59 protein-coding genes and 1 tRNA gene (1 of these 60 running past the window's edge) are annotated in these 56,321 nt (G+C 55.3%); 25 read left to right on the plus strand and 35 right to left on the minus strand.

Features of this window, described 5'->3' with window-relative positions; all coding sequences use genetic code 11:
- Positions 1 to 88: 88 nt before the first annotated feature.
- Positions 89 to 1,120 (minus strand): LacI family DNA-binding transcriptional regulator, encoded by a 1,032-nt coding sequence (locus ACR0AY_RS20025; RefSeq protein ID WP_170515836.1) that lies wholly within the window; start codon positions 1,118 to 1,120, stop codon positions 89 to 91.
- 113 nt (positions 1,121 to 1,233) lie between these two features.
- On the opposite strand from ACR0AY_RS20025, the gene ACR0AY_RS20030 reads away from it, so the two are divergent.
- Genes ACR0AY_RS20030 through ACR0AY_RS20050 form a run of 5 tightly spaced genes read left to right on the plus strand, consistent with a single transcriptional unit; the run spans position 1,234 to position 7,190 of the window.
- Positions 1,234 to 2,745, plus strand: a complete 1,512-nt coding sequence (locus ACR0AY_RS20030) for a tripartite tricarboxylate transporter permease (RefSeq protein WP_170515840.1) — start codon at positions 1,234 to 1,236, stop codon at positions 2,743 to 2,745.
- Positions 2,742 to 3,197, plus strand: coding sequence for a tripartite tricarboxylate transporter TctB family protein (locus ACR0AY_RS20035; RefSeq protein ID WP_170515844.1), 456 nt, complete (start codon positions 2,742 to 2,744; stop codon positions 3,195 to 3,197). The genes ACR0AY_RS20030 and ACR0AY_RS20035 overlap by 4 nt, the downstream gene beginning before the upstream one ends.
- A 44-nt stretch (positions 3,198 to 3,241) precedes the next feature.
- Positions 3,242 to 4,201, plus strand: coding sequence for a tripartite tricarboxylate transporter substrate binding protein (locus ACR0AY_RS20040; RefSeq protein ID WP_170515846.1), 960 nt, complete (start codon positions 3,242 to 3,244; stop codon positions 4,199 to 4,201).
- Positions 4,202 to 4,260: 59 nt separating this feature from the next.
- On the plus strand, positions 4,261 to 5,682 hold the full coding sequence (gene sauS, locus ACR0AY_RS20045; RefSeq protein ID WP_170515849.1) for an acylating sulfoacetaldehyde dehydrogenase: 1,422 nt from the start codon (positions 4,261 to 4,263) through the stop codon (positions 5,680 to 5,682).
- Positions 5,679 to 7,190 (plus strand): AMP-binding protein, encoded by a 1,512-nt coding sequence (locus tag ACR0AY_RS20050; protein ID WP_170515851.1) that lies wholly within the window; start codon positions 5,679 to 5,681, stop codon positions 7,188 to 7,190. Before sauS ends, ACR0AY_RS20050 begins: the two co-directional genes overlap by 4 nt.
- Positions 7,191 to 7,388: 198 nt before the next feature.
- Here ACR0AY_RS20050 and ACR0AY_RS20055 read toward each other — a convergent pair whose 3' ends face one another.
- Together ACR0AY_RS20055 and ACR0AY_RS20060 are read right to left on the minus strand one after the other, a co-directional pair.
- Positions 7,389 to 7,679: a TlpA family protein disulfide reductase gene (locus tag ACR0AY_RS20055; protein ID WP_480454526.1), complete on the minus strand. Its 291-nt coding sequence runs from the start codon at positions 7,677 to 7,679 to the stop codon at positions 7,389 to 7,391.
- Positions 7,680 to 7,959: 280 nt separating this feature from the next.
- Complete coding sequence (locus ACR0AY_RS20060; RefSeq protein WP_170515855.1) at positions 7,960 to 8,709, minus strand: hypothetical protein; 750 nt, start codon at positions 8,707 to 8,709, stop codon at positions 7,960 to 7,962.
- Positions 8,710 to 8,795: 86 nt separating this feature from the next.
- On the opposite strand from ACR0AY_RS20060, the gene ACR0AY_RS20065 reads away from it, so the two are divergent.
- The 5 genes from ACR0AY_RS20065 (at position 8,796) to ACR0AY_RS20085 (ending at position 12,578) form a co-directional block, all read left to right on the plus strand.
- Positions 8,796 to 9,341, plus strand: a complete 546-nt coding sequence (locus tag ACR0AY_RS20065; protein ID WP_170515858.1) for a MarR family transcriptional regulator — start codon at positions 8,796 to 8,798, stop codon at positions 9,339 to 9,341.
- Complete coding sequence (locus ACR0AY_RS20070; RefSeq protein WP_170515861.1) at positions 9,338 to 10,036, plus strand: MOSC domain-containing protein; 699 nt, start codon at positions 9,338 to 9,340, stop codon at positions 10,034 to 10,036. The genes ACR0AY_RS20065 and ACR0AY_RS20070 overlap by 4 nt, the downstream gene beginning before the upstream one ends.
- A 1,190-nt stretch (positions 10,037 to 11,226) precedes the next feature.
- Positions 11,227 to 11,433 carry a cold-shock protein gene (locus ACR0AY_RS20075; RefSeq protein ID WP_010443199.1) on the plus strand — a complete coding sequence of 69 codons (207 nt, stop codon included), beginning with the start codon at positions 11,227 to 11,229 and terminating at the stop codon, positions 11,431 to 11,433.
- Between the two features lie 270 nt (positions 11,434 to 11,703).
- Complete coding sequence (locus tag ACR0AY_RS20080; protein WP_480454533.1) at positions 11,704 to 11,883, plus strand: fatty acid desaturase; 180 nt, start codon at positions 11,704 to 11,706, stop codon at positions 11,881 to 11,883.
- Complete coding sequence (locus tag ACR0AY_RS20085) at positions 11,862 to 12,578, plus strand: fatty acid desaturase (protein WP_480454527.1); 717 nt, start codon at positions 11,862 to 11,864, stop codon at positions 12,576 to 12,578. Before ACR0AY_RS20080 ends, ACR0AY_RS20085 begins: the two co-directional genes overlap by 22 nt.
- On the opposite strand, the gene ACR0AY_RS20090 is transcribed toward ACR0AY_RS20085, so the two are convergent.
- From ACR0AY_RS20090 to ACR0AY_RS20110, 5 genes are all read right to left on the minus strand, one after another.
- Positions 12,510 to 12,758, minus strand: coding sequence for a ParB N-terminal domain-containing protein (locus ACR0AY_RS20090; protein WP_170357377.1), 249 nt, complete (start codon positions 12,756 to 12,758; stop codon positions 12,510 to 12,512). The genes ACR0AY_RS20085 and ACR0AY_RS20090 overlap by 69 nt on opposite strands.
- A gap of 73 nt (positions 12,759 to 12,831) precedes the next feature.
- Positions 12,832 to 13,521: a hypothetical protein gene (locus ACR0AY_RS20095; RefSeq protein ID WP_170515864.1), complete on the minus strand. Its 690-nt coding sequence runs from the start codon at positions 13,519 to 13,521 to the stop codon at positions 12,832 to 12,834.
- A 1,614-nt stretch (positions 13,522 to 15,135) separates the two neighbouring features.
- Positions 15,136 to 15,408 (minus strand): helix-turn-helix domain-containing protein, encoded by a 273-nt coding sequence (locus tag ACR0AY_RS20100; RefSeq protein ID WP_170515867.1) that lies wholly within the window; start codon positions 15,406 to 15,408, stop codon positions 15,136 to 15,138.
- A 70-nt stretch (positions 15,409 to 15,478) separates the two neighbouring features.
- A complete protein-coding gene (locus ACR0AY_RS20105; RefSeq protein WP_170515870.1) occupies positions 15,479 to 15,877 on the minus strand; it encodes a helix-turn-helix domain-containing protein in 399 nt (132 codons plus the stop codon).
- A 38-nt stretch (positions 15,878 to 15,915) separates the two neighbouring features.
- Positions 15,916 to 16,446: a GNAT family N-acetyltransferase gene (locus ACR0AY_RS20110; protein ID WP_480454528.1), complete on the minus strand. Its 531-nt coding sequence runs from the start codon at positions 16,444 to 16,446 to the stop codon at positions 15,916 to 15,918.
- 209 nt (positions 16,447 to 16,655) lie between these two features.
- Between ACR0AY_RS20110 and ACR0AY_RS20115 the strand changes: the two genes are divergently transcribed.
- Positions 16,656 to 17,132: a MarR family transcriptional regulator gene (locus ACR0AY_RS20115; RefSeq protein WP_170515876.1), complete on the plus strand. Its 477-nt coding sequence runs from the start codon at positions 16,656 to 16,658 to the stop codon at positions 17,130 to 17,132.
- Between the two features lie 304 nt (positions 17,133 to 17,436).
- On the opposite strand, the gene ACR0AY_RS20120 is transcribed toward ACR0AY_RS20115, so the two are convergent.
- The 9 genes from ACR0AY_RS20120 to ACR0AY_RS20160 form a co-directional block, all read right to left on the minus strand.
- On the minus strand, positions 17,437 to 18,057 hold the full coding sequence (locus ACR0AY_RS20120) for a cysteine hydrolase family protein (protein ID WP_170515879.1): 621 nt from the start codon (positions 18,055 to 18,057) through the stop codon (positions 17,437 to 17,439).
- 784 nt (positions 18,058 to 18,841) lie between these two features.
- Complete coding sequence (locus tag ACR0AY_RS20125; RefSeq protein WP_170515882.1) at positions 18,842 to 19,135, minus strand: hypothetical protein; 294 nt, start codon at positions 19,133 to 19,135, stop codon at positions 18,842 to 18,844.
- Positions 19,113 to 20,933, minus strand: a complete 1,821-nt coding sequence (locus ACR0AY_RS20130; RefSeq protein WP_170515885.1) for a TniQ family protein — start codon at positions 20,931 to 20,933, stop codon at positions 19,113 to 19,115. Before ACR0AY_RS20130 ends, ACR0AY_RS20125 begins: the two co-directional genes overlap by 23 nt.
- A gap of 37 nt (positions 20,934 to 20,970) precedes the next feature.
- The gene (locus tag ACR0AY_RS20135; RefSeq protein WP_170515888.1) at positions 20,971 to 21,384 is read right to left on the minus strand and encodes a hypothetical protein; all 414 of its coding nucleotides are present in this window, start codon (positions 21,382 to 21,384) and stop codon (positions 20,971 to 20,973) included.
- Positions 21,385 to 21,940: 556 nt separating this feature from the next.
- Positions 21,941 to 22,909, minus strand: coding sequence for a DUF2971 domain-containing protein (locus ACR0AY_RS20140; protein WP_170515892.1), 969 nt, complete (start codon positions 22,907 to 22,909; stop codon positions 21,941 to 21,943).
- A 251-nt stretch (positions 22,910 to 23,160) separates the two neighbouring features.
- A tRNA-Arg gene (locus ACR0AY_RS20145) sits at positions 23,161 to 23,237 on the minus strand.
- Positions 23,238 to 23,301: 64 nt separating this feature from the next.
- The gene (locus ACR0AY_RS20150) at positions 23,302 to 24,684 is read right to left on the minus strand and encodes a sensor histidine kinase (RefSeq protein WP_480454529.1); all 1,383 of its coding nucleotides are present in this window, start codon (positions 24,682 to 24,684) and stop codon (positions 23,302 to 23,304) included.
- A gap of 18 nt (positions 24,685 to 24,702) precedes the next feature.
- Positions 24,703 to 26,121 (minus strand): FAD-dependent oxidoreductase, encoded by a 1,419-nt coding sequence (locus ACR0AY_RS20155; RefSeq protein ID WP_170515895.1) that lies wholly within the window; start codon positions 26,119 to 26,121, stop codon positions 24,703 to 24,705.
- Between the two features lie 3 nt (positions 26,122 to 26,124).
- Entirely contained in the window at positions 26,125 to 26,856 is a 732-nt protein-coding gene (locus ACR0AY_RS20160) for a TVP38/TMEM64 family protein (protein WP_170392949.1), read from the minus strand.
- A gap of 295 nt (positions 26,857 to 27,151) precedes the next feature.
- Here ACR0AY_RS20160 and rpmH point away from each other — a divergent pair, with 295 nt between their 5' ends.
- The 12 genes from rpmH to ACR0AY_RS20220 all read left to right on the plus strand — a co-directional run bounded on the left by rpmH (position 27,152) and on the right by ACR0AY_RS20220 (position 36,844).
- Positions 27,152 to 27,286, plus strand: coding sequence for a 50S ribosomal protein L34 (gene rpmH / locus ACR0AY_RS20165; RefSeq protein WP_005980833.1), 135 nt, complete (start codon positions 27,152 to 27,154; stop codon positions 27,284 to 27,286).
- Positions 27,287 to 27,312: 26 nt separating this feature from the next.
- Positions 27,313 to 27,738, plus strand: a complete 426-nt coding sequence (rnpA, locus tag ACR0AY_RS20170) for a ribonuclease P protein component (protein WP_170515897.1) — start codon at positions 27,313 to 27,315, stop codon at positions 27,736 to 27,738.
- Positions 27,735 to 27,968: a membrane protein insertion efficiency factor YidD gene (yidD, locus tag ACR0AY_RS20175; RefSeq protein ID WP_170508727.1), complete on the plus strand. Its 234-nt coding sequence runs from the start codon at positions 27,735 to 27,737 to the stop codon at positions 27,966 to 27,968. Before rnpA ends, yidD begins: the two co-directional genes overlap by 4 nt.
- Before the next feature lie 38 nt (positions 27,969 to 28,006).
- A complete protein-coding gene (ttcA, locus tag ACR0AY_RS20180; RefSeq protein ID WP_170515899.1) occupies positions 28,007 to 28,891 on the plus strand; it encodes a tRNA 2-thiocytidine(32) synthetase TtcA in 885 nt (294 codons plus the stop codon).
- Between the two features lie 70 nt (positions 28,892 to 28,961).
- Positions 28,962 to 30,503, plus strand: coding sequence for a putative bifunctional diguanylate cyclase/phosphodiesterase (locus ACR0AY_RS20185; RefSeq protein ID WP_480454530.1), 1,542 nt, complete (start codon positions 28,962 to 28,964; stop codon positions 30,501 to 30,503).
- Positions 30,504 to 30,629: 126 nt separating this feature from the next.
- Complete coding sequence (gene yidC / locus ACR0AY_RS20190) at positions 30,630 to 32,453, plus strand: membrane protein insertase YidC (protein WP_170515903.1); 1,824 nt, start codon at positions 30,630 to 30,632, stop codon at positions 32,451 to 32,453.
- Positions 32,450 to 33,187, plus strand: coding sequence for an MOSC domain-containing protein (locus ACR0AY_RS20195; RefSeq protein ID WP_480454531.1), 738 nt, complete (start codon positions 32,450 to 32,452; stop codon positions 33,185 to 33,187). The genes yidC and ACR0AY_RS20195 overlap by 4 nt, the downstream gene beginning before the upstream one ends.
- Complete coding sequence (gene yihA / locus ACR0AY_RS20200) at positions 33,184 to 33,837, plus strand: ribosome biogenesis GTP-binding protein YihA/YsxC (RefSeq protein WP_170515910.1); 654 nt, start codon at positions 33,184 to 33,186, stop codon at positions 33,835 to 33,837. The genes ACR0AY_RS20195 and yihA overlap by 4 nt, the downstream gene beginning before the upstream one ends.
- Positions 33,838 to 33,984: 147 nt before the next feature.
- The gene (argB, locus tag ACR0AY_RS20205; protein WP_170392876.1) at positions 33,985 to 34,848 is read left to right on the plus strand and encodes an acetylglutamate kinase; all 864 of its coding nucleotides are present in this window, start codon (positions 33,985 to 33,987) and stop codon (positions 34,846 to 34,848) included.
- Between the two features lie 57 nt (positions 34,849 to 34,905).
- Positions 34,906 to 35,697: a sterol desaturase family protein gene (locus ACR0AY_RS20210; RefSeq protein WP_170516036.1), complete on the plus strand. Its 792-nt coding sequence runs from the start codon at positions 34,906 to 34,908 to the stop codon at positions 35,695 to 35,697.
- Positions 35,697 to 36,350: a ferredoxin gene (locus ACR0AY_RS20215; RefSeq protein ID WP_170516038.1), complete on the plus strand. Its 654-nt coding sequence runs from the start codon at positions 35,697 to 35,699 to the stop codon at positions 36,348 to 36,350. The genes ACR0AY_RS20210 and ACR0AY_RS20215 overlap by 1 nt, the downstream gene beginning before the upstream one ends.
- On the plus strand, positions 36,347 to 36,844 hold the full coding sequence (locus tag ACR0AY_RS20220; protein WP_170515912.1) for a histidine phosphatase family protein: 498 nt from the start codon (positions 36,347 to 36,349) through the stop codon (positions 36,842 to 36,844). The genes ACR0AY_RS20215 and ACR0AY_RS20220 overlap by 4 nt, the downstream gene beginning before the upstream one ends.
- Before the next feature lie 47 nt (positions 36,845 to 36,891).
- Here ACR0AY_RS20220 and ACR0AY_RS20225 read toward each other — a convergent pair whose 3' ends face one another.
- The 9 genes from ACR0AY_RS20225 to ACR0AY_RS20265 form a co-directional block, all read right to left on the minus strand.
- Complete coding sequence (locus ACR0AY_RS20225; RefSeq protein ID WP_304621965.1) at positions 36,892 to 37,683, minus strand: amino acid ABC transporter ATP-binding protein; 792 nt, start codon at positions 37,681 to 37,683, stop codon at positions 36,892 to 36,894.
- A 12-nt stretch (positions 37,684 to 37,695) separates the two neighbouring features.
- Positions 37,696 to 39,051: an amino acid ABC transporter permease gene (locus ACR0AY_RS20230; protein WP_170392880.1), complete on the minus strand. Its 1,356-nt coding sequence runs from the start codon at positions 39,049 to 39,051 to the stop codon at positions 37,696 to 37,698.
- Between the two features lies 1 nt (position 39,052).
- Positions 39,053 to 40,321 (minus strand): amino acid ABC transporter permease, encoded by a 1,269-nt coding sequence (locus tag ACR0AY_RS20235; protein ID WP_170515915.1) that lies wholly within the window; start codon positions 40,319 to 40,321, stop codon positions 39,053 to 39,055.
- 124 nt (positions 40,322 to 40,445) lie between these two features.
- On the minus strand, positions 40,446 to 41,465 hold the full coding sequence (locus ACR0AY_RS20240; RefSeq protein WP_170392882.1) for an amino acid ABC transporter substrate-binding protein: 1,020 nt from the start codon (positions 41,463 to 41,465) through the stop codon (positions 40,446 to 40,448).
- Positions 41,466 to 41,671: 206 nt separating this feature from the next.
- On the minus strand, positions 41,672 to 42,379 hold the full coding sequence (locus tag ACR0AY_RS20245) for an ATP12 family chaperone protein (protein WP_170515919.1): 708 nt from the start codon (positions 42,377 to 42,379) through the stop codon (positions 41,672 to 41,674).
- Between the two features lie 4 nt (positions 42,380 to 42,383).
- Positions 42,384 to 43,055 carry an HAD-IA family hydrolase gene (locus ACR0AY_RS20250; RefSeq protein WP_170392884.1) on the minus strand — a complete coding sequence of 224 codons (672 nt, stop codon included), beginning with the start codon at positions 43,053 to 43,055 and terminating at the stop codon, positions 42,384 to 42,386.
- Positions 43,052 to 44,095, minus strand: coding sequence for an RluA family pseudouridine synthase (locus ACR0AY_RS20255; RefSeq protein WP_170515921.1), 1,044 nt, complete (start codon positions 44,093 to 44,095; stop codon positions 43,052 to 43,054). Before ACR0AY_RS20255 ends, ACR0AY_RS20250 begins: the two co-directional genes overlap by 4 nt.
- A gap of 104 nt (positions 44,096 to 44,199) precedes the next feature.
- Positions 44,200 to 45,513: a replication-associated recombination protein A gene (locus ACR0AY_RS20260; RefSeq protein WP_170515924.1), complete on the minus strand. Its 1,314-nt coding sequence runs from the start codon at positions 45,511 to 45,513 to the stop codon at positions 44,200 to 44,202.
- A gap of 3 nt (positions 45,514 to 45,516) precedes the next feature.
- Positions 45,517 to 46,902, minus strand: a complete 1,386-nt coding sequence (locus ACR0AY_RS20265; protein WP_170516040.1) for a trypsin-like peptidase domain-containing protein — start codon at positions 46,900 to 46,902, stop codon at positions 45,517 to 45,519.
- Between the two features lie 228 nt (positions 46,903 to 47,130).
- Here ACR0AY_RS20265 and budA point away from each other — a divergent pair, with 228 nt between their 5' ends.
- Positions 47,131 to 47,919 (plus strand): acetolactate decarboxylase, encoded by a 789-nt coding sequence (budA, locus tag ACR0AY_RS20270; protein WP_170515927.1) that lies wholly within the window; start codon positions 47,131 to 47,133, stop codon positions 47,917 to 47,919.
- 87 nt (positions 47,920 to 48,006) lie between these two features.
- Here budA and rplQ read toward each other — a convergent pair whose 3' ends face one another.
- The 9 genes from rplQ to ACR0AY_RS20315 form a co-directional block, all read right to left on the minus strand.
- Positions 48,007 to 48,429, minus strand: a complete 423-nt coding sequence (gene rplQ / locus ACR0AY_RS20275) for a 50S ribosomal protein L17 (RefSeq protein ID WP_170392888.1) — start codon at positions 48,427 to 48,429, stop codon at positions 48,007 to 48,009.
- A 118-nt stretch (positions 48,430 to 48,547) separates the two neighbouring features.
- Positions 48,548 to 49,564 (minus strand): DNA-directed RNA polymerase subunit alpha, encoded by a 1,017-nt coding sequence (locus ACR0AY_RS20280; protein ID WP_010437127.1) that lies wholly within the window; start codon positions 49,562 to 49,564, stop codon positions 48,548 to 48,550.
- A 114-nt stretch (positions 49,565 to 49,678) separates the two neighbouring features.
- Positions 49,679 to 50,068 carry a 30S ribosomal protein S11 gene (rpsK, locus tag ACR0AY_RS20285; RefSeq protein WP_008757289.1) on the minus strand — a complete coding sequence of 130 codons (390 nt, stop codon included), beginning with the start codon at positions 50,066 to 50,068 and terminating at the stop codon, positions 49,679 to 49,681.
- Positions 50,069 to 50,083: 15 nt separating this feature from the next.
- On the minus strand, positions 50,084 to 50,452 hold the full coding sequence (rpsM, locus tag ACR0AY_RS20290; RefSeq protein ID WP_008757392.1) for a 30S ribosomal protein S13: 369 nt from the start codon (positions 50,450 to 50,452) through the stop codon (positions 50,084 to 50,086).
- Positions 50,453 to 50,656: 204 nt separating this feature from the next.
- Positions 50,657 to 50,989 (minus strand): DUF6693 family protein, encoded by a 333-nt coding sequence (locus ACR0AY_RS20295; RefSeq protein ID WP_170515929.1) that lies wholly within the window; start codon positions 50,987 to 50,989, stop codon positions 50,657 to 50,659.
- A 79-nt stretch (positions 50,990 to 51,068) separates the two neighbouring features.
- On the minus strand, positions 51,069 to 51,713 hold the full coding sequence (locus ACR0AY_RS20300; protein ID WP_170515932.1) for an adenylate kinase: 645 nt from the start codon (positions 51,711 to 51,713) through the stop codon (positions 51,069 to 51,071).
- Complete coding sequence (gene secY / locus ACR0AY_RS20305; RefSeq protein WP_170515935.1) at positions 51,710 to 53,074, minus strand: preprotein translocase subunit SecY; 1,365 nt, start codon at positions 53,072 to 53,074, stop codon at positions 51,710 to 51,712. The genes ACR0AY_RS20300 and secY overlap by 4 nt, the downstream gene beginning before the upstream one ends.
- A gap of 109 nt (positions 53,075 to 53,183) precedes the next feature.
- Positions 53,184 to 53,657 (minus strand): 50S ribosomal protein L15, encoded by a 474-nt coding sequence (gene rplO / locus ACR0AY_RS20310; RefSeq protein ID WP_170515937.1) that lies wholly within the window; start codon positions 53,655 to 53,657, stop codon positions 53,184 to 53,186.
- Positions 53,658 to 53,856: 199 nt separating this feature from the next.
- Positions 53,857 to 54,072 (minus strand): DUF1127 domain-containing protein, encoded by a 216-nt coding sequence (locus tag ACR0AY_RS20315; protein ID WP_170515941.1) that lies wholly within the window; start codon positions 54,070 to 54,072, stop codon positions 53,857 to 53,859.
- 367 nt (positions 54,073 to 54,439) lie between these two features.
- On the opposite strand from ACR0AY_RS20315, the gene ACR0AY_RS20320 reads away from it, so the two are divergent.
- Positions 54,440 to 56,321: the 5' portion of a DUF3604 domain-containing protein gene (locus tag ACR0AY_RS20320; RefSeq protein ID WP_170515944.1), read on the plus strand. The gene runs 62 nt beyond the window's last position; the window shows 1,882 of its 1,944 coding nt (coding positions 1-1,882); its start codon is at positions 54,440 to 54,442; the stop codon falls past the right edge of the window.

Consider the following 56,321-nt stretch of genomic DNA (forward strand, 5'->3'; position numbering starts at 1 on the left):
CGTTCAGCCAGAAAAGGTCGCTCATATCACCGCTCCGTTTTCCAGCTCGTGAATCACGCAGCGCTGCCGAAATCAATGCATCCTGACCCTAAGAAATCGATGCCTGGCGTGTTGTTCCTCTCACGATGCAATCCAGCGCACAACAGATTCTGAAAGGTGCTGGTTCGTCTGAGGTGATGTATTCGGTGAACTTTTCGCCCGCGAGACTTCCGATGGTTTCGGCCGGGATACGAATTGTAGTGAGACCCGGCTCGACATCTGCAGACCCTTTGAAATCTCCGATTCCGATAATTGACAGGTTGTCAGGAACTTTCAAACCAAGGTTCTGGGCCGCAAACAATGCGCCTTGCGCGATAACGTCATTTCCGCAAAGCAGTGCTGAAGGGCGAGTTTGTTTCGTCAACAGAGTTATGGCTGCCTGCTTAGCCTGAGAGACACTGTAGGGGGCTTCCGATTCATGCTCGTCTGGCACGGAAACGCCCTTCATAGCCAGCGCTTCATGTACCGCAGAAAGCCGATGCTGCGCGCGGTCATTACCGTCAGTCTTGGGAAAGATCAGCCCAATGTTTTGATGCCCCAAGGCCAGAAGATGCTCTGCCGCAAGGCGCCCGGCCAACCGGTTGTCAGCACCAACACAAGGAAGAATGGAATCCTTTGCGTAGTTCCAAATCGCAAGTGCCGGTGTTTTTTGTTGTTCGATCAATCGTGCGGTGGCGTCGGAATGTTCCAATCCGACCAGCGCCACGCCATCCACCCGATGTTCCAGAAGCTTGCGAACCATCGCGTATTCCCGATCAAGGTCGTACCCATGCGATGCCAGCAACAGGCTGAAACCTGCTTTGTCGATCGAATCCGAGAAGGCCTGAATGACTTCGGCGAAAATGGCGTGGTTTATTGTAGGCACCACAAGACCGATTGTTCCCGACCGTTTGCCATGCATCGTCTGTGCGGCCCGGTTACGGATATACCCCAACCTCTGAATCGCCTTGTTTATCTTTTTCCGAGTCGCAGGGTTCACCAGATCTGGGTGATTGAAGGTGCGGGAAACTGTGGATGGTGAAACTTTTGCGGCCTTTGCGACTGCCACAATATCCACCTTACCTTTTTGAAAATTAGCCATAATATTCTCCCATCCGGTCGAATTTATGAAAACATTTGCAATACTATTTTCATCGCCTACCCTGATTTGTCAACAAAAGTAAAAGTGTGAACCAACGGGTTGGGAGGCCCTGGATGGAATTCATTTATTACTTCGGAGATGTGTTCACGCCGCTGTCGTTTATGCTGCTGTTAGGCGGCACGATTGGCGGGCTGATCCTGGGCGCGACACCGGGATTGTCGCCCACAATGGCAGTCGCACTCCTGATACCGTTTACGTTCCAATTGGAGGCAGCTCAGGGGCTGATCTTGTTGGGCGCAGCCTACACCTCGACCGTGGCCGGTGGTGCGGTTAGTGCGATTCTGCTTAAGATTCCCGGTGCGCCAGCGAATATCGCAACAACGTTGGACGGGCACACCATGGCCAAGCAGGGCCAAGGCGCGCGGGCTTTGCAATTGTCCTTCTTGGCCTCGGCTGTGGGCGGCATCTTTGGTGTGCTGTTGTTGATCTTTCTGACTCCGGTTCTGGCCAAATGGGCGCTGGCATTTGGCCCTTCGCATTTATTCTGGCTCGCCATCCTGGGGGTGACGGTGATCGGAACGCTGGATTCCGCATCGGTCGTCAAAGGCCTGCTGTCGGGGTGTATCGGGTTGTGGCTGGCCACCATCGGGTTTGACGACATCATGGGCGCACAGCGCTTCATCTTTCATCCCGCATTGGGTGGCGGCATCAACATCATCGCCGCGCTGATCGGTCTGTTCGCGATCCCGCAAGTGCTGACCATGTTTGCCAAGGGTCGCCAAACGGATGGTGCAGAAGTGATCGAAGTTCAGCGCCATTCGATCCTTGCCGCCTTTCGGGAACTGTTCAGCCGAACACGGGCATTGAGCATTGGAACTTTGACCGGTTCGATCATTGGCCTGATCCCGGGTGTGGGCGGGCAGATCGCCGGGTTGGTCGCCTATGACCAAACCAAGAAATTCTCATCGGAAAAAGAAAAGTTCGGTACGGGCCATTCCGAAGGCGTGATTGCTGCGGAATCCGCCAATAACGCTATGGTTGGCCCATCCTTGGTGCCGCTGCTGACACTTTCGATCCCGGGCAGCCCAACTGCCGCCGTTCTATTGGGTGGCTTGCTGATCCATGGAATCTTCCCGGGCTCGGACCTGTTCGACAACCATCCCGATGTCGCCTGGACTTTCATCAACTCCATGCTGATCGGACAAGTGCTGATGTGCATCTTTGGTCTTTATGTTGCGGGCCTCGCTGCCCGTGTCGCACAGGTGCCGCAATCGGTTATGGCCGCCATCGTTCTGGCCCTGTCGGTCTTCGGTGCCTATTCGGTGCAAGGTTCGATGGGTGATGTCTATGTTATGGCGTGTCTCGGCATTGGCATGTTTTTTCTGGAGCGTTTTGGCTTTTCTGCTGCACCGCTGGTTCTGGGCCTGATCCTTGGGCCGATTGCCGAGGCCAACTTCATCCAGGGTGGGATGATCGCCGATGCCACCGTCGGTAAGGCATCGTACTTCATGACCGGTGGATTGAACCTGTTACTGATCGCTGTGGTTCTGGCCTCGATCGCGTATTCGGTTTGGATGGAATTGCGCCACCATCGCTACACCACCAAAGAGGAGGCGCAGGCATGAACCGCTCGCAGCACATATTCGGATCGGGTCTTGTATTTGCAGTTGGTCTTTGGGTGACCTGGGTCAGCTATACCCAGCAACCGGCCGAGGCGTTCCTGTTCCCGCGTCTTATCGCATCCGTGTTTGTGGTTCTGGCCGGCTGGACATTTGGCAAAGCGGTGATGGGATTGTCGAAGGTCGGGAATGGCGTGACCCGTGCGATGTTCATTAACATGCTGCCCGGTCTGATCATCACTTTGATCTACGTTTTTTGGGCGGCCAAGTCGCTGGGTTTCTACACCGCAACAACCATCGCTTTTTTCATCTTGCTGTCGATATACGATCCCGCTCCGCACAGCGCGGCCAAAAGCTGGATCAAACGCGGGATCATCACGACGGTCTTTGTGGTGGTGATGTACGGGCTCTTTGCCATGTTGCTGAACGTCTACACACCAAGGGAAATTCTGTTCTGACCGCGCGAGCGACGTGGCGGAACCTAATCTGGGAGGAAACGCAAATGAAACGAATGATTGCTGGGGCGGCATTAGCCCTCATGAGCCTGACTGGCGCAGCTGTGGCTGAGGAGTATCCAGAACGGCCGCTTATGATGATGGTCAGCTATGGCGCGGGTGGCGCGACCGACTTTCAGGCGCGGATCGTCACCATGACTGCCGGAAACGAGGATGCGTTGGGGATGCCCATCGCCATCATCAACAAGCCCGGCGCGGGTGGGCGCGTTGGCTGGAACTGGTTCGCCACACAGGTTGATCCGGATGGCTATACACTGGCAGCCTATAACGTTCCACATTTCATCGCCCAGTCGATCAAGGGTGGTGTGGAATATTCAACCGACAGCTTTGAACCCATCGCGAACTGGGGCGCAGATCCGGCTGTGTTTGTGGTTGGTGCGGACAGTGAATTCAACTCGATGGAAGATGTCGTCGCCTTTGCCAAGGAAAACCCCGGAAAGCTGACCGTATCCGGCGCGGGACTATTTGTGGGCCACCATATCGCGGCCCTGCAGATCGACAAGGCTGCGGGAACCAAGATGGCTTACATCCCGACCAAAGGCGGCGGAGCAGCTGCCATGAAAGCCGTGATCGCCGGTGAAGTCATGGGTGGTATCAACAACCTGTCCGATGCGTTCCGCGCGCAAGAGGCGGGCAACGTCAAAATCCTTGGTGTTGCAGACCTGGAACGCAACGCGTTCCTGCCGGACGTGCCAACGATGATGGAACAGGGGCTGGACGTGGATAACTCGTCTGTCAATTTCCGGGGTGTGATGGTGCCCAAGGGAACACCGCCTGAGGTGATCGAGAAACTGGCCGCCAACGTGCCCGAGATGTTCGCAAATTCACGTGTTGCCAAGAAGATGGAAGCAGGTGGATCGCCCATGCACATCATGACACGCGACGAAGTGATCGAGATGTGGGCGCAGCGCCAGCAGACTCTGAACGAATTGCTTGCCGGTCTCTGATCCGGTCACTCTATTCGGGGCGGCATGAGGCCGCCCCAAACAAATAATCGAGGACCAAGATGAACGCTCTGGATGGGGTTTCCCCTGAAATCGCTGAATTAGATCGTATCGTAGCACGTTCGCGTAAGGCTCAGGAGACTTTCGAAGCTGGTGGCAGTCAGGCGCTTTATGACAAAGCGGCACTTGCAGCGGGATGGGCCATCATGGAACCGGCCCGCAATCGGGCACTGGCGGAAACGGCGGTTGAGACCACCGGACTGGGCAATGTGCCAGACAAGATTACCAAGAACCACCGCAAGACCCTGGGCTTGTTGCGCGATATCGCCGATGCAAAGACCCATGGCATAGTCAGCGATGACCCATCAACCGGCCTTACGGAAATCGCGCGCCCTATCGGTGTGATCGGCGCGGTTGTGCCGTCGACAAACCCGGCCGCAACGCCCGCGAACAACATCATCAATGCGCTAAAAGGAGGCAACGCGATCGTGGTGGCACCCTCACCCAAGGGTGTGGCATCCTGCGAGATGCTGATCGGGTACATTCACACAGAGTTCGACAAACTGGGATTGGATCGCGATCTGGTTCAGATGATCCCGGCCCCCGGCTCAAAGGCCAAGACACAACGGTTGATGGAAACGGTTGATCGGGTGATCTGTACCGGCAGTCAAAACAATGTCCACCGCGCGCAATCCTGTGGCACCCCTGCAGTCGCGGTTGGCGCTGGTAACGTCACGGTGATTGTGGATGAGACTGCTGATCTGCAGGCAGCAGCGGCCAAGATTGCTGCCTCGAAATGCTTCGACAACGCAACTTCGTGCTCTTCTGAGAATGCGTTGGTTGTGGTTGACGCGGTCTATGACGCCTTTGCCGCGGCGATGGCTGCCGAGGGCGGCGTGTTGGTGCCGTCTTCCGGTGCAAGCGATATCGTGGCGCGGCTCTGGCCTGATGGCCATCTCAACCGATCGGTCATTGCGCAGGATGCTGACAAAATGCTCGAAGCGTTGGGGATGGCAGGTAAAATGCCGGAGGGGACCAGATTTCTGGCCGTGGAAACCGACGGTATTGGCCCGGATCACCCCCTGTCCGGAGAAAAGCTCAGCCGGGTTTTAGCGCTCTATCGCGCGGCAGATTTCGAAGATGCCAAGGCCACCGCCGCTCGCATTCTGGCGCATCAGGGGGCAGGTCATTCAGTTGGCATACATACCGGTGACGACACGCGCGCGATAGGGTTGGGCCGCGACCTACCTACCTGTCGGGTGATCGTAAATCAGGCGCATACCTTTGCCACCGGTGGCAGCTTCACTAACGGCATGCCGTTTTCCCTCTCGATGGGCTGTGGCAGCTGGGGAGGGAATTCCATCGACACCAACCTGCATTGGCGGCATTTCATCCAAACCACTAAAATCGTGCGCGATACATCGCCGCGCGAACCTGAGCTGGACGAGATATTCAGTGTCTATTGGTCGGAGGCTGGACGATGATGGAACCGCCCAAGGGAACCGTCCGCGACTGGTTGAACCAGAGAGCAAGCCAAGGGGGAACCGGATTCGTTTTCCCGGACGGGGCGCCGGACCTGCGCTGGGGTGACTTGCACGAAACTGCCCGCCGCATCGCAGTCATGCTAACGGGTATGGGAGTGGAAAAGGGAGAAAGCGTCGCCATCCTCTACCCCAATTGCCGAGAAGCGATTGAGGTCCTTTTCGGCGTTCTCTACGGAGGATTTCGGGCGACAATGATTAACCTTGTCGCTGGCGACAGCGCCGTAGCTTACGCGCTGGAACACAGTGGTGCACGCTATAGCTTTGTACATCCCGGACAAACGGGATTATTCGAGCGAACAGCCGACCTTGGCAGGATAACACCGCTGCAAGCGGCAGATGCAACCAATACCGACGGTAATTTGCTTAGCATCTCTTCCGATAGTCATGCGCTGTTGATGTATACTTCCGGCACGACTGGACGACCCAAGGGCGTAGTTCACACGCATTCCAGCCTGTTGGCCGGAGGCTGGACGACTACAATTGCGCACGAGCTGTCCGAGGTTGACCGCGGGTTTTGCGTTTTGCCGATCTACCATATCAACGGACTATGCGTGACAGTCATGGGAACACTTGTGTCAGGCGGGTCATTGGCCATGTGTGACCGATTTTCAGCTAGCCGCTTCTGGAACAATCTGAGTAAAGTCGAGGCGACCTGGTTTTCAGTCGTGCCCACCATAATTTCCCACCTGCTGCACTCTGACACCAAGCCAGACGCCCAAACCCGCCAGCGCGTGCGGTTTGGGCGTTCTGCATCTTCTGCGCTGGCACCAGACGTGCAGCGCGCGTTTGAAGACCGGTTTCAAATCCCGATCGTTGAGACTATGGGACTTACGGAAACCGCTGCACAGATATTGTCCAACCCATTGCCACCGGGCATTCGCAAAATTGGCTCACCAGGTATTGCTTTCGGCAATGAGGCGGCAATTTTCGATGCACATTGCCAACCAGTGTCGCGTGAAACGGAAGGCGAGTTGGTTATACGCGGACCTAACACCATGCTGGAATACCTTAAGAACCCTGAAGCAACGGCGGATACATTTACCGCCGATGGCTGGTTGCGCACCGGTGATCTCGCCCGCATGGATGAGGACGGTTACGTATATGTCACTGGTCGACTGAAGGAGTTGATTATCAAAGGTGGTGAAAACATTGCCCCGCGCGAGATCGACGAGGCGCTTTATTCTCACCCCGACGTTGTAGAAGCAGCGGCTTTTGCCCGCCCCTGCCACAGCTACGGCGAAACCGTCGAGGCGGCAGTTAAAATTCGCGAAGGTTCGAAATTGACGCCCATGGATCTGTCCAAGATTTGCGAAGCCCAATTAGGTCGTTTCAAATCGCCCGATGAAGTTCATATCTTGCTTGATCTTCCTAAGGGGCCGTCAGGGAAAATCCAAAGAAACAGGATACTCGAGATCGTTAACGAGAAGGCTGGTAACTCAACTATCTGAACATCCACGACACTGTTTGCCAGAAAGTCCGATGTCCGCGTTAGCAAAGCTGCACTGCTGCACCGACGATGTGGTCAAATGGCAGCTTGGGGCTGTCCTGACCAACGCCAATGTCAGCAATCAACGCTTCGCAGCTACTGGTGCAAGGTGCAGCATTTGCCACTCTGGGCTCGAAACAGAAGTTCTCCGCGTACAGGATCAATGACTGCTATCCGGCGATTGACTGAAGGTGACGGTGCCGCCTTTGGTCGACACGATCTCCTGTGTCAGAAGACTGCCAATCTCGGACCCCAATTGAAGTTCCGAAACCTGACCAAGGTGATGCGCAACGATCTGCCCCGCCTGATCCAAAAGGGCAAGGCTTGGTGTGCCGCGCATGCCAAAGCGAGACATCGTGATTGGCAACGGTCCTGCGCCCTGTTTGTCCACGCCGACAGGGAACGTGATGCGATATTCATGCAGGAAAGCTTGCAAAGACACCGGTGTCATAGCGTTGTGATGCTCGAACACGGTGTGCAGGCCAATTACGGCTACCTACTCTTCAGGAAACGTCCTCTGAATCGACTGCGCTAAGGGAATACCGTGCAGGACACATCCTGGGCAAAGCATTTGAAAGGCCTCAATGACGACAACCCGTCCTTTTAGGTTATCTAGGGTTAGGGGAGTGTCTGTGTTGAACCATTCCGTGACGTCTAACTCTGGTGCTTGCATTTTCTTTGTCCTCAGTAGCAGGCAGCCGCCGTGGGTTCGGCGGCTGCGCAATCGAATGTTAGTGAATCTTGCCCGGCAGGCTCAGTTCGCCAGATGCGACGTCAAAAACATCTGTGACGCACAGCAAGGGAGCATGGATGTTTGCGTTCACACGCAAGGCCGAAGTGACGCCATCGTAAGCGACACCTTCCAGTTCGACGTCGCTGGCGAAGCCTGCGTTCACCGAGATTTCGGGCCCGGCGAACAGCGGTGTAAACCCTGGGCTGTCCAGAAAGATCGGGAATCCAGGCCATGTCGCAGGTAGCTTGGGTGTGGAACCTTCGGGGATGTCACGTACGGCAAGCGCGTCGGGTCCGCACGCTTCGGTCGGGGTCAACACAACCCAATGGCTGTGCCATTCGATGCCGTCGTTGGCCGGATCTCCGTCACCGTTCTCGTCAAAAAGCGGTGTGTCATCAAAATCTGGATGACTGGTTGCAGCCATTGCAAGGATGCCTGTGCCGCCTTCGAACCCAACGGACGAAGGGTCCAGAGACGTAGGCCAGACATATGACCAGACGTCTGAACCACCGACCTCTCCGGTTGCCTCCGGAACTGAGGCACCAGCCGATCCATTCGTGGTCATGTGAAAAGTGACCGTGTTTCCATTGCGGTGAGCGTGCGCGGCCAGAATGTCAAAATCCGCGACTTTACTGGCGTCAGCAGAAGATATGATCGCGCCATCCTGATGAATGGCATGGTTCCCATCAGCAAGAGCTGTGCTGCCGATGAGCAGAGCCAAAGTAGAAGTGAGCGTTGAAAGTTTCATGGGTGTCTCCTGTAAAAAGATGGCGAGTCGCTACTATAATGAGAAATGCATTGCAACTATAATTTCGAGTCGCTACTAAATGTGATATGAACTCAAATTATCGCATTCGCACACTGATCAACCGTCTGGCCCGGATTGATGCTTCCGAAGGATGGGCGGGAGATTTGAATCCGACTCAGAGAATGGCGCTCGAGTACCTAGCAGAAGCGAACATGTTCTCGCGCTCGCCGTCGCATGTCGCAGAGTACATCGGTACAACCCGTGGAACGATGTCACAGACGCTCAAGGCTTTGGCGCGCAAGGGCTATGTGGAAGAGCACCGAAAAGAACAGGATCAGCGGTCGATTTCTTACGAACTGACCAAGGAAGGGGACGAGATTGTACGTCAGTCAAACCCTGTTGCTCAGGCAATTGGAGATATGCCTGCAGAAAACCTAGCCTTGCTAGAGCAGGGGCTGATGCAAAGCCTCAGTCTGGCTTTGGCCGTAAATGGAGGTCGATCATTCGGCCAATGCAAATCCTGCGCCCATCATGATGGCACGACGGAAAACGGGTTCTGCAATTTGCTGGGCGTTTCGCTGGACCTCGGCGAAAAAGACAAAATCTGTATTGAGCACGAGGAAGCCAGATGAAACTTCTTGATGTGTCAGCACGCATCGACGGCATATTTTTTGGAGCGGCCAGAGAACGCTGGGAAGGTAAACCGCCTTCGGCCATTCAGAAAGATCGGGTGAACGGTCGGCAGGTTGTTACCTCGCTCGGTTTTGCAAGCGATGCGCAGGCGGATTTGACGGTACACGGTGGTAAAGACAAAGCCATCCATCATTATGCTTTTGATCACTATTCGGCTTGGCAAGTGGAGGGCCTAATGGCACCCGGCACAAAGCTAGCGGCGTTTGGCGAGAACATTTCAACAACGGGGCTGACCGAGGAAAACCTCTGCATCGGCGACATCCTGTCACTCGGGACGGCGGTAGTTCAAATTAGCCAGGGGCGGCAGCCGTGCTGGAAACTTGGGCTACATACGGGGCGCAGGGAAATGCCTTACCAGTTTCAGAAGACGGGCCGAACCGGATGGTACTATCGTGTACTCGAACCAGGCGAAGTTGGCGCCGGTGATCGGATCATCTTGGCTGAAAGGCCAAATCCTGATTGGTCTGTGCTGGCTGTGACACGCGCGCGGCTGACCCGTCGTATTTTGCCGGAAGACGCCGCGGTTTTGTCTCAGATGGAAGAACTTGCTGAAGGTTGGCGACAAGCTTTTAGCCGCATGGCTGAAGGAATTGCTACGGAGGATACATCGGCAAGGCTTGGAGGCTCAGGGTAAGACACCCAACTCGCGTTCAGTCGTGATGGAATTTCCTGAAACTCAGTAACCTTCTCAATTCCATGATGGTCAAATCCGCGTTTGTCAGTCGCTGGGTGGAACAGGCAAGAAATGAGACATCAACTTCAGCATCGATGAAATGCCATTAATCGCCTTGGGCCAGAAATGCTTGACGTTTGGGTCAGAATTGAATAATGCGATTTACGTTTTTCTTGAGGCTTTGGTGACCGATTGAGTCAAAGATCAGTGACGTTCCACAAACCCTGTTGAACGTCACACGAACCTGACCCAACCGTCACAGTTGGACCAGAAATGCAGTGAACGTTCGACATCAGAAGGCGCCCCCAACGTTGAACATCATTTGAATTTGACCTTTGCGTCATCAACTAACGCGCCGCCCCCATTTTTTTTGCTCCCGCAGGCAGTTTGGTTTGTTCTGACTTCCCTTTCGGAAAATCAGAGCTGATTTGTAGGTCAAACAGCGAAGCTGCCTGTTCCTGCTAATCTGCCACGTGGCGAACGCGGGAGGGGGCGAGGCAACGCTATTCGACAGGGGTGGTGCGGCCCGCAGGCAAAGCCGAGGACACGGCCCTGTCTAAAAGGGTTGCCCGAGGGGGAGGGCCGCGCCCTCACCCTGACGGCTAGTGGCGTTTGGCTTGCCCAAATCCGCTGGCCCACCAAAGGAAGGTGATGGGAAAGAGGGCTTGCCGCTATTGCGATTGAACCCTTCTGTCAAACTTCAAAAAGTAATAGGGCCACCTTGTGGACATTCGCTGCCCGTGCAGTACTAAGCCTAGCCAAGGGCAGCTTTGTGCAGAAAGCAGACTTTGCAAAGTCTCGCCACGGCATCAAGACGGACGCTTATCGCTGTCTCGCATGTTGCGGGATAGATTCCCAAAAGCGGTCATTGATCTTTTGTACCTCCCACCCAAGCCGCCTTCGCGTTTGGATCGCAGAGCAACAGCGTCATCTCAACTTGTCGGGCTCTAAGCCAGACAGGCTCGATTTCTCTGTTGCCCTCCACCGCATCAAGGCTTGTATCGTGTGTACTCGAAGTCCATATACACAAGGCTTACGTTTTTCTTTTTCGACCTGCTGTCTCCCCAATTCGGCGTTCAGTCTTTCGATTCAGACCGACCACGCCGAGTCGCCGCAATGATGCGGGCGGCAAGTATTAGGAGACCTCCACCATGGCAAATGGCACAGTAAAATGGTTCAACTCGACCAAAGGATTTGGCTTTATCGAGCCTGAAGATGGCAAGCGCGACGTATTCGTGCATATCTCAGCACTTGAACGTTCCGGCATCAGTGAATTGAAGGATGGCCAGAAGGTTACCTTCGACATTGAAGCGGGCCGTGACGGACGCGACAACGCTGCCAATCTGGCACTCGCCTGACCTTTTTCGGGCACCCTTTCTGGGTGCCCGTTTGCACACTGGGCTACTATAAGCTGTTGGAGAGCAAGTAAGTTGCAAACAAAAGTCTGGACGCGGGCGCTCGCGCAATACCGTGTGCCCGATGCGAAGCGCAGTATTTAAGAAATTGCGATCACTGTTGTCCCCTTATTCGCACTATGGGCCCTAGCGTGGACGGCTTCATCTTTTAGCGTCTGGATCGCAATATTACTGACCATCCTGAATGCCGCATTTCTGTTCCGTATCTTCATCATTATGCATGATTGCGGTCATGGATCATTCTTTAGAAACTGCACTGTTTGCAATTGGACAGGCCGGGTTCTAGGTGTTCTTGCCCTGACACCCTATGACGTTTGGCGGCAAAGCCATGCGATTCACCATGCCACAACCGGTAACCTTGATCGCGCGGTATGGGTGACATCCCTACATTGACCACTGAAGAATACTTGAAGCGGAAGTGGTTCGGGCGTGCCGCTTATCGTCTGACCCGGAATTCCATCTTCCTGTTCGGTGTTGCGCAGATCGATACATTCTACCTTCAAAATCGTTTACCTCTTGGTTTCATGCGGTCAGGCTGGCTGTACTGGGCCAGTGCAATGGGAATAAACGTCGCGATTGCAGGGTTATTGGCACTGGTTTTTTGGGCCGGAGGCTTTGAGGTATTGGCGTATGTTTTCCTGCCAACCATGATTGTCGCATCGTCACTTGGTATTTGGCATTTTTACATTCAACACCAGTTTGAACACACGACCTGGGATCGGGAAGAGAGCTGGAAACTTCAGAACGCCGCATTCTATGGAAGTTCTCACTATGCCCTGCCTGACATCCTGCGTTGGTTCTCTGCTATTATAGGCGTGCACCATGTTCACCACCTCGCCAGCCGAATACCTTTTTATCGGCTAAACGAGGTTTTGCGGGACCATTCTGAGTTAGAAAACTGCCAGCGTATTACTCTGTATGAGAGCTTTCATTGTGCTCGATTGCATCTTTGGGATGAAAAAAGTCAACGTCTTCTGACATTTTCCGAGGCTTTGTCTAACGTCAATTCCAATAGGCATTTAGTGCAACCTAGCGCGTACCAGATAGGCTTCGACCGTATCACCGCCCAAGGCGCGAATGGCCTCTAGTCGGTGAAGGCCTTCAATCAGCACGAACCGCTTGTTGTCCGCGCGTATCTGGATCGGGGTCTTCTGGCCGTTCTTCAGGATATCTTCGGCCAGCGTCAGGACTTTTTGTTGATCAAGCGTTTTCGCCCGTTTCACAGGGACATAGATCAGGTCGAGCGGATATGGTCTTTTCTCCAACATAAACTACGTGAGCAACCTTTCGTGCATTTGTTCCGGTTCAGAGTTCGTTGCAAAAGCGGGGGCTGGATGTACGTCATAGAACCGAACGAACAGCGTCGCGCAGTTCCTGATGCATAATCCAAGTCCCAGGCTCATCGTCACTTTCGATGTGAGAAAATGCCAGGACCTGAGCGGCGCCATCATTCTGCGCCGATCCGGCTTCGGGAAGTTCGAGTTCCAGATATTCTGCTATCAATAGTCCGATTTTCTTGAAAACCTTGATGGATGCCTCGCGCGACTTGTAACCGGCCGCCTGAGACAAGTGACCAATGGTCAGGCCATCCTTGCCTGCGATTGTAAGTGCTTTGAGCATTGTGACCTGCGCAGGGGTGAGCCTGATCTGGCGCAATGCCTCGGTATATTCTCTTTCACTGGGAACGAAGGTGCCAGAGTTTCCCTCCAAACGGCGTTGACCGCTACGTTTCCTGTCTCGTTCACCGAGAATTTCTTTTAATGCTTCGATGGCCAATGCTGGTGTTTCACCAACTGCATCGGCAATCATTGTCTGCGTTTTAGCCGGTGGCTTGGGGAAGGCGCGCGCAACGCTGTTACCGCTCAGAATGCCAGCCTTAATCAAGTACTTTCCAAATTCTTCCTCAATCACTCCAGATACGTCAGCGTTCCGCGCCTTTCGAACACTGCGGTCCTGAAATGCTCTTTGTTCCAGACCACGAGATGACATCTCTGAACCGGGAAGGGTTACTTGAGGGGCATTTTTACGCATCAGAGAAGCACCACTGCAATTATCGCCGCAAAAAACACCGCTGAAGCAATAGATATTTTAATCCCGCAGGACCGGCGACGAGCCTTTTCGGCTTTGAGGCTTTTACCCAGATTTTCGTCAATCGAGTTATGGTTCACGGCTTCGTCCTTCCGGATTTGTCAGGCGATGTGGATTTCCGCCAACCTATTTTCGCGGCATACTTTCGGTGCACTGATCGTTCTGTTTTGTGAACGGCCGATTACATTCCCAACCGTCACCCCTTCGATTCAAATGTGCGTTTGAAGGGACTAGGACCGCTGAGCATTGGCTTCTTTCTGCTCGATAACCACGTTCGCATTTCCATCCGGAATAAGTTTCAGGTGCAAGATATGCATGCTGTGGAACAGCCACAGGCTCACAGCCGTTCTCAGCGGCCCTGTAGCCTCCGAGGCATACCCAACCATCCGAGCTTCTTTTGTCGCTCAGACGACCGTTTTTTGGGACTTCTATTGCAACACAATCCTGGTTTTCCCTACGAAACCCCCAGTTGCAGTGTATTTCCTGCGCACCAAACCGGGTTTCGACGTATCCATTTTGAGGTGCAATCAGTTCTTCGCATTCTTCGCCGACACGCTGGAACAGCCGATTGCACGCCCATTGATCTCCGGTTGATGCAAGATAGGCGTTTTCTGGAACCCGTATTTGCTCACAGAGTTCTCCGACATTCTGAAAACCATGATTGCATTCCCAGCCGCTGCCATAGGAGCTACCCGTCAGATATGCGTTTTCTGGCAGGTCTGTTCTTTGGCAGGATCCGTTCTTGTATTCGAAGCCTTCGTCACAATCCGTTCCGTAGGCATTGCCTGCGACCTGGGCAGGAAGCTGCGTTCCTAAGAGCAAAACCAAGAGTGTCGGGAACAAACAAAGATTGCAGCGCGCAAACACGATGAATGACTGATAGAAACGGAGCCTGAGACCTGATCTATCGGGCATCAAGCAAGCAATTTATGAGCCATGAGCTGTTCATACGGCGCCTTCTTTCATGGGTCACGCGATGACTGGGGCTTGTCAGGTGACAGTTGCGACTGCTTGCGAGGAACGAGCTCATAGCGAAGACCCCAGCGAAACCCGTTCCTATGCTGGGGCACATGCTACAATTAGTCTGAAGGCCATTGGGTCATCGAAGCCGGCAGCATCGCGGCGACGAATAAATTTTCCAATACACTCTTGTGGTTCCTAGTCTGTGAAGAGTCAAGGACGTACCCTCGTCACGAAGCGTGTGCTACGGAGATGGTCAAATTTTGAGACCGGTGAATGACCAGGTGGCATGGAGAAAAACTGAGAGGAAAAATTCAGCGTGATGCCAAATTTGAAACGGAGCTATTAACGAACTGGTTGAAACTGAGTTCTGCGATGCTCAGTGCAGCTTCACGAACGCGTTGCTTTGAAAGTCTGCTTCAAGGGCCAATTTCGGGTACTAAGACACAATGGCGAGACAGGAATTCTGGGCACATTGATACCGCAGTGTGATCGGCCCATTGCCAAAGTGAATTTGAGTTCTGTTCCTGGCCTGACAACGAGACCAATCGTGTCCACGGCTGGCAAGCAAAACAAAGCGATCTGCACGGGTATCGTTCAAATCTGTTCCCGAAGACGCGTAACTGTTTCTTTTGGATGAGCATACAGTAGCGCAAGGAGTTTATACGCTGGTCCTCCGGGGCGGCGGGCGCCGCTCTCCCACAGCTTGTAACCAGATTCGCTCATCCCGATAAGTTCGGCCATTTCCGCCACGGTCAAACCTGTCTTTTCGCGGACCTCAAGCGGTGAAGCCACGGGCTCGGAATTGGTGTCCGAACGGGTGCCTAGCGTCGGATCAACGGGCACAAGGCTGGGGTCCGCTCCTGTCATCATCTGCTCCTTTTTTTGTCACTTGAGGCATGGCCATATGTCATGCCTGATGTTCGCGATTGCGTCGATGTCAAAGTCTGGCGCGCAGTCGTTTTTCAACAGTGCTCAGCTTGCGGGTGGTCTGAGCCATATCCGTTCGGAGGCTCCGGATTTCATCAAGGATGCCCTGAATATCCTCCGATCCGGAAGTTGTATCGGTTGGTTCAAGCACACCTTCTCCTTCACCACTCAGAAGCCAAACCAGAGAGACCCCAAGAATGCCGGACATCATCTGCGCCTTGTTTGCACGTGGCTCGGTACGATCTTCTTCCCATCCCTGCACGGTCTTCAGTTTGACGCCCAGGCGACTGGCAAGCTTCTTTTGCGAGTATCCAACGGCTTCGCGCGCGGCGACGATTCGGTCGCCCAGAGTTGCTGCTTCATCACCGTAATATGAAGTGTCCTTTGAAATAGTCGTGGCTACGTTCATTCTGCTCTCTCACTTTGATTGAAAATGTCGTGGCGCGGTCAGGCCGCGAGTTCGCTACGATCCGCAAGACGGATCGTCACAAGATTGCTGCTTTCATGACGGCGATATGGGGTCAGCGCCTGCGTGATGAAGGGCTGGATATCCATCCGGGACCGCTGCCACCGCGCAAAACGACGGAACAACGCCCAGGTGCACTCGTCGTTGGACGTAATCACAGTCTGGACACGGGTGACATCGGCGCTGACGTCCCGACGCATCACCTGCCCCAGCATCAGCGACGCAAGGCCCTTGTCAGCCTCACCCTCTGAAACGCCGACCAGCCAGATAAACAAGGTCTCCGGGTCATATGGCAGAACATAAGCCAGCATCGCGCCGACCAGGTCTCCATCCAGTTCCGCAATGATCGAGAATTCTTTGTAGTCATCAAACGCCGCCAGTTCGCCAAGCAAATCACCAATAGCTTCCTGATCCGCGGTTCTGGCCAGCGAAGACACCGCTGCACCATCTTCCGACAAAGGGGGACGCAATACCGGAATAGGTTGTTCGAACAACTCCAAAGAATGCTGCATGTACCACTCTGTCAATAAACTTAGATTAGCTAAGTAACACAGGAAAGCTAAAACTTCAAAGGGCGAAGCTAAAACTTACTAGACAGTCATGGATCTATCTTTTTTAACGAGATTTTAATTTGTAAAACTAATTATTTCACATTCCGCTAACACTTGAGCAATCAATACAAATTTGCCAATCTCACTCCAATCGAACGCGGAGTAGATACATGGATCGTATCGACAGTAGTCTTGTCGCCCTGCGCCGAATCCTGCGCGCCACCGAGATGTCCGGCCGGGAACTGGCGCAATCCGCCGGGCTAACCGCGGTCCAGCTTCGTGTGCTGCAAGTGATTGGCGAGACCGGGCAAACCACGGCCAAAGCAATTTCAATGCGCATGCATGTCAGCCAGGCCACTGTCACAGCGCTAGTGGACAAGCTAGTTTCGGGCGGCATGGTTGTGCGCGAGAAATCCCTGACTGACCGACGGCAGACCAATATACTGATCACGGATCGCGGGCGGCAAACGCTGGCGGACGCCCCAGATCCGCTGCAACAGCTCTATGTGCGGCGGTTCAAGCAAATGGAGGACTGGGAGCAAGCGATGCTTGTTGCCGCGCTCGAAAGGGTTGCAACGATGCTAGACGCCGAAGACCTTCAGGCCGGTGCGATCCTGACAACTGGCGATTTGAACAAGGCGGAATAATGGGCCGGAATGACCGACCCTCTTTACGTACCTTTTTGTCGAGGCTTTTATCAAGAAAGGATTTGGCAGCTTAAACGGAACCGTCGTCAACTTGGTCGATCTTTCATTGCCACGCATTCATTGCAGGCTAGCAGCCAATATCTCCTTTTGGAACGACACTTCCGCTCTGGACTGCGACCGGCCCATCATGCTTACCGCAGGGAACGGAAGCACTGAGCCCAATCCTGCCAGCATTCGACACATTTCGAATTGCTGGTTTGGGCTTTAGGCAATGCGAAACAGAACTGATGGAGTCGTTTGCGAATCAGAGCAAAGAGATCGCGTTGATCACAGTTTCACGGTTCTGAACAGCGCCGGTTTGCAAATACTCCATTGCTCTGAGCGCAGCTTCATGGGCTTTGAGGGATGACCCGCCGACGCAATCCTCCACAACGCGGCAGAAGTAGTCTGATTGGTGGCCATCAACGAACGTGTAGTGCACACAGACATCGGTCAGCCCTCCGCATAGTATCAGAGTATCTACCTTCAGGCCGCGCAGCAGAATTTGGAAATCGGTTCCAAAAAACGCAGAATAACGCCGCTTTGGAACCAAATAGTCGCCAGTGCGATATCCCATCTCTTCTTTGGCAACTTCTGTACGCAGATCACCCTCGAGACAGTGTATGCCCTCATCGCCATCCAGCTCCCGGCCGAAGTCGATCTGGTCGGCACGATGAACTTCCTGAATGAAAATGACGGGCACATTGTTTTGATGTGCGGCATCAACCAAATCGCGCGCAGCGAGCATTCGTTCCTTATAACCCGGCATGTTGTCGATTGAGCGGACTGCGCTGTTGTCAATGAACGTACTCTTCTGAATGTCGATCACAATCAGGGCGGGTCGACCCTCGATCAGCTTCTTTGAATTTTTGTGCTTGGTTGTCATCTTCGACCTCAGTTTTATCAGGTCGTCCTGACTAAGCGCCGTTCCTGGCCGGGTCGTCCCGGCGGGCAGATCAATTTTGCCTAAATGTGCCAGGGCCCTTGGTCAAGGGTATGGGCATATTTGCATTGGGATGAATAGCAGACATTCACACCCAAACCGGCATTGTCGGCTTTGTCCGCAGAGCGGTCTTCTTCGATCGGATATCGAATGGCAGGTTTCGCGACCACCGCATGAATTGCAGCGACGTAACAATATAAGAACGTCTCTGAACGGGTGTTATGTGAACCGCCTTCTGGTTGAGAGTGCTACCCATCGCTGCTTGTCGTGATCCGCCTCATAAGTCCTCTCCCCATTGCTTTTGAAGACGCAATCCAATATCCAGGCCGGCTGCGCTTCCGGTCGACTAAGCCGAGTGCGGCTTGAAGCGAACAAACCAAATGGAGGGTGCCATGTAGCAACGAAACTACATGAAAGGCCGCTACAATGGCCCATTACAAACGCAAACGGGCGCGCACTGTATCTCGGATCGGCTACTCAGCACGGGGGCTCGAGCATCGACTGTCGGAAGGCCCGGATACCATACACTGGCTGGAGAACTGGCCGCGGTGGCACGATAAGCTGTTTCATACGAGACCAGCGCGGCGAAAAACCAAGTCCTTGGAAAGGCACGTTGTCAAAGGTGCTGATCCCGACAACATCAATTGGCCAGATGGACGCAAACCACACAAGTATTACTGGTAAACAGATCGGGCGGCACAAATGCGCCGCCCAGCTTCAATCCGCCTCAATCGGGAGCGGACAGCCGGTCATACTCCTCTGTCCTCATGATCACATAGGCACGTCCATTCTCAGCTCGGATGTAAACAGGACCGCGAGCAACCGCATCCAAGACCGCATCAACGTTTTGACGCAGAAACTCGGTTGAAACTTCCGGTTTACTTGCTCGGTTCCTAGCTTCGAAATGTACTTCGATGATATGCGCGGCTTGCTCCTCGATACTCAAGCCAGCCTGATGTGCTAGCTCGCTGAGTTCAGCAAATTCGACCTTCGATAGCTCAATCGTCAGAGTTTCGGACATTCTCACCAAACCATCCGTTTATTCCATCTTTCGAATAGACCCTGACATGCCCAGCAATACAGTTGATAGGCTGCAAGTCCTCACGTTCAAACTTACGCGCAAGATGGATAGGTTTCACTTTTTGATCCTGCGCCAACTGACCGAGCGTTACGTACTGGCGTTCAAATTCCAGGATGCTCTGTTTGCTGACGTATTGCTTCAGGTGATTGGTGTCAGGATTTCTGCGTGAAATTACCTTCAGGTATCCTGCATCCCTCAAACGCCTGATAGATATCACACTGATCTGGAGATAGCTTGCTGTTTCCGTCAGTTCCAAATCGCGATCAAGCTGAATTGTTGTCTTTCCGCAGAGCGCATTCCAGTCCAACTCCAGCGCTTGCAACCCAGCACCGTCGCCTCGGCAAACCTTACCTTCCAATCCACCTCGGTCCCAAAGTTCTATCACGCGTGCCAGATGCACACCTTTGGCGCGGCAGAACTCCTTCAGAGGCAAGGTGGATTTTCCTGGCAAGCTATGGGGCAGAGTTTCAACTTTCTTCACGAGACCAACCACCTGCTCGCGTAGTAAGTACCGAAGAGACGAGGTGATCTTGATGGTATTAAGAACGCCGCGAATTTGCAGTCCTTTAACCTGCTGGGGCAGAATACCCAATCGCGATGCCGCATCTTTGAGGTTGAGCAAAGTATCTCGGTACGCCTTAGCTCTTTCGACCTCTATTACACTTAGCTCCGTTCGTTTAAGTGCCTCAGCCTTCGATATGCCGTCTAGGTGGCCAAGCAACAGCTTAAGGAAAACAACACCCAAGTTTGTACGCCTTCTCGCTTCTTCCATAGAGAGCCAAATCCGTTTTTTCGGTTGCTCTCCAAACACCCTCTTTCCCGTTGGGGTAGGATAGGTATCGAAAACATGCTCGCGTGCGACGTCAATCATCGCTTTCATTGCTGGTTCCTTCTGAGCTTCACGCAGCCAACTATAGTGGGGCCCGAAATCAGTCGTGTAGTATGGCTTTTCCGCCCCGCTCTGACGATGAAGTTCAATGAGCGCCTCTCTGTACGCATCGGGTCCATCTACCAACCTCTCAAATCCAATCTGGCTGAAACTGCGCAGCTCGGTAGATGGGAGGTTCTTGAGAAACTTTTCTTTGAACCCACTCATTGCAGCGCCAAGCGACAAGCTTCCGCGGTGGATTTGCGTAAGCTCAAGATCTTTCAGCCAATCATCCTCTGGCCCACGCCAGATCCTTCGCCGGACATAGGCTTCAAAGCTGATGTCAGGTAGGAGCACGCATGAATCGCTAGCCCTGGAAATTTTATCCCTGTGTTCCATCACGCGCGTAACGAAATCGTAAGTCGCATGAGAAAACTCCGCAGACGGGATCGTCATCAACTGGCAACCGTGATGCGCGCATCTTTCTATGCACAGAATTGACCATTCAAGCATTTGAAATAAGCCATGTGATCCGACGTCCGAAAGTGCACTCTCCACACATTGCGGGCAAAGCCGTACTGCTGTGCGCCTCAAAGTGCCCGTACTGGCAATCGCTCGACCCACTTCATAACGACCGATCCCGATTTTCCGGGTTCTCCACGTCTTTAACAGGGACGGCTGGACACCTAACAGCCACGCCAGTCGCTCGATTTGATGATCGCGGCCGCTGCACAGAAACGGCCAGCGCATCCCGAGATCGGAGCAGAAATCTCGCGGAGTGGTTTCATGGAGCTTCGCGTTTCTGCTGACGTAGCCTGAAAGCGTCTCCCCTTCGATGAAGGGGAGAACAGGTTTTAGAGGCGCTGTCATGCATCCTCTCCGTCGAATTCGAAGATTTGTCGCGGATCTATTCGCGCAAAGTCTTCCGCGATAAACGGATTAAGGGCATCGATAGCCGCGCTTCACTTGCGTACGAAAAGGCTTGCTGTATGCCTGGTGCTGCCGATTTCAACGCCGGGCCAGAAACTCGCAAGGTGCGATACTTCGCCATTTCCGCGACAGCAATTTCAAAGACACCCTGCCGTTTCGCTTCGACTACAAATGTCGGGTTTCCAAGCATGCTCATGAGGTAGTCCGAATACCCACTCTCATGCTTTCTCTCAGAACCGATATCGGTGGTATCCCATCCCAAGACATCAACAAGAATTTTTGTGATAATTTGTACTTTGGAATCTTCTTCGGACACGATCTGTTCGCGATGGTCATCAACGCTTTTCAAAAGCGCCTGAAGGCGATCGTGAGCTTGGTCTAACTCGGACAAGTGACACTCCAGCTTTTTTGTCTTTGACTGCTTTGCATTAGTTTCAGACCTTTACGGATGACATGCAATGGCTTGGTTTTCGTGAAGCGATCAGACTCTACATTTCTTTCTCGAACCAGCGGGATTTGGACAAGCCAAACGCCCCTGGCCGCCAGGGTGAGGGCGCTGCCCTCCCCCTCGGGCAACCCTATTAGACAGCGCCGTGTCCTCGGCTGCGCCTGCGGGCCGCACCACCCCTGTCGAATAGCATTGCCTCGCCCCCTCCCGCGTTCGCCACGTGGCAGATCAGCAGGAACAGGCGGCTTCGCCGTCTGATCTGCAAATCAGCCCTGATTTTCCAGAGGAGAAGTCAGATCATACGAAACAGTCTGCGGGAGTATGAAAAAAGGGGGTGTTGGGTCAGTTTATGACGCAAAGGTCAAATTCGTCTGACGTCCAACAATTACCAAGTGGCGGACCGAGGATCATTCGCCGATCTCTAAAAATATATTTATTTACAACATGTTAGAACGATTCACCGCAATAAATGTTGCGGGATTTGTTGCGGGAATTTCATTTACCTTCTGAGGGTAATATCTGATCTTCGTACCTTGCCCCACGCGTCATCCACACCGTTCTCCTCAAGCAACATTGCCAAAGACTCATAAATTGGCCAAGCCGTCTCAGTCGGGCCTACAATTATTTCCTCGAGGATCTCCTTGACCGCGTATCCAGTGTAGCCAGAAACGGCATCAGCCTTCAGTGGCAACTTGATAACTTTCTGAGGGACTCCACCTATTGTCTCGATTTCTTCTCTCAAAATTGGGGACTGTCCAATTAGCGATGGCGAGTAAATTACGCGCCATTCTCGTTCTTCTGAAAATCCAGGATGTTTGGTCGATAAGGACGCGAAGTGAAAAGCCCAATAAAGCCTTTCATAAACAGTATCAGCGCCTAGTCCCTTCAGGAAATCAAACTCTGCTTCCAATCCTTCGACCAACCTAACGAATTCATCCTTAAAACCATCGACTTCCTTATATAGAACCGGGCTCGAGAAAGCGTGAAGTTTGACCTCCTCAGACATAAACGGTGAGTTGTTGAAGATCAGGGCGACGTTGGTATCCCCTCCATACGCTCGCCACATGGATAGGCGACCATACTTTTCTTCGGCGCCTTGTTGATCTCCGTGCTCACTCACAGACATTAGAAAACTAGCCACAGTCCTTTCGCTCGCGTGAGAATCGAATGTATTTTTCAAGCGATCTGGCAAATCACCTTGAATCTCACTTAGTAGTTTTCGAAGCCTCCCGCCGACCTCATCGTCTTTCCAGCTCTCAGAGAGGCAAGCGTCGCCGTGTTGAACCTCGCTGAAGTCGTTCATGACCAGAGCATTGCGTAGCCAAACCTCTTCGTTTTTTATGATTTGGGTTGCTGCATATGCACTAGTGTAGTGAACAAACTTGGTATTCTCGGCTTTTACAGCCTCCATGCGGTCCATAGCATACGGCATAAACAGCCTTGCCAATTTCGCTTGAAACTCGTCCATAAACAGAATCCTCAAAAAACAAATCACGCCATACTAGAGCGAGCGCGTTTTGGGCCGCAAGCCGCACTGAAGACAAATGTTGCGGGAATTGTTGCGGGATTTATTGAGGGAATTGTTGCGGGATTTGTTGCGGGCAATGTTGCGGAAATAAGAATGTTGCGGGATTGCCTAGTTTTTAAGCGGAAAATCTAACGGTAACATATTGTTTTTGCTTGATTTTCCAAACGCTGCCACTTTTTAAGGCGAAAAAGTGGCGGACCGAGGAGGATTCGAACCCCCGACCCCTTGATTCGTAGTCAAGTACTCTATCCAGCTGAGCTATCGGTCCGCGTTGGTGAGGCGGTATTTAGACCTGAGGCCGAGGGCGCGCAAGTTGATTCTTCAAAAAAACTTCAAAAAGTCATATCGCCGCGTGGAAGCCTTATTTCAAAGGTGGTTCCATCAGGCCCTGTGTCTTTCAGAAACAGGTCTCCGCCGTGACCCCGCACCAATTCTTGCGAAATCGCAAGCCCAAGTCCCGAGCCGCCTTTGCGAACACCACCCTGAAATGGTGTAAACAGATTCTCTCGGGCCTTAGGAGGCAGGCCTGGACCCGTATCGCTGATTTCGATGCACCAATCGGCTTCAAGCTCAGATGCAGACACCGTTACGCGCCCCGCCTTACCCGAGACCAGAAGTGCTTGCCGGGCATTGCGCACAAGATTCATGACAACCCTGAAAATCTGTTCCGGGTCGGCACGGATAACAAGATCTTCGGGTACGTCGTTCACAATCTCAACGCAGGCATCGGCAATGGCGAGTTGCTCGCTGGCGACAACATCTGCGGTAACGTCCCGCAAGCGCACCATAGTCAGGGTTGGGGCTGGTTCTTCGGCGCGTCCGAACGCCAAGGTGCTTTCGCACAAGGAAACCGCCCGCGTGATCGAATTGACAAGTTTGGGTGCCATTCGCGCCACCAGGGGGTCATTGCTGGCCTCAATTCGATCGGTAAACAGCTGAGCAGACGTCAGAATGTTGCGCAGATCGTGGCTGACCTTGGCCACCGCCCCGCCCAACTGGGCCAGACGTTCACGTTGTTTCAGGGCCTGGGTCAGATCGGTTTGAAGCATCTGCAGGGCCTCTTCGGCCTCGCGCAGTTCGGTCACCTTTGAATTGGGGGAGATGATGCCGCGCGCATCCTCAGGTGCGCTGGCATAGCGCTGCATGTAGCCAACAACGCTTTTGATCGGACGCACCAGTACCACGCGCACAGCCAGAAACAGGAACGAGGCCGTTATGATTGAGATCACAAAGGACAGCCCAAGGATGCGGAGCCCATAATCCGTCATGGCCATGCGCAAGGGCTCACTGTCCATTGTCACCTCGATCAACAGTCCTGCGTCTTTGACCGGCGCGCCGATCACACGAATGACCTCGTTTTCGGGGATGAACAGCCGCGAGACCGCATCACGGATCAGCACCCAGGCGCTGGCATTACGCAAATCAAAGGTCTTGGTGATCTGGGTCGGGATCGGTGAAGACAGCATGAGCTGACGCACCTCGTCGCGGCGCAATACGACGTTATAGACCCCCGCATTTGACAGCAATTCCGCTTCAAGCTCATCAGCCAGCATATCGTCGGCCAACAAAGCAAGCGAGGCGATCTGGGCGCGTTCCAGCCGGTTCAGCAGAAAATCTTCACGGAAGCGCGCGATCGAGGGCACAAAGATCAGTACTTCGGCCAACATGACGAAGACCGTCGTCAGGATCAGAAATCGGCCCGACAGCGAGTTCACTTTGCGCTCCTCCTTGGGTCAGGGAATCCAGCGCTGGACGAACCTGACCACTCTTTTAACCATCTGATTCTCAAACAGCCTTGGAGAGAAATAGGCCCCTGCCACACGTTTGTTAAGCTCTCCGACCGTTGGGTAAGGCGAAACCATCGCTGCGATCTGACCCATCTTGAGATTATTGGCCAGCGCCAGCGACCACAAGTTGATCAATTCTCCGGCCTGATATCCGACGATTGTCGCGCCCACTGGTCGGCCCTTTACGACCATCACCTTGATGAACCCCTTGGTCTTGCGCTCGGAAACTGCGCGGTCATTGTGGTGATAGTCGAACCGGGCAACCTCCACCGCGTCGCCATGCTGTTCACGGACTTGTGCCTCGGTCAGGCCGACCTGCGCCAGTTCGGGATCTGTATAGGTGGCCCATGGGATATGAGCGGTCTTCGCTTTCGACGGAAGCCCAAATAAGGCAGAGCGGATGATGATCCCCGCATGATATCCGGCGACATGGGTGAATTGCAGCCCACCTGCAACATCACCAATGGCATAGACCTTGCGATTGCTCGTGCGCAAAGAGTCGTCCACCTTGATGCCTGCCCGCGTGCTGTCGATCCCGGCAGCGTCGAGGTTCAGACGGTCGATATTGGTCTTGCGTCCGACGGCCAGCAACAGATGAGAGCCCGCGTAGACCTCATCATTCTCAGTGACCACCTCAATGGTGCCTGCATTTTCTCGGATCTGGGACACCATGGCGTTTTCATGGATTTCGACACCTTCAGTCCGAAGACTATCCAGCACGACGGCTGCAGCTTCGGGGTCATCCTTGCCTAGCGCTTTCAGACCTTCGATCACGGTCACTTTGCAGCCCAGCCGGATATGCGCCTGCGCCATTTCCATGCCGATGGGACCTCCGCCGATGATCAAAAGGTGTTCGGGCTTGTCGCGCAGGTCGAATATGGTCTCGTTGGTGTAATATGGCACCTGATCCAACCCGGGCAGTGGCGGTACCAAAGGTAATGAACCGGTGGCCACCACGACGCGTCGGGCGGTGATCAGGTGATCTCCGGCCTGTACCTGCGTGGGTGAGATGAATCGGCCGTACTCCCGGATTACCTTGACGCCAAAGCCTTCAAAACGCTCCTGACTGTCCATGGGTTCGATCTGGGCGATAACACTCTGCACATGATCCTTGGCAGCTGCGTAATCCACTTGTGGCATCGCATCCGCGACGCCAAAAGCCGACGCGTGGGCCTGAGCATATGCAGCCTTGCCGCTGGCGATCAGAGCTTTGGATGGGACACAGCCGAAGTTCAGGCAATCCCCACCCATCTTGTGGCCTTCCAGCAGGATGACATCCGCACCCATCTGGCTGGCCCCTGCGGCTACAGACAACCCGCCTGACCCGGCCCCGATCACCAGGATATCGGTTTTCAACTCTTGCATGGATCAGGAACCCTTTCGACCACGGAGGGATTTGATGACAATCGGCAGCGCTGCCAGCGCGCACAAGCCAATAATTGGCCCGATCACGAAGGGTTCCCATAACAGCGAGACATCCGGGGTTTCGCCGCGATCAAAGACACCACCCAGCCCAACACCGATCCAGGTATAGACAATCCCACCAGGGATGATGCCCAGCGCCGTCGTAATCAGGAAGTTTCGGAACTTTACCCCAACCAATGCGGGCACCAGATTGGCAACGAAGAAGGGCACCACAGGTACAAGACGCAGCAGGAACAAAACCGAGATTTCATTCTCACGCAGCCCGTCCTTCAGTTTCTTGACCGTCCCTTCCGAGGCTTCAAGCTTGGCGGTCAGAGATTCACCCAAACCCCAGCGTGCGGCTAGAAAGATCGTCGAAGCGCCTATGGTTGCGGCAAAAACATTAAAAGCCGTTCCTGCAAGCAACCCGAACAGGAACCCACCGGTCATCGAAGCAACCGCAGCGCCAGGCAGCGAGAAGGCAACAATAATGATGTAAATCCCCACGAAAGCCGCAGCCATCGCCCAGTAGTTTGAATCGCGCCAGGCCAGCAAAGCCTCGCGATTGTCGCGCAGGGTTTCAAAGGTCAGATAGTCGCCCAGCGCAAAGAACCCCACGGCGGCAACGGCGAGAATCACCGCCAAAGGGATATGACGTGCCAGCCCGTTGCGCGGGATCTTGGTGGTTTCGTTCATCTGGGTAGCAGGTTCTTGTTCAATCATCTTGCCCACAACATGCGCCGCCCGCGCGCGCTGCAACAGAGGCCTCACGGGGCCTTGATGTTTATGGCACTTAATGTGAGGGATACGCGCTCTGAACCCGGTTTTTGAAATCTTTTGCCCGGGCAGATTACAGATTTGTTGCAAAACGCACCAAAACCCCCACCTAGGGGTTTGACTTACCCCCCGCTACCCAGTAGAGGACGGGCTTCGAACACTAGGGCTAGGCGAATCCGCGCCGCACCCACCGCTATAGATTGGAGACGGAGCGATGAAACGCACCTATCAGCCTTCGAACCTGGTTCGCAAACGCCGCCACGGTTTCCGCGCGCGCATGGCTACCAAAGCCGGCCGCAAAATCCTGAACGCACGTCGCGCACGCGGCCGCAAGTCGCTGAGCGCATAAGCCGCTCGACCTTTCAGGTTATGAACATGACGCCGCCGGAGGCCCCTGAGGATGGTAACAACCAGCCGAGGGTGATGCCCCCGGCGGCGTCCGTTTGCGCATCTGAATCATTGACCGTACTGCAGAATCGCTCGGACTTTCTGAAAGCCGCGCGGGCCAAACGGCAAGGCACTGCATCGATGATGGTGCAGGCGCGTAAACGTGGCGCTGATGAGGCTGCGGGCATTCGCATCGGGTTCACCTGCTCAAAGAAGGTCGGCAACGCCGTCGCCCGCAACCGCGCCAAACGCCGCCTGCGTGAAGCCGCGCGAGCCGTATTACCTATTCATGGGCATGCGGGCTGGGACTACGTGTTGATCGGCCGCGCCGAGTTTACCGCTGCACGGCCCTTTGATGCGCTTAAAGACGATTTGCGCTATGCGCTGCGCAAAATACACGGGGGTGGCAAATGACCCTCTTTGCCCATCTCCTCGCCCTGCCCGTCCGGGCCTACCGGTTGATCTTCAGCCCCTGGGTTGGATTTAACTGCCGCTATCAGCCGACTTGTTCCGCCTATGCACTGGAAGCGCTTGATAAACACGGCGCCATCAAGGGCGCATGGCTGGCGGCGCGCCGGATCGGGCGCTGCCATCCGTGGGGTGGCGATGGCTATGACCCTGTGCCCGACGACGAACGACCCTGACCCTTGCCCGGTTCACCCAACTGCGATAGGCCCAGCCCATGTTTGATGAAGCCGACGATATCCATCCGCTTTTTGCCGGTGCGCCTTCAACCACCGAGTTCAAGAAGCTGCGCAAGCGCATCGTGCGCCAGACGCGCGAGGCCATTGAGCAGTACGGCATGGTGGACCGCACCGCCGAAGGTAAAACACCCCGCTGGTTGGTTTGCCTGTCGGGCGGCAAGGACAGCTATACCCTTCTGGCGGTGCTCTACGAACTGAAATGGCGCGGTCTGCTGCCCGTGGATCTTCTGGCCTGCAATCTGGATCAGGGGCAACCGGGGTTCCCGGCAACAGTCCTGCCAGAATTCCTAGACCGTATGGGGGTGCCACATCGGATTGAGTATCAGGACACCTATTCCGTTGTGATGGACAAAGTTCCGCAGGGCCGCACCTATTGTGCGCTGTGTTCACGCCTGCGTCGGGGCAACCTCTATCGTATCGCGCGCGAGGAAGGTTGTTCCGCAGTTGTGCTTGGCCATCACCGCGATGACATCCTTGAAACCTTTTTCATGAACCTGTTCCATGGCGGTCGTCTTGCAACCATGCCACCAAAACTGGTGAATGAAGAAGGTGATCTGTTCGTCTATCGCCCGCTGGCCCATGTGGCCGAGGCGGATTGCGAGAAATTCGCCAAGGCGATGAACTATCCCATCATACCCTGCGATCTGTGCGGCAGTCAGGACGGGCTGCAGCGCCAACAGGTCAGGCAGATCCTCGATCAGTGGGAAAAGAACAGCCCCGGCCGGCGACAAGTGATGTTTCGGGCATTGACCAATGCGCGGCCTTCGCATCTTCTGGACCCAAAACTGTTTGATTTCGCAAATCTTTCGATCGATCCGATTCAAAAAGACGAAAATTCAGACGATATTCCCCAGTTACGTTAACGCCTGACTCAGATTGATTTCCTACGGTTGGCTTGCGCGATCCTAGCCCAAGCTGAAGGCCGTAAAACCTATGCGGAAATTCCTCTTTGTCGACCGTTGTTCCGAAACGCTGCGGATATTTCTCACCGGACCGCAGGTTCTGGCATTTATTCCCGCGGCGTGTTTAGCCGCCTTCTGGTTGGGCGGTGAACGTGCACTTGTTACCACGGCTTTGGGTTTGCCCCTTGCTTTTGCCGTCATCGGAAATTGGGGAAGCCGTTCTTATACAGCCCACAGTTCAGGTATGCGCCCCAGCGGCCTGGTTCCATATGACGTATTCCAATCAGAGTTGGAGGCGTTGAGTGAATCGGTCAGCAAATCAGGTGAGAATGCCGCCTGTATCGCAATTGCTTTGGACGGCTATGCCGAGCTTCAGGATCTGCACGGTCAGGCTGCCGCCACTCATGTAAAGCAGCAATTCAGTGATCGTATCCTGTCGATCATCCGAAATCAGGACATCTTTTCGCAGATCGATCAGAACCGGTTTCTCATTGGCCTGCATCCCTCCCCACATCTTGATCTGGAAGCCTGCATTCAAATGTCTGGCCGCGTCCAAAGCGCAGTCGAAGAGCCGCTTTTGTTGAATGGCACAGGAGTTTACCAATCCTGCTCAATCGGGTTCTGCCTGCATTCAGACCTGCGACAGGTCGAGGCTGATGAGTGGATTGGCGCCGCCACCGCTGCACTGTCCGAAGCGCAAAGAAGCGGTCCCTCGACCATACGCGCTTATTCAACCGGGACCCGTCGGCGATCCCTGGTCCGAGCCAATTTGAGAAAAGAGTTCGAGGCGGCATTGGACAATGGAGAGATTCGGCCCTGGTTTCAGCCTCAGGTTTCAACGGATAATGGGAACATCACAGGGTTCGAGGCTTTGGCAAGGTGGGAGCATCCATTAAAAGGTGTTCTCAGCCCGCAGGTATTCCTGCCCTTCGCCAAGCAAGCCGAACTGATGGAGCGGCTAGGCCAAATCATGCGTCACCATGCTTTTGAAGCGATGCAAGCTTGGGATCGTGCAGCATGCGTTGTGCCCCGGATCGGTATCAATTTCTCATCCGATGAGTTGCGCAATCCCGGCTTGATCGACCGCCTGAAATGGGAGTTGGATCAGTTTGATTTGACACCGGATCGGCTGGCGGTTGAGATTCTGGAAACCGTGTTCTCTCGCAGGCCGGATGACGTGATCACCCGGAATGTAACCGGCATGGCTGCGCTTGGATGCTGTATCGACCTGGATGACTTTGGAACCGGCCATGCCTCGATCGCCTCGATCAAGCGGTTTGACGTCTCGAGGATCAAGATTGATCGGACATTTGTCACCAAATCCGATCAGGATCCCAGCCAGCAGCAACTGGTCAGCGCCATTCTGACCATGGCTGAACGCCTGAACCTCGAGACGCTCGCCGAAGGCGTGGAAACGCCCGGCGAGCACGCGTTGATGGCGCAATTGGGCAGTAACCACGTTCAGGGGTTCGGAATTGCAATGCCAATGCCATTTGAGCAGACCCTGGATTGGATCGCGGCGCATCGTGCCAAGATCAGGGGTGCATCCAAGATCGGTCGCAAAATGGGATGAAATCTGCAATTACGGTGCGCCAAATCCAGCGCCGGAGCGATTTGATGGGCGATTCCGCTTGACCTTTGGGGCTGCACTCTGTTGAACCCACCGGGTGTGTTTCACTGCTCAAGGTGGCTGTCCCCGATGGACGATCAGAACAAAAATCTCATCCTTGCAACCGCGCTCAGCTTTCTGGTGATCCTTGTCTGGTTCGTGCTGTTCCCACCGCCGGAATCAACCACGACGCAGGACGCTGCAGAAATTGCAGCTCTGGAAGGCGACGAGGTGCAAACACCCAGCGCGACCAGCACCGTGGGTGAAGCCACAGCGACCGCCGAGGAAACACTGCCAGAGGAACAAGCCCCTCGCGTCAACATCGACACCCCCCGTCTGGAAGGCAGTCTGTCCCTGTCCGGCGGGCGGATCGATGAGCTGTTTCTGAAAGATTATAAAGTCTCGATCGAAGAAGGCGCGCCAATCGTTGAGCTGCTGTCTCCGGTTGGTTCGGAATCGGCTTATTATGCCCTTTACGGCTGGGCACCGGGTACAGGAGTTGCAGGTGCGGATGTCCCGGGCCCCAACACGCTCTGGACATTGGAAGAGGGTGAGACGCTTGGCGTAGACAACCCCATCACGCTGGCCTGGGACAATGGCAATGGCCTGACTTTCCGCCGCACCATCGCGGTCGACCAGGACTACATGTTCACAGTTACCCAATCGGTTGAAAACGCGACCCAATCCGAGGTGGGCATGGCCCCCTATGGCATTCTTGCACGCCACGGTATTGGTGAAGATGGCGACCTTCCGGGCCTGAAAAACTTTTTCATCCTGCATGAGGGTGTGATCGGCATGGCGGACGGCACGCTGTCAGAAGTTGACTATGGTGATGTCCGCGATTTTGACATCGACCCGAACGAACGGGCGCAGGCCGAGGTCTATCAGGTCAAGGAAGATGGCTGGATCGGCTTCACGGATCACTACTGGATGACCACGCTGATCCCAGAGCCGGGCTCGACCTTCAAAGCAGCCGCAAAATATGACTCGCGCCGCAAAATCTATCAAACCGAAACGGTGCTGCCGACGCTGACCGTAGCGCCGGGTGAGACTGCTGAAGTGACCACACGCCTGTTCGCTGGTGCCAAGGAATGGGAAGCCATTCGGGAATACCAGGCCGAAGGTGTGCAGAAGTTCATCGACAGCATCGACTGGGGCTGGTTCTTCTTCCTGACCAAGCCGATCTTCTGGCTGCTGCACAACATCAACCTGCTGATCGGCAACATGGGCTGGTCCATCATCGGCCTGACCCTGATCATCAAGGCGATCCTGTTCCCGCTGGCGTTCAAATCCTACGTTTCGATGGCCAAGATGAAGGAATTGCAGCCCCAGATGGAGGCCTTGAAAGAGGCCGCAGGGGATGACCGCCAGAAGATGCAGCAAGGCATGATGGAGCTGTACAAGAAGGAAAAGGTTAACCCGGCCGCAGGCTGTTTGCCGATCCTGATGCAGATCCCCATCTTCTTCTCGCTGTACAAGGTGATTTTTGTCACCATCGAACTGCGTCAAGCCCCATGGTTTGGCCCGTTCCAGGACCTCAGCGCTCCGGATCCGACCTCAATCTTCAACTTCTTTGGTTGGCTGCCTTGGGCGGCACCGCAGCCTGAAAGCTTCATGGCGCTGATCTTTATCGGTATCCTGCCACTGCTGCTGGGTATCTCGATGTGGCTGCAGCAGAAACTGAACCCGGCACCGACCGATGCAACACAGGCGATGATCTTTGCCTGGATGCCATGGGTTTTCATGTTCATGCTGGGCGGATTTGCCAGCGGTTTGGTGGTCTACTGGATCGCGAACAACACGATCACATTTACCCAGCAATACCTGATCATGCGGAGCCAGGGCTATACGCCCGATGTATTCGGCAACATCAAATCAGGCTTCAAACGAACGCCAAAGACGGACGACAAATGAGCGGTTCGGTCACCAGCATTTGGCGGCACCCGATCAAAAGTCACGGGCGTGAACGCCTTGATCACGTTACCATGATCCCCGGGCATACCATGCCCGGGGATCGTGTTTGGGCGGTTGCACATGAGGCGTCGAAAGCGGATGGATCGGAATGGGCACCCTGCGCCAATTTCAGCCGAGGCGCGAAGGCCCCTCAGTTGATGGCAATCTCGGCGCAGCTGCAAGGCGACTCGGTCACGCTGAGACATCCCAATCGCCCCGATCTAAGCTTTGAGCCCGACACGCATCAGGATACCTTTCTGGACTGGGTCAAACCGCTGATGCCTGCAGATCGCGCTGCGTCTGCCCGCATTATCCGCACCGCTAATCGCGGCATGACGGACAGCGATTTTCCTTCGATCAGTTTGTGCAATATGTCGTCGCATCGGGCGGTCGAGCAGAAGCTAGGCAGGGATCTTTCTATCGCTCGCTGGCGCGGAAATATCTGGTTCGATGGCCTGCCGCTGTGGAATGAGTTCGACTGGATTGGCCGCGACATCCGGATCGGCGAGGCCGTTTTTCATGTGCGCGAACGCATCACGCGGTGTTTGGCGACAACCGCCAACCCTGAAACGGGTGAGCGGGATGCCGACACACTGGGTGCGCTGAGCAGCTGGGATCATCAGGATTTTGGCGTTTATGCCGAAGTTCTGGAAGGCGCCACCATTCACACCGGTGACGAGGTTCAGGTTCTATGACCACACTTCCCTTTCCACTAGCTGAAACTCCAGATGAATTCGCAACGGAAACCGGTCGAAAGCTGTTTGCCGGGCCATCCGAATTCGTCAAAGGCGTCGTTGCCATGGATGGCCTGCCTGCCCCCGATCGGCTGGAGGTATGTTTCGCCGGGCGTTCGAATGTCGGTAAATCCAGCTTGATCAACGCGCTAACGGGCACCAAGGGGTTAGCACGTGCCTCGAACACGCCGGGGCGTACACAAGAGATCAACTTTTTCACGCAAGGGCCTGAACTCTATTTGGTCGACCTGCCAGGGTACGGCTATGCGAACGCGCCGGTGAAGGTCGTGGAAAAATGGCAACGTCTGCTGAAACAGTATCTGAGTGGACGTCAGACCCTGCGCCGTGCCTTCGTCCTGATCGACTCGCGCCACGGGGTGAAACCTGTGGACGCCGAGATCATGAAACTGCTGGATACCAGCGCAGTGACCTTTCAGTGCGTTCTGACAAAGGCAGACAAGGTCAAAGCAAAAGACCAGGAAAAGGTGCTGGACCAGGTGCGCGCCGCGCTTTCGAAACATCCTGCGGCCTTCCCCGAGATCGTGTTGACCTCATCCGAGAAGGGCGACGGCATTCCGACCCTGCGTTCGATCATTGCGCATCTGGAGTGACGCGGTTCAGCAATATCCAAGTCATGAGCTAAGGAAGCCGGGCTGCGCCCATCGGGTACGGCCCGTTCAGATTGGCTGTTTCCGCGATCCGGTCTTGGCACCATCCTCCAAACGCCCTAACACAGGGTCCCAGAGGGACACTCAGCCATGAAGACACGAGATATGAACCGGGATTGGATCGCCACCGCCGCCACATTGAACAGCGCCCTGCCCTATCTGCAGCGATACGACGGTGCGATTGTCGTCATCAAGCTAGGTGGCCACGCCATGGGCAGCGACGAAGCCATGGAAAGCTTTGCGCGCGATGTGGTGCTTATGCGTCAGGTTGGCGTAAACCCGGTCGTCGTGCACGGCGGTGGCCCGATGATCAATGCGATGCTCGACAAACTGGATATCCAGTCCGAGTTTGTGGGTGGTAAACGCGTGACGGACAAAGCCACAGTCGAAGTGGTCGAAATGGTCCTGTCGGGCCTTGTGAACAAGCGGATCGTGCAGGCGATCAATGCGCAGGGTGGCATGGCTGTGGGTCTGTCGGGCAAGGATGCCCATTTGATGATGTGCGAACAGACCGACGCCTCGCTCGGGTTTGTCGGCACACCGTCCGAGATGAACCCCAAAATCCTGCATGACCTGTTTGCGCATGATGTTATCCCTGTGATCGCGCCGCTGGGCGCAGGTCGGAATGGCGAAACCTTCAATGTGAATGGCGACACTGCAGCCGGGGCGATCGCCTCAGCTCTTAAGGCAGACCGCCTGCTGCTGCTGACCGATGTAGCGGGCGTCAAGAACGCAGCGGGCGATGTCGTGACCGAGCTCAAGGCTGGCCAAATTCGTGAGATGACGCGTGAAGGCACTATTGCGGGTGGGATGATTCCAAAAACCGAAACTGCGCTGGACGCGCTGCATAATGGCGTTCGGGCGGTCGTTATTCTGGACGGGCGCGCGCCAAATGCGGTGTTGCTCGAACTGTTTACGGAACACGGTGCCGGATCCTTGATCCGTCCTGATTAACGCCATAGTGATCTTCAACATCTTGCACCGGGCATTAACATGCTCGATTGTGAATGTATGGAGAACGAGCCCCTATTTCGCCTAAGCGTGTTTTTGATCCTGTTTGTTGTGTTTGCGGCGGCAGAGACAATTGCGCCAAAACGCTTACGAACCTGTCCGCGAAAAAATCGGTGGCTAACCAATCTATCAATCACTGTTTTGAACACACTGATGCTCAGGACTATGGCGATTGGGTTGCCCTTATTGGCAGTTGGCGCTGCCATTGATGCCGGGAAAAATGGATTGGGCGTTTTTAATTGGCTCGCCTGGCCAGGGTGGGTTGAGCTTATTCTATGTGTGCTGATTCTGGACTTTGCAATCTGGCTACAGCATCTGATTACCCACAAGGTGCCAATCCTTTGGCGGCTACATCGTGTGCATCACGCCGACCGAGACATGGACGTCACTACTGCAGTCCGCTTTCACCCTGTTGAAATCGCGTTGTCCATGATCCTGAAAATCGGGCTTATCTATCTGCTCGGCGCCAGCGCCCTGGCTGTGATCCTGTTCGAGATCCTTCTTAATGGCACAGCGTTGTTCAATCATTCAAACTTGAAGCTCCCCCTTGCCGTTGACGCTGTGGTACGTAGGATTCTTGTGACACCCGATATGCATCGCGTACATCATTCGGTATTCCGAACAGAGCATGACAGCAATTATGGCTTTGCACTGTCTATCTGGGACCGAATGCTGGGGACTTACATCGCACAACCTCGGGACGGGCACGAACAAATGAGCCTGGGATTGGAATGGCAGGACGATCGACCAACAAAACTGGGCTGGAGCCTGGCTCTGCCCTTCCGCCGTTGATGACCTACGCCAATGTCGAACGAGCAGCCACTCAGGTTGGGCTGATAGTTATGGGTGCACTTCATCCAAGGCCCAGTGAAGCAAAGCAACTTGATGACGGAACCCTAATCCTTCTGGGGGCCGCGGGGGCATTCTGGCCTGCTCTGAAGGCCTCGGCTGAGTGGCAGGATGGCCAACCCGACCCGGTTGATCGCTGGTCCAGACGGGTGATCGGCCAGCTTGCGCGGGACTTGAGGGGCACCGCCTACTATCCGTTCGGCGGCCCACCATACGCACCCTTCATTGACTGGGCACTTAAGTCCGGTCGCACCTTCAGCAGTCCGGTCGGGGCCCTGGTGCACGATACGGTAGGGATGATGATATCATTCCGTGGTGCGTTGCATTTTGCGGATGAGTTTTCAATTCCATCCGTGTCTCAATCGTCACCTTGCATAGAATGCCCCGCGCCTTGTGCAACAACCTGTCCGGTTGGGGCATTGAACACCCACAGCTTCTATGACGTGGCAGCCTGTCATGATCATCTCGATACCAAGGCGGGACACAGCTGCATGAACAAAGGCTGCCTCGCCCGGCTCGCCTGCCCTCTCAGCGCCGGCGCAGAGCGCCAGCCAGAGCAATCTGCGCATCACATGAAAGCATTTCACCGATCATGACCCGCACACTGATCCTAATGCGCCATGCCAAGTCCAGTTGGGGCGATCCCTTTGCCGAAGATCACGACCGCCCGTTGAACAATCGAGGACGCAAATCGGCCCCCGCGATTGGGGCGTGGCTGCAATGCAATGGCTGGCTGCCGGATGACGTTATCTGCTCAAGCGCCAAACGCACCCGGGAAACGTGGGACAGGCTGGGGCTGAGCACCCCGGAAATCCGCTTTACCCCCGCCTTGTATCTGACAGGCCCCGATGAGATGTTCGCCGAATTGGCCACAGCCACCGGCAATACCGTACTAATGCTGGGGCATAATCCCGGCATCGCTGCATTTGCAAATCGGCTGGTACGCAACCAGCCCGATCATTCGAGATTCTACGACTATCCGACTTGTGCAACGACTGTAATCCGGTTCGATATCCCCGACTGGAATACACTCGAATGGCATCAGGGTGAGGTTCTGGGCTTCACGATCCCACGCGAGCTGCTGGAATAGAAAAAGGCGAGGTCGACACCCCGCCTTCTTGGTTTTCTGATCCGAATTTAGTGTCCCAGAATCTGGCTGAGGAACAACTTGGTCCGTTCGCTCTGCGGGTTGTTGAAGAACTCTTCCGGTTCGTTCTGCTCCACAATCTGACCGGCATCCATAAAGATCACGCGGTTGGCGACCTGGCGGGCAAAGCCCATCTCGTGGGTCACACACAGCATGGTCATGCCTTCCTCGGCCAGCTCGATCATGGTGTCGAGCACCTCTTTGATCATCTCAGGGTCCAGCGCCGAGGTTGGCTCATCGAACAACATGATCCGCGGCATCATGCACAGCGAGCGGGCAATCGCCACACGCTGCTGCTGACCACCCGATAGCTGACCGGGATACTTGTCGGCCTGCTCAGGAATCTTCACCTTTTCCAGGAAATGCATCGCGCGCTCTTCGGCCTCTTTCTTGGGCGTCTTGCGCACCCAGATCGGGGCCAGCGTGCAGTTTTCCAGAATGGTCAGGTGCGGGAACAGGTTGAAGTGCTGGAACACCATGCCAACCTCGGACCGGATCTTGTCGATGTTTTTCAGGTCATTCGACAGCTCGGTCCCATCCACAATGATCGTGCCCTGCTGGTGTTCCTCCAGCGCGTTCAGGCAGCGGATCAGGGTAGACTTGCCCGACCCCGACGGCCCCGCGATCACGATCCGCTCGCCTTGATTGACGGTCAGATTGATATCGCGCAGCACGTGGAAGGCCCCGTACCACTTGTTCATATTGGTGATTTCGATGGCGATTTCGTCGCTCACCTGCATTTTGGAGCGGTCGATTTCGCGTTCAATTGCAAGTTCAGACATGTGTTGAACTCCTTAACGGTGGCCAGTCTGAAGCTTGCGCTCCAGGTACATGGAATAACGGGACATGGAGAAGCAAACCACGAAGAACAGAACGCCGATAAAGGCAAACAGTTCCCAGTAGACGCCGTTCCAGGCGGTATCGGCGCGGATGCCGTTGGTCAGGCCAATCACGTCGAACAGACCGATGATCGAGACCAAAGTCGTATCCTTGAAGATACCGATGAACGTGCTCACGATGCCCGGGATCGAGATTTTCAGCGCCTGTGGCATGATGATCAGCCGCTGCGCCTGCCAGTAGTTCAGGCCCAGACTGTCTGCGCCTTCGTACTGACCACGCGGCAGGGCGGCCAGACCACCCCGGATCACCTCGGCCATATAGGCGGCCGAGAACAGGGTCATCATGATCATCACCCGCAGGATGATGTCAAAATTAGTGCCCGGCGGCAGGAACAGGTTCAGCAACAGCGATGCCACAAACAGCAGGGTAATCAGCGGCACGCCCCGAATGAACTCGATAAAGCCCACGCACAGGTATTTGACGATCATCAGATCGGACTGACGACCCAGCGCCAGCACGATACCGATAGGCAGCGAAACACCAATGGCCACAACACCCAACAGGATCGCTAGCATAAAGCCACCAAAGTCGCGGCTTTCCACCGGCGCGATACCGATCGGAATGATTGCATTGATTGCGTCAGCCACGGAACCGGCAGCAAACAGCCACCATAGTATGGGCAGCGCAATCGCAAGGATAATCGCGGCAAGAGACCCGGCAACCGGAAGCGCAAACTTGTACGCGAAATACCCGATGGCAAATCCGGCGGCGACCATGAGCGGCCCCCAGATCGACCCACCCCACATCAGCCAAGGCAGCAGGAACGGATAAGCCGCCGTTACAATCAACAGCTTACGCGGCACCTTAGTGAACAACACTGGCGCAATAGCAACCAACAACAGGATGAAGGTCAGGTTCGGACGGAAATAGGCCGGCCATGCCCCTGTTTCAGGCGGGTTCGACCATGTGGCATCCGGATGCGCCGGATACGGCGGATAGAACCCATATAGCAGCTGTAGCCAACGATCCTTGATCACACCCCAGCAGGCATGACCATGCGTATCGCCCCACGTAGCCATCATGATCTCACGACATTCCGACAGGGAATTGGCGTTCCAAACGGATTCGAACGTCCAGGACAGGATGTTGGAGAGCACATAGTAGATGAAGACCAACGAGACGATCGTCAGGATCGCGTTCAGCCAGCTTGAAAACAGGTTATGCTTGATCCAGCCCAGTACACCGACCTCGGAGGCGGGTGGTGCCTGTTCCGGCAACATTTCCGTGCGGACAAATGAAACATCACTCATATTACCGCTCCACCAGTTTGACACGGTTGTTGTACCAGTTCATCACCGCCGAAATGCTCAGCGAGATGGACAGGTAGACCAGCATCAGCAGCAGAACGCATTCAAGCTCGCGACCGGTCTGGTTCATTGTGATGCCACCCAGCGTACCCGTGATGTCCATATATCCGACCGCGATCGCCAGCGACGAGTTCTTGGTCAGGTTCAGATAGTTCGAGATCATTGGCGGGATGATCACCCGCAACGCCTGCGGCAAGATCACCAGACGCATGGTCCGGCCCGGGCGCAGGCCCAGTGCGGATGCAGCCTCGGTCTGACCCTTGGAAATAGCCAGAATACCAGCGCGCACGATCTCGGCGATGAATGCCGCAGTGTACAGCGACAGGGCCAGCCACAAGGCAATCAGCGAGTTACGAAGGTGGGTACCGCCGCTGAAGTTGAAGCCTTTCAGCTCAGGGTAGCCCAGGTGAAAACCCAGAACGCCCAGCAGGATAGCTGACGGCACGAACAAAAGGCCCAGTTGGATGTGCCAGATGGCCGGGCGATCGCCGGTCTTTTCTTGCGTTGAATTGGCCCAGGCCGAAACCTTGCGCATCGCAAAGATGCTGCCGCCAAACACGATCAGGAAGGCGATCAGGTCAAGCGAAACATCAAAGCGCAGGCTTGAGGTACCGAAAAGGTGGATATCGCCCAATCCGCGCGAGAACAGAAACTCGGGGATATAGACCCCGCGATTTGTGACCGCGACCGTGCCAAAAAGATCCATCGTGGCTTCTGGGTTTTCACCTCGGAAGGCGCGCGGTGCTGGCAGGCTTTCAATCAGGATCGCCATGGCGAACACGATCCAAAGCAGCACTGGAACGTTACGGAACATCTCGACATAGACTGTCATGATCCGCGCGATCAGCCAGTTATTCGACAGGCGCAAAACACCGACCATGACACCGATGATCGTTGCTGTGATACAGCCCAGAACTGCAACAACCAGAGTGTTTAGCAGGCCTATAAACGCTGCGCGCAGATGGGTATCGCGCGAGTCGTATTCCAGCAGGCGTTGGTTGATGTCATAGCTGGCCGGTTCGGCAAAAAAGTCGAACCCGACTGTTCTGCCCAGCGTTTCAAGGTTCTGAATGGTGTTGTTGATAATCCAGGCTGCCAGAAGCATGAAACCGATCATCGCTATGACCTGAATGGTCGCAGATCGGTACCGCGTATCATAAAGGAGCATGGACAGCCGGAAGTGCTCCTTCGGCGGGTCAGTGAGTGTCGTCATGACCTATGTATATCCCCGTGCATCCCGGATGTTGGCAGAGTTTGCCTCTGCTCAGATCGTTCCGGGCGTGTTTCTTATGGAAGGAAAAAGGGCGCGGGTTCCCCCGCGCCCTTTTCCGTGGATCTTAGCGGAAAGGCGGTGCGTACAGCAGGCCACCATCGGTCCACTGTGCGTTCAGGCCGCGTGCCAGACCGATCGGGGTTTCCTCACCGATGTTCTTGGCAAACACTTCGCCGTAGTTACCGCCGACTTTGATCGCACGCTGTGCCCAGTTCGCGTCCAGACCCAGCATCTCACCCAGCGTACCTTCGGTACCCAACAGGCGGTTTACCTCTGGGTTGTCGGTGGCACCGCTGGACATCTCGTCGATGTTCGCCGAAGTTACACCCAGCTCTTCCGCTGCGATCAGTGCGTTCAGGGTCCAGCGGACCACATCGCCCCACTCGTGATCGCCGTGACGGACCAGCGGGCCCAGCGGCTCTTTCGAGATGATTTCGGGCAGGATCACGTGGTCGCCTGCGTTTTCAAAGGTGGCGCGCGTAGCAGCCAGACCCGATGCGTCGGTGGTGTAAACGTCACAGGCACCAGCCAGATACTGCTGCTGCGCTTCGGCGTTGGTTTCGATCGGAACCGGCTCGTAGCTCATGTTGTTGATGCGGAAGAAATCCGCCAGGTTAAGCTCGGTGGTGGTGCCGGTCTGGATACAAACTGTTGCACCGTCCAGTTCCTTGGCCGAGCTGACGCCCAGTGCCTTGGGAACCATGAAACCCTGACCATCGTAGTAGTTGATGCCGACGAATTCGAACTTCAGGTCGACGTCGCGGCTGAAGGTCCACGTGGTGTTACGGGCCAGCATGTCAATCTCGCCCGAAGCCAGCGCGGTGAAACGTGTTTTACCGGTGGTCGGGATGAACTCAACGGCGCTTGGGTCGTCCAGAACGGCAGCGGCTACCGCGCGGCATACGGCCACGTCAAAACCCTGCCACTCACCATTGGCATCGGGGCTGGCAAAGCCGGGTACGCCGGTTGCAACGCCGCAGTTCAGCTTGCCGCGGGCTTTCACGTCGTCAACGGTACCCGCTGCAGCTGCGCCAGCAGCCAGGCCGGCAATGGTTGCCACGCCCAAAATTACGGATTTTTTCATTTTTACCTCTTCCTGATTTTCCATCCCTGAATGGAACGGTTCGATCCGGCGCATAGGCGCCAGAAAGGTTACCCAAAAGGTGTCTCCCCTTTAGTGGCCCGAGTTTGGGCGTATTCATCAACAAACGTCAAGGGCTGGATCAGGGAAAACGATAGGTCTTTTCGGGCAGAATCGGACACAAATTCACGATTTGACGAGAATCCGTCTCAGAACGAGAGGTCAAAGAACTGCTTTGCGTGCAGAAAGGCGGCCCGTTTCACTTCGGCGGCAGCATGTGCCTCATCGTCGTGGCCCCATTGTTCGATCTGCCAAAGCTCGTCCAGCCGAGAAATGCGCCATATCTCGTCCGGTTTGCGCCAATTCTGGGCTGCCGCGAAACCAAGAATCAATGATCCCGACAGGCTGACGAGGTCATGAAACGCTGCCAGTTGGAACGCATTCAGTCCATGCACCCGGTCACGCAGGCCTTGCAGCACCTCGGCAGCTTGCGGTTGATGCACCACCCCTGCACGCGGGATCAACCGTGCGCCCAGCGCGTCCGCAGCCCAATCCAATGCAGGATCCCAGGCCTCGGACTGCCGCTGCTGCAACGTTTCGGGATGGGTCGCCCGATAACACAGCAGATCCGAGTCGCCGTAATCGGCCAGCATATCGGCAACCTCACCATGCTGGTGCCGCACCTTGTCGATCGCCGCATTGGCCGAACGGGTGAATGGCATCGTGGTCGGATCGATTTTCTTTTCCTGCGCATCCCATTCCCGTGCAACGGCCTCGGCCATGGCACGCGTGGGCAGGTCCAGCGCAGCCTTGGCGGGCGTTTTGACCCGCCGACCATCCAGTTCAACCGTATAGCCCCCGTCGGTCTCAACGACCGTGCTTGTCGTCCAGAAGCGTTTGGGTTTCCAGTCGCTCATCTCTTTAGCCCCAGATCTTGGCCAGTGCGCCTGGCAATTCTTCGAATGTTTCGATCACATGTGTCGCAGCCGTCAGTACCCGACGATCGTGATAACCCCAGCTGACACCGATCCCGGCAACCTGCGCGGCTGCGGCCATATCCATGTCAAAGCTGGTGTCGCCCACCATGACGGCTTGCGCAGCCGGCACGCCCGTTTCAGCCAAAGCTGTTTCTATCATCGACGGGTGCGGCTTGGACGGATGGTGATCTGCTACCTGACGAGTAATAAAATGCTGCTGCAACCCATGCCCTTCAAGCAGCGCATCAAGCCCGCGCTGAGACTTGCCTGTGGCCACTCCCAAAAGTACCTCGGGCTGAGCGTGAAGTGCCTCAATCACTTGGCGCGCACCGGGATAAAGCGGCGAGCTTGCGGCGCCCTGCTCCAACCTTTGCGCGTGATAGGCCTGCTTATATCCGTCAACCAATGCGCTTTGTATCCGTTCGGACTGATCTGCTGCCAGACGCGCCATTGCATGGGGCAGAGATAAACCGACGATGGACAGGATGGCGTCACGATCCGGGACCGGCAGTGACTGCGCCTGAAAACAGGCGGTCATTGCCGAAACAATGGCACCCTGACTATCGACCAGAGTGCCATCCACATCAAACAGGACCAGCCGCAATGGGGCGTTCATCGCAACTCCTCAAACGGATCATCTGCAGCGAGGTCTTCGGTCCAGCCCAGCGTATCCCAGCTGTGTTTCATATGATCCGGTAAAGGCGCCGTAAGCGAGATGTGTTTGCGGGTCATCGGGTGTTCAAAGGACAGGCTGCGGGCGTGGAGATGCAGCTTTTTGCTGATGATACCTCCCAACTGCGCGCCCCAGCCATCGCCGAGGTTTTCCTGCCCCGAACCGCCATATTTCCCATCGCCTATTATCGGATGGCCGATCGCAGCCATATGCGCACGCAACTGATGAGTTCGCCCCGTCACCGGCTCCATCGCGACCCAGGCTGCCCGCCCTGCAACGCGATACAGCGTTGCATAGAGCGTATGCGCACGTTTCGCGCCGGGCGTATCGTTCACTTCGCTCGGATGAACAGCGATCATCTTCTCGCCTTCGCCATGCTTGCCATGCCCCGGTGCCTTGACCAGCCCGGTCTTGATTTCGCCCAGGTACGGAGTTGGAACACCAGCTACCAGCGCCCAATAGATCTTTTGGGTGTTTCGGTGCCGGAAGGCTGCTGTCAGCCCTTTGGCGGCCTCGCGCGTACGGGCCATCAGCAGAACGCCAGATGTGTCCTTATCCAAACGATGCACAAGGCGCGGGTTCTCGTCATACCCAAAACGCAACGCTTCGGACAGGCTGTCCACATGGCGGGTTTGACCGCTGCCACCCTGAACTGGCAAGCCATGCGGCTTGTTCAGCGCCAGCACGTGATCGTCTTTATAAATCACGCAAGACTGGATCATCTTTGCGTCAGCGTCCGAAACACGATGCTTTACGACAGCGGGCTTATGGTCGGCGTCTGGCAGCGGCGGCACGCGCACAGACTGCCCGGCCTCTAGCCGCGTCGAAGCTTTGACCCGACTGCCATCTACGCGCAGTTCACCCTTGCGGCACATCTTCTCGATCCGGCCCTGGCTGACATGAGGAAACAGGCGGCGCAGCCAACGATCCAGCCTCTGGTCGCCATCGCCCTCTGCTACGGTGATCACCTGTACGCCGCTCATGCCATTGCCCCTTGTTCCGCACGGCTGATCCGCCCGGATTGTGCTTGTTTCAGTGCCTTAGAAATCATGCGCGTCTGTCGCGCGCATCGGGTGCAGAGTCAAGTCTAGCCCTGATTGCGTTGCGTTCTCAGCTTGGCGAAGTATTCCAGCCGTTTTTTCAGCTCGCGCTCAAAACCACGCTCTACCGGCTGATAGAGAACCGGGCGCTTCATATCATCCGGGAAATAGTTCTGACCCGAGAACCCATCTTCGGCATCGTGGTCAAAGGCATACCCTGCACCATATCCCTGATCCTTCATCAGCGATGTCGGAGCGTTCAGGATATGTTTGGGTGGCGGTTCACTGCCCGATTGCTTGGCCAGCCGCATCGCCGCCTTATACCCCACATAGGCCCCGTTCGATTTCGGAGCGAGAGCCAGATACACCAACGCCTGCGCCAGTGCCAACTCGCCCTCGGGCGAGCCCAGCCGTTCATAGGTTTCCCAACTGTGCAGGCAGATCGATTGCGCCTGAGGATCGGCCAAACCGATATCTTCAACCGCCATCCGCGTGATCCTCCGCGCCAGATAGCGCGGGTCTTCGCCGCCGGTCAGCATCCGCGCAAACCAATACAGCGCCGCGTCAGGGTCCGATCCACGCACCGATTTGTGCAGGGCTGAGATCAGATTATAATGCTCATCCCCCGATTTGTCGTATTTTGCGGCCCGCCGCATCAGGCGCGTCGACAATGCATCCGGGTCCAGATCGGCGTCCACTTTCCAAGCAGCTACCTGTTCAATCAGGTTCAGTAGTGCGCGACCGTCGCCATCCGCCATCTCCTGCAGCGCCTCGCGGGCGGCAGACTTTAGTGGCAAGGCGCGGTCAAGCTCTTTCTCGGCGCGTTGTGTCAAACGCTCAAGATCAGCAAGGCTAAGGCGTTCCAGAACCAACACCTGAGACCGGCTGAGTACCGCCGCGTTTAGCTCGAAGGAAGGGTTTTCGGTCGTCGCGCCAACCAGGAGGATCGTGCCGTCCTCCATATGCGGCAGAAACCCGTCCTGTTGCGCTTTATTGAAACGGTGGATTTCGTCAACAAATAGTAAGGTGCCCTGCCCGTTCTGACGACGGATTTTAGCAGCCTCAAATACCTTCTTCAGATCCGGCACACCGGTAAAAATCGCGCTGATCTGTACGAAATGCAGATCGGTCTCCTGCGCCAGCAACCGGGCGATGGTTGTCTTTCCTACACCCGGCGGGCCCCAGAAGATCAGGCTGGACAGGCTACCTGACGCGAGCATCACCCCCAATGGCGCATCTGGTCCCAAAACCTGCTCTTGCCCGATCACCTCAGACAGGGATTGTGGGCGCAAGCGATCCGCAAGCGGCCTGTGCGGCGAAGCGGTTGGTTCCGCAGAACCGGTATCGAACAAGTCACTCACGGATCACAACCGAAACCGCAATGAGATTAACCGGCTTCCCCGCTCAATCTCCATCTGTACCCGGCGACCTGGATCGGTCAGGGCCTGAACGATATCCTCCGGTGTCTCGGTTCTGGTTCCGTTGATACCTTTTACGACATCGCCCACACGCAATCCTGCGCGGCCGCCATAGCGGCTCGGATCAACCACCACGACGCCGGTCTGAGACAGCGACAAGCCAAGCTTTACGATCACCGCCGGATTTACGCCCGAAACGATCAGACCTGGCATGACCGTATCCTCGTCCAGCGTAGTCTCATCCGCCGCAGGCGTTTCAGGCGGTTTGATCAGCGCCACTTCAATATCCGAGCGGTCTTCGCCCCGCAGCCGAGTCAGGACCGACTTTCCACCTACCCCGGCAACAGCCATGCGAAATTTCATCTCGGCCGGAGAATTCACCTCGTCTCCGTCGACATGAGTGACAACGTCACCGACCCGCAGACCCGCTTCTGCCAGCGGACTCAGTTCATGCAAGTCAGAAATCACCACACCTAGAGGGATGGCCATACCCAGAGACTCGGCTATGTCCGCGCTCATGTGTTGACCGGCCATTCCTGCCCAAGGACTTACGAAGCTTTCGTTTCCAGACTGCGCCTGCCGCAGGAATTCGGCTACCAAATTGGCCGGAATGGCAAAGCCGATACCGTTCGACCCGCCCGAGCGGGTCAGGATTGAAGTATTGATACCAATCAGATCACCATTCACATCGATCAGCGCGCCACCGGAATTGCCCGGGTTGATCGCCGCATCGGTTTGAATGAAGTACCCTCTTGCGTTTCCGGTTGCGGTTCCTGTGCGCGCCAGCCCTGAAATAATACCTGACGAAACAGTTTGGCCAACGCCGAAGGGGTTGCCAATCGCCAGCGTCAGCTCTCCTACTTCAACCTGATCGGAATCGCGCATCTGCAGGAACGGCAGACCGTTTGCCTCTTCCAACCGCAAGATTGCAATGTCGCTTTCTTTGTCACCCAGAACGACTTCGGCAGTGAATTCACGACGGTCGGTAGTCACGACCTGAATTTCCGATGCCATCCCCACAACGTGGTAGTTTGACACCACATACCCATCACCAGTGAGGATCACGCCAGAGCCGAGCGAATTCTGCACACGGGGGCGTGGCGTCCCAAATCCACGGCCAAAGAAGTCCTGAAAGAACGGGTCAGAAAACAGCGGATTTGCCCGCCCTTCGCGCACAATCTTGGCGTAGATGTTCACAACCGCCGGGGCAGCCTGCTTTACGACAGGGGCGAACCCGAGGCTGATTTCGGTCTGGCTTTTTGGTACCTGCGTCTCTGCGGCTGCCGGTATTGCGCCCATCAGCAATACTAGGGAACACAATAGTCTTAGCATCATCGGGCCTCCGGCAATATCGCCAACCGGATATGCGGGGCCGATGCAAAGATTGCAAGCGACATAACCCGCTGCCTTCGACAATGCTGAGGACCTACCGCTTTCTTTTGAGCTATTCGCACAAATATCCTGCTTGAGCATTATGGCTTCGCAAAACGTTGCAAAAGTTTCACAGGGAGTTGTGCTATGTGTTGGACTTGGCGCTGAATCCAATCAGAGGGAATGACCATGCACAAAGACCGGGAATTGACCTTTGCAACGGCCCTTGCCTCTCATCATCAAAATAAGAGCTTTGTGCGGGAAGAGCACGCCCACGAGTATTACCAGGCCTCACTACTGAGTGCCGTCATGCAGGGAGTCTATGACGGGACTGTTTCCATCGGTCAGCTGCTGGAACACGGAGATTTCGGTCTCGGTACCTTCAACGCCCTGGACGGAGAAATGGTGGTGCTGGATGGTGTCGCTTATCGCCTGGATGGGGAAGGCAAAGCGACAATTGCGGATAACGGCGCGCTGACACCATACGCAGCCGTCATTGACTTTGAACCAACGATTTCGCTCGCGTTGGATTCTCCGATTAACAAATCCGGTTTCGAGGAGGGTTTGGATGACATGGCCGATGCAAAGAACCTGTTTTATGCGGTTCGTTTCACCGGATTGATCAAACACATTAGGTATCGAAACGTGTTGAAACAGGAACGGCCATACAAACCTTTGCTGGAAGTGGTCAAAACGCAGGCCGAGTTTGAATTGGAAAACGTGGAGGGAACTATTCTCGGGTTCCGCTGCCCTGACTACGCAGTCGGGATCGGCGTACCGAGTTACCACTTGCATTTCATCTCTGACGACCGGACCACCGGTGGGCACGTACTTGATTACACATTGACCCGGGGAAAGATCGAAATCGATCACACGTCGTCTCTTCATCTGGAACTGCCAGAGACAGAGGATTTCTCTGACGCCAATTTGTCCGCGGGAGCGTCGGCGGATGGTATTCTGAAAGCCGAAAGCAATTAAATTTAGACCGCCTTGGATTGTCACACGGAGCAAAAGAAAACCCCCGCGTCTGCGACGCGGGGGCTGAAACTCAGATATAGCCAAGGCTTATTCTTCGTCTGCGGCCTCTTCAGCGGCAACACGAGCTTTGTCAGCTGCGCCTTTGGCGTCGATGTCGCGGTCAACGAATTCGATGATCGCCATCGGTGCCATGTCGCCATAGCGGAAGCCTGCTTTAAGGATACGGACATAACCGCCCTGACGCTCGGCGTAACGAGGGCCCAGAACTTCGAACAGCTTGGCGACGTCTTTGTCTTCTTTCAGCTGTGCTGCGGCCTGACGGCGGGCGTGCAGGTCGCCGCGCTTGCCCAGAGTGATCAGTTTTTCAACGATCGGGCGCAGTTCTTTTGCCTTGGGCAGAGTTGTTTTGATTTGCTCATGCTCGATGAGCGAGCCAGCCATGTTCGCAAACAGAGCTTTGCGGTGCTCATGAGTACGGTTCAGGCGGCGATAACCACGTGCGTGACGCATTTTCTAGTTCCTTCTTTCGCGTTTTGCTTTGTCTGGCCGGCGATGCGTGTCACCGGCTCTCCTTGGGGCGAAAGTGCCCATATGGTCCCCGGCAGCCCGGGCATTTGTGAAGACGCGCTTAGAACGCGTCTTCGAATTTCTTGGCCAGATCTTCGATGTTGTCAGGCGGCCAGTCCTCGACATCCATGCCGAGGTGCAGACCCATGCCGGACAGCACTTCCTTGATCTCGTTCAGCGACTTGCGGCCGAAGTTCGGAGTGCGCAGCATCTCGGCTTCGGTCTTCTGAATCAGATCGCCGATGTAAACGATGTTGTCGTTCTTCAGGCAGTTTGCCGAACGGACCGACAGTTCCAGCTCGTCCACTTTCTTCAGCAGCAGCGGGTTGAACTCCAGACCATCGTCTTCGTCCTGGCGGCCAGCCGATTCCGGCTCATCGAAGTTGACGAAGATCGACAGCTGATCCTGCAAGATGCGAGCAGCAAAGGCCAGCGCATCCTCGGGCGTGATCGAACCGTCGGTGTCGATTTTCAGGGTCAGCTTGTCATAGTCCAGAACCTGACCTTCACGGGTCGGCTGAACGTCATAGGCAACCTTTTTGACCGGCGAATAGATCGCGTCGATCGGGATCAGGCCAATGGGTGCGTCTTCGGGCTTGTTCTTCTCAGCCGAGACGTAACCTTTGCCGGTGTTGACGGTCAGTTCCATGAACAGGTCCGCGCCATCGTCCAGGTGGCAGATGACGTGATCGCGGTTCAGAACCTCGATGCCAGCGCTTTCGCTGATGTCGCCAGCGGTGACAACTGCGGGGCCTTTGGCATTGATCGACAGGCGCTTGGGGCCTTCGACTTCCATGCGCAGCGAAACGCCTTTGAGGTTCAGGATGATGTCGGTGACGTCTTCACGTACGCCCGCGACCGAGGAGAACTCGTGCAGTACGTTATCGATCTGAACGCTGGTGATGGCCGCGCCTTGCAGCGAGCTCATCAGAACGCGGCGCAGCGCGTTACCCAGGGTCAGACCAAAGCCACGCTCCAGCGGCTCGGCAACCAGGGTTGCCTGACGTGCAGGGTCGTTGCCCGGCTTGCCGTCAAGCTGGGTCGGCTTGATCAATTCTGCCCAATTCTTATGGATCATGTAATCCCTCCATTCCTGTCCGCGCCCCATGACCAACAAGGTGCAGACGCCCGAGGTTCAAAATGACGTGCTGGGGCCGTGCAAAAACACAGCCCCAGCTTAATTCAAAATCGCTTAGACGCGACGACGCTTCGGCGGACGGCAGCCGTTGTGAGCGATCGGGGTCACGTCGCGGATCGACGTGATGTTGAAGCCCACTGCAGCCAGCGCACGCAGAGCCGATTCACGACCCGAACCGGGGCCCTGAACTTCGACTTCCAGCGTCTTGACGCCATGTTCCTGCGCCTTTTTGCCTGCATCTTCTGCAGCCATCTGAGCGGCGTAGGGGGTCGATTTCCGCGATCCCTTGAAGCCCATGGTACCGGCAGACGACCACGAGATGGCGTTGCCCTGTACGTCCGAGATCAGGATCTTGGTGTTGTTGAAGGTCGAGTTCACATGGGCTACGCCCGATGCGATGTTCTTACGCTCTTTGCGCTTAACGCGAGTCTTGTCACGTGCCATCGGTCAGACCCTCCCTTATTTCTTCTTACCGGCAATGGCCTTTGCGGGGCCTTTGCGGGTACGAGCATTGGTGTGGGTACGCTGACCGCGAACCGGCAGGTTGCGGCGGTGACGCAGTCCGCGATAGCAGCCCAGGTCCATCAGGCGCTTGACGTTCATCTGAACTTCACGACGCAGGTCACCTTCAACGGTGAAGTTTGCATCGATGTGCTCGCGGATGGCCAGAACTTCGGCGTCGGACAGTTCGTTGACGCGACGGTGCGCTTCAATGCCTACGGCTTCGCAGATCGCTTTGGCCGAGGTGTTTCCGATACCGGTGATATATGTGAGGGCGATTGGTACCCGCTTTGCAGTCGGGATGTTTACGCCGGCAATACGTGCCACGTGTCACTTTCCTTTTTGTTGCGGTTCCGTAACTCCGGAACCTTTTTTCACAACACTTGACCGTGGCAGTGACGCCAGAGGGTCCAGTATTATTCGAGGTGGTCGGGGCAATTGGGACGAATCCCTCATGCGATCTTGATTCCCTTTAGGGATGGGGGTCGATATGGGCTTTTGGCGCTGGCGTCAAGCCCACTTAGCCTCACACTACAGCTCAGTTGTCTTAACTGCGTTAAGTAGTCGCTTTATGACCGAGGGCCAATAGATCAAATATGCCAACCCCAAGGTCACAATAGTCAACAACAGCCAGACCAATGCATGCCCAAGGACATCGGCGAAACTCACATCAACGGTCAGCTTTGCGATCTTGGCACCTTCGCTATCCAAAATGAATGTGCGATTGATCGGAGCTTTAACGAAATAGTATGGCAGTACGAACAAAGCCAGGCCAAGCGTTACGATAGATAGCAACGCCCAAATTATCAAAAGACCGATTGCCTCTGAAACCGTAAATTCACAGGAAAATCTCTTTGCAATCATTGCAATAACCTTAGTTGAAAACGACTCGCGCCAAGTAACCTAGAGGCGAGTCGCAGGTCAAGTATCGCAATGACAATTCTTAGCCGAGAACCGCCTCAATCGACGCCGTAACTTCCTTGATATCCGCAAGCCCATTCACCGGGCGCAGATCGCCTTTGGCGTAATAGTAACCAATCAGCGGTGAAGTCTTCTTGTAGTATTCCATCAACCGCGTGCGCAGGCTGTCTTCGTTGTCGTCGGCGCGACGAACAAAGTCATTTTCCTTGCCGCAATTGGTGCATTTGCCATCCGCAGGAATCGGTTTGGTGTTGTCGTTATAGACCTCACCACATCCGCCGCAGGTTGACCGCGCCGTGATCCGCTCCACCAGCGCCTCATCGTCCACACGCATCTCGATCACCGTATGCAGCGACTGGCCCAGCTTGGTCAGCAGAGCCGACAGCGCGTCGGCCTGTGCCAGCGTCCGAGGGAAGCCGTCAAAGATGAAACCGGCACCTTTTTCGGTGGTCAGCTTTTCTTCTATCAGGCCGATCACGATCTCATCGGTGACCAGCTTGCCCGCGTCCATGATCGCAGCAACCTTCTGGCCCATTTCCGTGCCCGAGGTTTTGGCCTCACGCAACATGTCTCCGGTGCTCAGCTGCACCATACCGCGGGTTTCAACCAGGTGACGCGCCTGCGTTCCTTTGCCTGCCCCCGGGGGGCCGAGAAGAATGATGTTCATCGACGAGCAGCTCCCTTTCTGCCGCGTTTCTTGCCTTTGCCGCGCAGCTGGGACTTTTCAATCAGCCCTTCGTATTGATGCGCCAGCAGGTGGCTCTGGACCTGTTGGATAGTGTCCATGGTCACAGAGACGATAATCAGAACCGAGGTGCCGCCGAAATAGAACGGGATAGCAAACTGGCCCCGCAGGATTTCAGGCAGCAGACAAACGGCCGCCAGATAGGCCGAACCCAGAACCAGCACGCGGTTGACCACGTATTCCAGATACTCGGCGGTTTTCTTGCCCGGACGGATACCCGGTACAAAACCGTTCTGCTTTTTCAGGTTGTCCGCCACATCGTCCGGCTTGAACGACACGTTGAACGTGTAGAAATAGGCGAAGAACACGATCATCGAAGCGAAGAACAGCAGATAAAGCGGCTGTCCGGGGCCGAAGTTGGCCAGCAGCCATGACATGACCGGGCCATTTGTGGCACCCGACGAGAAAGTCGAGATTGTCACCGGCAACAGCAGCAAGGAGCTTGCAAAGATCGCAGGGATCACACCCGCCGGGTTCACTTTGACCGGCAGGTGGCTGGAGCCGCCTTCGTAGACTTTCATACCAGCCTGACGGCGCGGGTATTGGATATGGATCTTGCGCAGGGCCCGCTCCATGAACACCACAAAGGTGATCACGGCGATGACCATGATGATCACACCAACGATCACGGCAGGGCTGATCGCACCGCTGCGTCCACTGGCAAAGAACTGCGCCAACGCGGCCGGAACCTCGGCAATGATGCCGACGAAGATGATCAGAGAGATACCGTTGCCGATGCCGCGTGCAGTGATCTGCTCGCCCAGCCACATCAGGAACATGGTACCACCGACCAGAGTGATCATGGTCGACATGCGGAAGAACAGGCCCGGATCAGTCGCAAGATCGCCCGATTCCAACGAAACCGCCAGACCATAAGCCTGAACGGTGGCCAGAGCCACGGTACCGAAACGGGTGTATTGGTTGATCTTCTTGCGCCCTTGCTCGCCCTCTTTCTTGAGCTGTTCGAGCGCGGGAACCATCGATGTCAGCAGCTGCACGATGATCGAGGCTGAGATATAGGGCATGATGCCGAGGGCAAAGATACCCATCCGCCCCAGCGCCCCGCCGGTGAACATCGAAACCATGCCGCCGATGCCCTGCCCCGCTTGCTCCATGAACTCACGCAGGGCTTGCCCGTCGATACCAGGGACCGGAATGAAGGTGCCCAGACGATAGACGATCAACAAACCCAGCGTGAACAGGATGCGGTTGCGCAGATCGGTGGCTTTGCCCAAAGCAGCCCAGCTTGTGTTGGCTGCCATTTGTTCTGCTGCTGATACCATAAATCGGTCTCTCTTATGAAAACACCGCCCGGAACCGTTTTCCGGCTCGGGCGGCGTCTTGGAAAACTCTGAGGTCTATGTAAGCGGGTCTGCGCCCGCTCACAAGCGCTTACTCTGCCGCAGCAGCTTTTGTGACCGTCAGTGAGCCGCCCGCTTTCTCAACCGCTTCAACAGCAGATTTCGAAGCACCGGTGACTTCCAGGTTCACTTTGGCGGTGATTTCACCTTTGGCCAGAACGCGGACACCGTCCAGCTTGCGGCGGACCAGACCCGACGCAACCAGAGCGTCCTCGGTGATCGCAGCCTTGGCGTCCAGCTTGCCGGCGTCGACGAATTTCTGGATCAGGCCCAGATTGATAACGGCGAATGCCTTGCGGTTCGGCTTATTGAAGCCACGCTTGGGCAGGCGCTGGTACAGCGGCATCTGGCCGCCTTCGTAGCCATTGATGGCCACACCCGAACGGGATTTCTGGCCTTTGATACCACGGCCACCCATTTTACCTTTGCCAGAACCGGGACCACGGCCAACGCGGGTGCGTTTAGGTGCGGCGCCAGGATTGTCGCGCAATTCATGCAGTTTCATATCGCTTCTCCTAAGCCGGATGTGACCCCGAAGCGTGATGGGTCAACCACGGCGTTTCTTGGTTTTGATTCTCGTGGATGGAAATCCACCGGAGCGCTCTACAGCGTTGCGGCCTCGGTTGCAAGGCTTGTTCAATCACATCCCCAATACCAAAAGAGGCGCCGTATAGGCGCCTCTTCAACGGTGAGTGGTTGGGGTGTTACCCACAGTAGGCGTGTTCGCGCGCGATATCCGCGATATCGCAGCGACGAATACCGATATCATCCAGTTCGCGGTTGGTCAGGCGCTGAAGCTCGGTATAGGTGCGGTTATATTCCGTCGCCCGGGCGCGGTTTTCTTTCACGCGCTCAATGAAGTTCGCAATACGGGCGCTCAGGTTGAAGCCCTCATGTGTCAGTGTAGCTGTATGTGCCATATCATTGTTCCTTTCGAATGTCGGGGCGTATTCCCCGATGTCACTTGATTTGTTCCTTCATTGGACAGGTGTGAGATAGGCGCGGACGATAACGCTAACAACGCGTGTTTTGGTCTAGCCGGTATGCGTTTTGTGAATGGCAATACAAGGTCCACCTGCTACTCTGAATGCACCGAGTGTCCGCTCAGCAGGCAAAGCGGCTGTTTGATTTCGCGGTATACGAGACTAAGCTGCGGCGACGGATTCGAGTAGTTACACACAAATTCGATCAAGCACAGATGCTCCTCGCGGAAACAAAAACGAGGTTGATAGCAAGCATATGAGAATGGTCGCATAAGCTATAGTCTGATTAGCAGGGAATATAGCCATGAAAATTCCTTTCAGTGCGACCTTATTTATTTGGCTTTGTATGTCATCTACCTCTGCGTGGGCACAAGAAACCGCCCAGGGTGGGCAAGTTGGTGAAATGACCATCTCGGAGGCCGACATACATGCCCCTGCATCAGATGCGTTTTCGCCTTATGCGGGACGTGACTTTCCAACTAGACCTCTTTGGGGCGACACCCACTTGCATACATCGCTCTCACTTGACGCGCGTGCGTTTGGTGTACTTCTTTCGCCTTCAGACGCGTTTCGGTTTGCACGAGGAGAAGAAGTAACTACTTCTCACGGCCTACGGGCGAAGTTGTCTCGCCCGCTCGATTGGCTCGTTGTTTCAGACCATTCAGACGCGATGGGGGCGATGAACGAGATCGTCGCGGGGAACGCAACTTTGATGGGCGACCCAACTTTACGCGATTGGAACGACAGGTTGAACCAAGGAGGCAATGTGGCTCTTGGAGCGACAATGGAGGTTATCGAAACTTTCGCCGGAATTACCGGTGAAGCTTTGCCGGAGGCTATTGCGGACCGTCGTTTTGTACAGTCGGTTTGGGATGACTTTACGGAAACTGCAGATGCCTATGATCAACCGGGATCGTTCACCGCGTTTATCGGCTACGAATGGACGTCGACAGAGGGTGGTAACAACTTGCACCGTAATGTCATCTATAGGGACGACAAAATTCGCGCGCGGCAAATGTTGCCGTTTACGACTGCCGAGACTTTCAATCCTGAAGATCTGTGGGATTGGATGGAAAGATACGAAGAAACGACAGGCGGGCGCGTCCTTGCATTGGCGCACAACGGAAATGTTTCCAATGGTTTGATGTTTCCTGTCGAGACAAACCCCGATACCGGCGAACCGCTCACAGGAGATTACGCGGAAAGACGCGCCAAATGGGAGCCACTGTATGAGATTACTCAGATCAAAGGCGACGGCGAGGCCCACCCGTTCCTGAGCCCAAATGACGAGTTTGCAGATTACGAAACATGGGACGTCGCAAACCTGGGCCCTGTCCCCAAAGAAGACTGGATGTTGCAGTACGAGTATGCTCGCGAGGCTTTAAAAAATGGATTGAAGCTTGAGACGCAGCTTGGGACCAACCCTTACAAGTTCGGTGTCGTGGGATCCACAGACAGTCACACGGCCTTGGCGACAGCTCAGGAAGATAACTTTTTTGGTAAGCACTCAGGCGTGGAACCTGAGCCTGGGCGCTGGCAGCATGTTGTCGGCGAGTTTGAAGCGACCAGAATTCTGGGCTGGCAGATGGCTGCCTCTGGTTATGCGGCGGTTTGGGCCAAGGAAAATACGCGAGCATCTATTTTCGACGCGATGGAACGCAAGGAAGTATATGGTACAACGGGTAGTCGGATCACGGTACGTTTCTTCGGGGGATGGGATTTCGAAGAACACGATGCTCAATCGCGGCTTCCTGCGGAGATTGGGTATGGCAAAGGCGTACCGATGGGGGCAGATCTACCGGAAGCGCCCGGTGATGCCTTTGCGCCGAATTTTCTCGTCGCTGCACTCAAGGATCCGTACTCGGGTAATCTGGATCGTATTCAGATAGTCAAGGGCTGGCTAACAGAAGCCGGTGAGACACAAGAAAAGGTTTTTGATGTCGTCTGGTCCGGCGATCGGGATATCGGTGCCGATGGCAAGCTACCGCCTGTCGGCAATACCGTGGACGTCGAAACCGGCACGTTCACGAATTCAATCGGATCGCCGGAATTGATAACCGTCTGGTCTGATCCCGAGTTTGATCCGGGACAAAAAGCCTTTTACTACGCGCGCGTGCTGGAAATCCCCACGCCGCGATGGACGGTTTACGAAGCTATTCGGTTCGGCGACGAACTACCTGAAGAAG

It is taken from the genome of Ruegeria sp. A5 (genome assembly GCF_056543005.1).

Coding starts and splice junctions, on each gene's coding strand:
- ACR0AY_RS20025 (WP_170515836.1), bottom strand. CDS start 1,120: ATGGCTAATTTTCAAAAAGGTAAGGTGGATATTGTGGCAGTCGCAAAG.
- ACR0AY_RS20030 (WP_170515840.1), top strand. CDS start 1,234: ATGGAATTCATTTATTACTTCGGAGATGTGTTCACGCCGCTGTCGTTT.
- ACR0AY_RS20035 (WP_170515844.1), top strand. CDS start 2,742: ATGAACCGCTCGCAGCACATATTCGGATCGGGTCTTGTATTTGCAGTT.
- ACR0AY_RS20040 (WP_170515846.1), top strand. CDS start 3,242: ATGAAACGAATGATTGCTGGGGCGGCATTAGCCCTCATGAGCCTGACT.
- sauS (WP_170515849.1), top strand. CDS start 4,261: ATGAACGCTCTGGATGGGGTTTCCCCTGAAATCGCTGAATTAGATCGT.
- ACR0AY_RS20050 (WP_170515851.1), top strand. CDS start 5,679: ATGATGGAACCGCCCAAGGGAACCGTCCGCGACTGGTTGAACCAGAGA.
- ACR0AY_RS20055 (WP_480454526.1), bottom strand. CDS start 7,679: ATGACACCGGTGTCTTTGCAAGCTTTCCTGCATGAATATCGCATCACG.
- ACR0AY_RS20060 (WP_170515855.1), bottom strand. CDS start 8,709: ATGAAACTTTCAACGCTCACTTCTACTTTGGCTCTGCTCATCGGCAGC.
- ACR0AY_RS20065 (WP_170515858.1), top strand. CDS start 8,796: ATGAACTCAAATTATCGCATTCGCACACTGATCAACCGTCTGGCCCGG.
- ACR0AY_RS20070 (WP_170515861.1), top strand. CDS start 9,338: ATGAAACTTCTTGATGTGTCAGCACGCATCGACGGCATATTTTTTGGA.
- ACR0AY_RS20075 (WP_010443199.1), top strand. CDS start 11,227: ATGGCAAATGGCACAGTAAAATGGTTCAACTCGACCAAAGGATTTGGC.
- ACR0AY_RS20085 (WP_480454527.1), top strand. CDS start 11,862: ATGGGTGACATCCCTACATTGACCACTGAAGAATACTTGAAGCGGAAG.
- ACR0AY_RS20090 (WP_170357377.1), bottom strand. CDS start 12,758: ATGTTGGAGAAAAGACCATATCCGCTCGACCTGATCTATGTCCCTGTG.
- ACR0AY_RS20095 (WP_170515864.1), bottom strand. CDS start 13,521: ATGCGTAAAAATGCCCCTCAAGTAACCCTTCCCGGTTCAGAGATGTCA.
- ACR0AY_RS20100 (WP_170515867.1), bottom strand. CDS start 15,408: ATGACAGGAGCGGACCCCAGCCTTGTGCCCGTTGATCCGACGCTAGGC.
- ACR0AY_RS20105 (WP_170515870.1), bottom strand. CDS start 15,877: ATGAACGTAGCCACGACTATTTCAAAGGACACTTCATATTACGGTGAT.
- ACR0AY_RS20110 (WP_480454528.1), bottom strand. CDS start 16,446: ATGCAGCATTCTTTGGAGTTGTTCGAACAACCTATTCCGGTATTGCGT.
- ACR0AY_RS20115 (WP_170515876.1), top strand. CDS start 16,656: ATGGATCGTATCGACAGTAGTCTTGTCGCCCTGCGCCGAATCCTGCGC.
- ACR0AY_RS20120 (WP_170515879.1), bottom strand. CDS start 18,057: ATGACAACCAAGCACAAAAATTCAAAGAAGCTGATCGAGGGTCGACCC.
- ACR0AY_RS20125 (WP_170515882.1), bottom strand. CDS start 19,135: ATGTCCGAAACTCTGACGATTGAGCTATCGAAGGTCGAATTTGCTGAA.
- ACR0AY_RS20130 (WP_170515885.1), bottom strand. CDS start 20,933: ATGACAGCGCCTCTAAAACCTGTTCTCCCCTTCATCGAAGGGGAGACG.
- ACR0AY_RS20140 (WP_170515892.1), bottom strand. CDS start 22,909: ATGGACGAGTTTCAAGCGAAATTGGCAAGGCTGTTTATGCCGTATGCT.
- ACR0AY_RS20155 (WP_170515895.1), bottom strand. CDS start 26,121: ATGCAAGAGTTGAAAACCGATATCCTGGTGATCGGGGCCGGGTCAGGC.
- ACR0AY_RS20160 (WP_170392949.1), bottom strand. CDS start 26,856: ATGAACGAAACCACCAAGATCCCGCGCAACGGGCTGGCACGTCATATC.
- rpmH (WP_005980833.1), top strand. CDS start 27,152: ATGAAACGCACCTATCAGCCTTCGAACCTGGTTCGCAAACGCCGCCAC.
- rnpA (WP_170515897.1), top strand. CDS start 27,313: ATGACGCCGCCGGAGGCCCCTGAGGATGGTAACAACCAGCCGAGGGTG.
- yidD (WP_170508727.1), top strand. CDS start 27,735: ATGACCCTCTTTGCCCATCTCCTCGCCCTGCCCGTCCGGGCCTACCGG.
- ttcA (WP_170515899.1), top strand. CDS start 28,007: ATGTTTGATGAAGCCGACGATATCCATCCGCTTTTTGCCGGTGCGCCT.
- ACR0AY_RS20185 (WP_480454530.1), top strand. CDS start 28,962: ATGCGGAAATTCCTCTTTGTCGACCGTTGTTCCGAAACGCTGCGGATA.
- yidC (WP_170515903.1), top strand. CDS start 30,630: ATGGACGATCAGAACAAAAATCTCATCCTTGCAACCGCGCTCAGCTTT.
- ACR0AY_RS20195 (WP_480454531.1), top strand. CDS start 32,450: ATGAGCGGTTCGGTCACCAGCATTTGGCGGCACCCGATCAAAAGTCAC.
- yihA (WP_170515910.1), top strand. CDS start 33,184: ATGACCACACTTCCCTTTCCACTAGCTGAAACTCCAGATGAATTCGCA.
- argB (WP_170392876.1), top strand. CDS start 33,985: ATGAAGACACGAGATATGAACCGGGATTGGATCGCCACCGCCGCCACA.
- ACR0AY_RS20210 (WP_170516036.1), top strand. CDS start 34,906: ATGGAGAACGAGCCCCTATTTCGCCTAAGCGTGTTTTTGATCCTGTTT.
- ACR0AY_RS20215 (WP_170516038.1), top strand. CDS start 35,697: ATGACCTACGCCAATGTCGAACGAGCAGCCACTCAGGTTGGGCTGATA.
- ACR0AY_RS20220 (WP_170515912.1), top strand. CDS start 36,347: ATGACCCGCACACTGATCCTAATGCGCCATGCCAAGTCCAGTTGGGGC.
- ACR0AY_RS20225 (WP_304621965.1), bottom strand. CDS start 37,683: ATGTCTGAACTTGCAATTGAACGCGAAATCGACCGCTCCAAAATGCAG.
- ACR0AY_RS20230 (WP_170392880.1), bottom strand. CDS start 39,051: ATGAGTGATGTTTCATTTGTCCGCACGGAAATGTTGCCGGAACAGGCA.
- ACR0AY_RS20235 (WP_170515915.1), bottom strand. CDS start 40,321: ATGACGACACTCACTGACCCGCCGAAGGAGCACTTCCGGCTGTCCATG.
- ACR0AY_RS20240 (WP_170392882.1), bottom strand. CDS start 41,465: ATGAAAAAATCCGTAATTTTGGGCGTGGCAACCATTGCCGGCCTGGCT.
- ACR0AY_RS20245 (WP_170515919.1), bottom strand. CDS start 42,379: ATGAGCGACTGGAAACCCAAACGCTTCTGGACGACAAGCACGGTCGTT.
- ACR0AY_RS20250 (WP_170392884.1), bottom strand. CDS start 43,055: ATGAACGCCCCATTGCGGCTGGTCCTGTTTGATGTGGATGGCACTCTG.
- ACR0AY_RS20255 (WP_170515921.1), bottom strand. CDS start 44,095: ATGAGCGGCGTACAGGTGATCACCGTAGCAGAGGGCGATGGCGACCAG.
- ACR0AY_RS20265 (WP_170516040.1), bottom strand. CDS start 46,902: ATGCTAAGACTATTGTGTTCCCTAGTATTGCTGATGGGCGCAATACCG.
- budA (WP_170515927.1), top strand. CDS start 47,131: ATGCACAAAGACCGGGAATTGACCTTTGCAACGGCCCTTGCCTCTCAT.
- rplQ (WP_170392888.1), bottom strand. CDS start 48,429: ATGCGTCACGCACGTGGTTATCGCCGCCTGAACCGTACTCATGAGCAC.
- ACR0AY_RS20280 (WP_010437127.1), bottom strand. CDS start 49,564: ATGATCCATAAGAATTGGGCAGAATTGATCAAGCCGACCCAGCTTGAC.
- rpsK (WP_008757289.1), bottom strand. CDS start 50,068: ATGGCACGTGACAAGACTCGCGTTAAGCGCAAAGAGCGTAAGAACATC.
- ACR0AY_RS20295 (WP_170515929.1), bottom strand. CDS start 50,989: ATGATTGCAAAGAGATTTTCCTGTGAATTTACGGTTTCAGAGGCAATC.
- ACR0AY_RS20300 (WP_170515932.1), bottom strand. CDS start 51,713: ATGAACATCATTCTTCTCGGCCCCCCGGGGGCAGGCAAAGGAACGCAG.
- secY (WP_170515935.1), bottom strand. CDS start 53,074: ATGGTATCAGCAGCAGAACAAATGGCAGCCAACACAAGCTGGGCTGCT.
- rplO (WP_170515937.1), bottom strand. CDS start 53,657: ATGAAACTGCATGAATTGCGCGACAATCCTGGCGCCGCACCTAAACGC.
- ACR0AY_RS20315 (WP_170515941.1), bottom strand. CDS start 54,072: ATGGCACATACAGCTACACTGACACATGAGGGCTTCAACCTGAGCGCC.